General features: G+C 72.4%; 25 protein-coding genes and 3 riboswitches. Of the genes, 7 read left to right on the top strand and 18 right to left on the bottom strand.

Features of this window, described 5'->3' with window-relative positions; all coding sequences use genetic code 11:
• Positions 1-34 precede the first annotated feature (34 nt).
• Genes menC through ACFXMF_RS26285 form a run of 4 tightly spaced genes read right to left on the bottom strand, consistent with a single transcriptional unit; the run spans position 35 to position 4,132 of the window.
• Entirely contained in the window at positions 35-1,135 is a 1,101-nt protein-coding gene (menC, locus tag ACFXMF_RS26270; RefSeq protein ID WP_360317180.1) for an o-succinylbenzoate synthase, read from the bottom strand.
• Between the two features lie 35 nt (positions 1,136-1,170).
• The gene (locus ACFXMF_RS26275) at positions 1,171-1,956 is read right to left on the bottom strand and encodes a GNAT family N-acetyltransferase (RefSeq protein ID WP_360317178.1); all 786 of its coding nucleotides are present in this window, start codon (positions 1,954-1,956) and stop codon (positions 1,171-1,173) included.
• Positions 1,953-3,098, bottom strand: coding sequence for a M20 family metallopeptidase (locus ACFXMF_RS26280; RefSeq protein ID WP_380017917.1), 1,146 nt, complete (start codon positions 3,096-3,098; stop codon positions 1,953-1,955). The genes ACFXMF_RS26275 and ACFXMF_RS26280 overlap by 4 nt, the downstream gene beginning before the upstream one ends.
• The gene (locus ACFXMF_RS26285) at positions 3,095-4,132 is read right to left on the bottom strand and encodes a membrane dipeptidase (protein ID WP_360317174.1); all 1,038 of its coding nucleotides are present in this window, start codon (positions 4,130-4,132) and stop codon (positions 3,095-3,097) included. Before ACFXMF_RS26285 ends, ACFXMF_RS26280 begins: the two co-directional genes overlap by 4 nt.
• A gap of 395 nt (positions 4,133-4,527) precedes the next feature.
• Here ACFXMF_RS26285 and ACFXMF_RS26290 point away from each other — a divergent pair, with 395 nt between their 5' ends.
• On the top strand, positions 4,528-5,706 hold the full coding sequence (locus ACFXMF_RS26290; protein WP_360317172.1) for an acyl-CoA dehydrogenase family protein: 1,179 nt from the start codon (positions 4,528-4,530) through the stop codon (positions 5,704-5,706).
• Here ACFXMF_RS26290 and ACFXMF_RS26295 read toward each other — a convergent pair.
• Genes ACFXMF_RS26295 through ACFXMF_RS26315 form a run of 5 tightly spaced genes read right to left on the bottom strand, consistent with a single transcriptional unit; the run spans position 5,703 to position 12,058 of the window.
• On the bottom strand, positions 5,703-6,623 hold the full coding sequence (locus ACFXMF_RS26295) for an ECF transporter S component (protein WP_379991259.1): 921 nt from the start codon (positions 6,621-6,623) through the stop codon (positions 5,703-5,705). The two genes, ACFXMF_RS26290 and ACFXMF_RS26295, sit on opposite strands and share 4 nt — an antisense overlap.
• Positions 6,620-8,311, bottom strand: a complete 1,692-nt coding sequence (locus tag ACFXMF_RS26300; RefSeq protein ID WP_379991261.1) for an ATP-binding cassette domain-containing protein — start codon at positions 8,309-8,311, stop codon at positions 6,620-6,622. Before ACFXMF_RS26300 ends, ACFXMF_RS26295 begins: the two co-directional genes overlap by 4 nt.
• Complete coding sequence (locus ACFXMF_RS26305) at positions 8,308-9,567, bottom strand: CbiQ family ECF transporter T component (protein WP_379991262.1); 1,260 nt, start codon at positions 9,565-9,567, stop codon at positions 8,308-8,310. The genes ACFXMF_RS26300 and ACFXMF_RS26305 overlap by 4 nt, the downstream gene beginning before the upstream one ends.
• A complete protein-coding gene (locus ACFXMF_RS26310) occupies positions 9,564-10,574 on the bottom strand; it encodes a hypothetical protein (RefSeq protein ID WP_379991263.1) in 1,011 nt (336 codons plus the stop codon). The genes ACFXMF_RS26305 and ACFXMF_RS26310 overlap by 4 nt, the downstream gene beginning before the upstream one ends.
• Positions 10,571-12,058: a prenyltransferase/squalene oxidase repeat-containing protein gene (locus ACFXMF_RS26315; protein ID WP_379991264.1), complete on the bottom strand. Its 1,488-nt coding sequence runs from the start codon at positions 12,056-12,058 to the stop codon at positions 10,571-10,573. Before ACFXMF_RS26315 ends, ACFXMF_RS26310 begins: the two co-directional genes overlap by 4 nt.
• A gap of 121 nt (positions 12,059-12,179) precedes the next feature.
• A riboswitch (cobalamin riboswitch) is annotated at positions 12,180-12,254 on the bottom strand.
• A 112-nt stretch (positions 12,255-12,366) separates the two neighbouring features.
• Here ACFXMF_RS26315 and ACFXMF_RS26320 point away from each other — a divergent pair.
• A complete protein-coding gene (locus tag ACFXMF_RS26320; protein ID WP_379991265.1) occupies positions 12,367-12,714 on the top strand; it encodes a hypothetical protein in 348 nt (115 codons plus the stop codon).
• Positions 12,697-12,770: riboswitch (cobalamin riboswitch) on the top strand. It overlaps the preceding gene by 18 nt.
• Positions 12,771-12,923: 153 nt before the next feature.
• Positions 12,924-14,018, top strand: a complete 1,095-nt coding sequence (locus tag ACFXMF_RS26325) for a peptidase (RefSeq protein ID WP_360317160.1) — start codon at positions 12,924-12,926, stop codon at positions 14,016-14,018.
• Between the two features lie 101 nt (positions 14,019-14,119).
• On the opposite strand, the gene ACFXMF_RS26330 is transcribed toward ACFXMF_RS26325, so the two are convergent.
• Positions 14,120-14,650, bottom strand: a complete 531-nt coding sequence (locus tag ACFXMF_RS26330) for a flagellar hook-length control protein FliK (RefSeq protein ID WP_379991266.1) — start codon at positions 14,648-14,650, stop codon at positions 14,120-14,122.
• A gap of 147 nt (positions 14,651-14,797) precedes the next feature.
• Positions 14,798-14,872: riboswitch (cobalamin riboswitch) on the bottom strand.
• A gap of 367 nt (positions 14,873-15,239) precedes the next feature.
• Between ACFXMF_RS26330 and ACFXMF_RS26335 the strand changes: the two genes are divergently transcribed.
• Both ACFXMF_RS26335 and ACFXMF_RS26340 read left to right on the top strand, forming a co-directional pair.
• Positions 15,240-17,216: a LodA/GoxA family CTQ-dependent oxidase gene (locus ACFXMF_RS26335; RefSeq protein WP_379991267.1), complete on the top strand. Its 1,977-nt coding sequence runs from the start codon at positions 15,240-15,242 to the stop codon at positions 17,214-17,216.
• 100 nt (positions 17,217-17,316) lie between these two features.
• On the top strand, positions 17,317-18,507 hold the full coding sequence (locus ACFXMF_RS26340) for an FAD-dependent monooxygenase (RefSeq protein ID WP_380020806.1): 1,191 nt from the start codon (positions 17,317-17,319) through the stop codon (positions 18,505-18,507).
• A 59-nt stretch (positions 18,508-18,566) separates the two neighbouring features.
• On the opposite strand, the gene ACFXMF_RS26345 is transcribed toward ACFXMF_RS26340, so the two are convergent.
• The 5 genes from ACFXMF_RS26345 to ACFXMF_RS26365 are packed head-to-tail and all read right to left on the bottom strand — an operon-like array spanning position 18,567 to position 34,246.
• Positions 18,567-18,758, bottom strand: a complete 192-nt coding sequence (locus tag ACFXMF_RS26345; RefSeq protein WP_360317153.1) for an MbtH family protein — start codon at positions 18,756-18,758, stop codon at positions 18,567-18,569.
• Positions 18,755-24,388: an amino acid adenylation domain-containing protein gene (locus ACFXMF_RS26350; protein WP_379988953.1), complete on the bottom strand. Its 5,634-nt coding sequence runs from the start codon at positions 24,386-24,388 to the stop codon at positions 18,755-18,757. Before ACFXMF_RS26350 ends, ACFXMF_RS26345 begins: the two co-directional genes overlap by 4 nt.
• Positions 24,385-27,759, bottom strand: coding sequence for an amino acid adenylation domain-containing protein (locus tag ACFXMF_RS26355; protein WP_379988952.1), 3,375 nt, complete (start codon positions 27,757-27,759; stop codon positions 24,385-24,387). Before ACFXMF_RS26355 ends, ACFXMF_RS26350 begins: the two co-directional genes overlap by 4 nt.
• Positions 27,756-30,959, bottom strand: a complete 3,204-nt coding sequence (locus tag ACFXMF_RS26360; protein WP_379988951.1) for an amino acid adenylation domain-containing protein — start codon at positions 30,957-30,959, stop codon at positions 27,756-27,758. The genes ACFXMF_RS26355 and ACFXMF_RS26360 overlap by 4 nt, the downstream gene beginning before the upstream one ends.
• A gap of 2 nt (positions 30,960-30,961) precedes the next feature.
• Entirely contained in the window at positions 30,962-34,246 is a 3,285-nt protein-coding gene (locus ACFXMF_RS26365; protein ID WP_379988950.1) for an AMP-binding protein, read from the bottom strand.
• Positions 34,247-34,789: 543 nt separating this feature from the next.
• On the opposite strand from ACFXMF_RS26365, the gene ACFXMF_RS26370 reads away from it, so the two are divergent.
• Positions 34,790-34,993 carry a DUF6229 family protein gene (locus ACFXMF_RS26370; RefSeq protein WP_360317143.1) on the top strand — a complete coding sequence of 68 codons (204 nt, stop codon included), beginning with the start codon at positions 34,790-34,792 and terminating at the stop codon, positions 34,991-34,993.
• A gap of 90 nt (positions 34,994-35,083) precedes the next feature.
• On the top strand, positions 35,084-37,984 hold the full coding sequence (locus ACFXMF_RS26375) for a type 2 lanthipeptide synthetase LanM family protein (RefSeq protein WP_379988949.1): 2,901 nt from the start codon (positions 35,084-35,086) through the stop codon (positions 37,982-37,984).
• 134 nt (positions 37,985-38,118) lie between these two features.
• On the opposite strand, the gene ACFXMF_RS26380 is transcribed toward ACFXMF_RS26375, so the two are convergent.
• The 3 genes from ACFXMF_RS26380 to ACFXMF_RS26390 form a co-directional block, all read right to left on the bottom strand.
• Positions 38,119-40,023: an ABC transporter ATP-binding protein gene (locus ACFXMF_RS26380; RefSeq protein ID WP_379988948.1), complete on the bottom strand. Its 1,905-nt coding sequence runs from the start codon at positions 40,021-40,023 to the stop codon at positions 38,119-38,121.
• 105 nt (positions 40,024-40,128) lie between these two features.
• Complete coding sequence (locus ACFXMF_RS26385) at positions 40,129-43,116, bottom strand: AAA family ATPase (RefSeq protein ID WP_379988947.1); 2,988 nt, start codon at positions 43,114-43,116, stop codon at positions 40,129-40,131.
• Positions 43,117-43,227: 111 nt separating this feature from the next.
• Positions 43,228-43,682 (bottom strand): DUF5959 family protein (locus ACFXMF_RS26390; protein WP_380020808.1); only part of this gene is annotated, 455 nt, incomplete at its 5' end.

Below are 43,682 nucleotides of genomic sequence, written 5' to 3' on the forward strand. Positions count from 1 at the left end.
GTTCGGGAGCCGGCTGCGGATCGGGTCGGGCTGCTCAGAGCTTGATCCACTCGCTGGACGTGGTCACCGAGTCCAGGATGTCGACGATCGGGTCGATGCCCAGACCGGGACCGGTGGGCACGTCGAGGTGGCCGTCGGCGAGTTCGAACGGCGTGGTGATGTCGGTCGCGTAGTAGCGGCGCGACGCGGAGGTGTCGCCCGGCAGCACGAAGCCGGGCAGCGCGGCCAGGGCCACGTTGGCGGCCCGCCCCAGGCCGGTCTCCAACATGCCGCCGCACCATACCGGTACGCCGTGCGCCACGCACAGGTCGTGGATCGCCTTGGCCTCCAGGTAGCCGCCGACCCGCCCGGGCTTGATGTTGATGATCGACGCGGAGCCCAGGGTGATCGCCGCCGCGGCGTCCTCGACCGACTCGATCGACTCGTCCAGGCAGATCGGGGTCCGCATCTGCTTGGCCAACTGGGCGTGCTGGACCAGGTCGTCGTCGGCCAGCGGCTGCTCGATCAGCAGCAGGTCGAACGCGTCCAGCTTGGCGAGCTGGCGCGCGTCGGCCAGCGTGTACGCGGCATTCGCGTCCACCTGCAAGAGCAGGTCGTCACCGAAGCGCTCGCGCACCGCGCGCACCGGCGCCACGTCCCAGTTCGGCTCGATCTTCAGCTTGATCCGCACATAGCCCTCGTCGACGAACTCTCCGACCAGGTCCAGCAGTTCAGGAATCGAGTCCATGATGCCCACGGACACCCCGCACGGCACGCGGTCTCGGGAGGCGCCCAGGAACGAGCCGAACGACTGCTCGGAGGTGCGCAGTTGCGCGTCCAGCACGCCCGTCTCCAGGGCCGCCTTGGCCATCTTGTGGCCCTTGAACGGCTTCAGTGCGCGCTTGACCGACAGCGCGTCCACCCGTTCGGGCAGTGCCGGGATCAGGAAGCGCTTGAGCACGTCGACCGCGCCGTCCACGTACTCCGAGTTGTACAGCGGGTCGGACATCGCGACGCACTCGCCCCAGCCCTCCGCCTCCGGCGTGACCACGCGCAGCAGCAGGATGTCGCGGGCGGTCTCGACGCCGAAGGAGGTGCGGAACGGCGCGCGCAACGGCATCGCGATCCGGCGCAGTTCGATACCGGTGATCTTCATGGTGGCTGAGCTCCTGTTCGAGGGTCGAGCGGGGATCACGCGGAGTCGGCGCGCGTGAGGATGTAGCGGGACTTGTCCTGGAAGCCGATCACCCGGGCACCGTCGGCGAGCAGTCCGCCGAACACCTCGCGCAGGGCGAGCCGCCACTCCTTGGCGGCCCCGGGGTCGGTGCGGCGCAGTGTCTCGATGTCCGGGGGCACCTCGACGAGCAGGTACTCGGCGTCGGTGCGGCCCAGCAGCGGCCGTTCGTCCCGGATGGCGAGCGCGGTCACCGCGTCCGCCGGCACCGCGACCGGGGTCGGCGTACCGTTCACCGCCGCGATCACCCGGGGAGCGGCCAGGTCCCAGACCACCATGGCGCGGTCGGTGTCGGTGCCGCCGTTGATCGCGTCGTCCACCGAGCCGTAGAAGTTGGGCAGGTAGCCGTCCGGGCGACCGCCCAGCTTGGTCACGTTGAAGTGGGCGTTGCGCCGGATCAGCGGATCGTAGGTCCAGGTGATCCGGGCCACGCCGCGCGCCAGTGCCCAGTTGCGCTGGTGCACCTTGAGCGCGAAGCCGGCCGCGTGACCGGCGCGGGCGCCGGTGATGTGCGAGTGCAACGTGCGGGCGGTGGGCGCGCCGAAGAACCCGACGGTGGCGCCGGTGATGCGCCCGTCCAGGTAGGCCCCGGCGACGTAGTTCCCGGCGTGCGACAGGGCGCGCATCTGTTCGACGGACATCGGCGCGTTGCCCGGTCCGGTTCCCCAGATCTCGCAGAACAGGCGGAACGCTTCCTCGATCTCGTCGAGTTCGTGCAACTCGCGAATAACCACGGCGCTCATCGCACGGCCTCGATCAGGCCGGCGAGCAGCAGCGTGCGCGGTGCCAACTCGGCCACGATCACGTGCTCGTGGTCGGCGTGCGCACCGCCGCCGACCGCGCCGAGCCCGTCCAGGGTCGGGCAGCCGATGCCGGCGGTGAAGTTGCCGTCGGAGGCGCCGCCGACCGCCGCGGCGCGCAGCGGCGGCAGGCCGCTGCCGCTCGCGACCCGATCGGCCAGGTCGAACAGCGCACTGGAGGAACTCTCCTCCAGCGGCGGGCGGTTGGCGCCGCCGAGCACCTCGATCCGGGCGCCGGGCACGGTCGCGGTCAGGCCGCGGATCAACTCGTCCACCCGCTCCTGGGCCTTGATCGTGGGCACCCGTACGTCCACGGTCACCTGGGCCCGATCGGGGACGGTGTTGGTCACCGCGCCGGCCGCGACCACGGTGGGGGTCACGGTGGTCCGCCAACCGTCCGAGCCGCCCTCGTCCACCAGGTCCGGCAGGGCGTCGAGCGCGAGCACCAGGTGGGCGGCCTCGATCGCCGCGTTCACGCCCTTCTCCGGCTCCAGGCCCGCGTGTGCGGCCTTGCCGTGCACGATCAGCTCGTACATCGAGCCGCCCTTGCGCCCGGTCTTGAGCGCCCCGCCGTCGGCGGACGCCTCCAGCACGAAGGTCGCCACACAACCGCGCGCGGAGTCCTCGATCAGGGCGCGCGAGGTGGTCGAGCCGACCTCCTCGTCGCCGGTGATCAGCACCGAGATTCCCTCCAGCGACCGCAACGAGGCGAGCGCGTGGAACATCTGGACCAGGCCGGCCTTCATGTCGAAGACCCCCGGGCCACGAGCGATCCCGTCCAGCACCGACCACGGGTGGGTGGCCAACGAGCCCATCGGCCACACCGTGTCGTGGTGCCCGACCAGCAGGACGCGCGGGGTGCCGAACGTCCACTGGAGGTGGGTCACTCCGTCCAACACGATCCGGCGCGGTTGCACGCCGAGATGGCGCGCACCCTGGGCCGCGACCACCTCCGCGCTGCGCGCGACCGCGGCCAGATCGGCGGAGAACGACTCGCATAGCACCAGCTCGGCCAGGTCGGCCAGCATCGCGTCGGTGTCGAACGGGATCGCACCCGCGGCCGAACCGACCGTCGTGCCGGTCATCGGGCCAGGCCCAACTCTGCGCGGAACAACCTCTGTACATTGCCGCCGAGGATCGCCATGATCTCCTTCTCACCCAGTCCGCGCCGCACCAGTACCTCGGTGAGCGCGGGCAGTTCGGCCGGGCCGTTCAACCCGGGCAGTTCGGCGGCGATGTCCACGCCGGTGTAGTCGGCGCCCTCGCAGCACGGCGGAGTGATGTCCGCGAGCACTTCGCGCAGGAAGTCGGGGCCGATCCCGACGTGTTCGACGCCCACCAGGGAGATGATGTGTTCGATGTGGTCGACGAGCCCGTCGATGGTCTGCTTCGACCGGTCGGCGGACAGGAAGTCGGGCACGAAGTTGACGCACACGACGCCGCCCGTCGCGGCCACGCCCCGGATCTGCTCGTCGGTCAGGTTGCGGTGGTGATCGCACAGCGCCCGCGCGCCGGAGTGGGTGGCGATCAGCGGGCGGGTGGCCTGCTCCAGCACGTGCGCCACACCGACCGCCCCCAGGTGGGAGATGTCGAACACGATGCCGAGTCGTTCCATCTCGCGCAGCGCCTCGACGCCGGCGTGGGTGAGCCGGCTGCCGGTGGCGTCCTCGCCGCTGCCGTCGCCCAGTGCGGACCGACCCCAGTGCGCGATCGAGGCGACCCGTACGCCCAGTCGGTACAGCGTGCGGAACAGCTCCAGGTCGGCGTCCACCCCGGGCGCGCTCTCCAACGCGAGCACCAGCGCGATCAGGCCCTCGGCCAGCGCCGCGTCGATGTCCGCGCCGGTCAGGCACAGCCGGACCGCGTCCGGGTTGCCCTCGGCGATCGCGTGCGCACACTCCACCATGCGCAGCGTGCGGCGCAGCGCGCCCTCCGGGCGGAACTGGTCGTCCACGAATACCGGCAGCACCTGGATGTCCACCCCGCCCTCACGCAACTGGGGCAACCACTGCTCTCGGAAGAAACTCGCCCACCTTCCCGGTGGTCGTTCCACCACTGCCATCAGGAGATCGTTGTGCGTGTCCGCCACGACGGCACGGGTGTGCAGCTCGGCGCTCATATCGCGTCCTTCCGGTTGGTGTGTGAGCGACGCTAGGCCGCGCCACGCACCGGGTTCTTCGTCCGAATGACCAATGCTGTCGACACTTTCCGTCAGCGGGCACCAAAGCCACGACCGGCCCGCGGAACTTCCGGATCGACCGCCCACCACCGGATCCCTTCCCGACCGACATGTGGGTGAGGCCATAGGTGGCCCGCGACGAAGAACGCGGCTCGGCTTTGTCGCGCCGGACGATCCCGGACCCCCGGCCGGGCACCTACCGTGCGCAGGTGTCCTGGTATCCCCCGGCCTCGGTCCGGCGGGTCCGCGCCGCCGATTCGGGAGCCGTCCCCGGCCGCGGCACCAGGTGTCCCGGGCCTCCTTCCCGGCCCGCCCGTCCACCCCAGGGATGCCTCGTGCCCGTCGATCGTCTGCTCCCCACCGACGAAGCCCACGACCTGATCGCCCGGACCCGGGCCTTCGCGGACCGGGAACTCGCGTCCCGGGTCACCGGGTGCGAGGCCGACGCGAGTTATCCCACCGGCCTGTTCGCCGCGCTGGGCCGGGCCGGCCTGTCCGGCCTGCCCTACCCGGTGCCATACGGGGGCGGCGGCCGGCCGTACGAGGTCTACCTCCAGGTGCTGGAGGAACTCGCGGCGTACTGGGTGGCGGTGGCCGGCGCCGTGGACGTGCACACGCTGGCCTGCCTGCCGACCGCCGTGCACGGCACCCACGCGCAGCGCGAACAGTGGCTGCCCGGCATGCTCGACGGCGCGTTGACCGGTGGCGGCAGCCGGTCCGAGCCGCAGGTCGGCGCCGACCCCTCGGCGGTCACCTGCCGAGCCGAGCGCACCCGGGGCGGGCATCTGCTCCAGGGCACCCAGTTCGCCGTCGCGCACGGCGGGCGGGCGCACTTCCACACGGTGTTCGCCCGCACCGGCCCGGCCCGGCCGGACGTGTCCTGCTTCCTGGCTCCAGGCGCCGACGAGTACCTCTACTTCGGTGCGCCCGAGGAGACGACCGCGCTGCGTGCCATCCCGACCACCACCGCGTATTGGGACGGGGTGTACCTGGAGCCGGAGCGGCTGATCGGGGCGCCGGGTCGGGGGCTGCGGATCGCCTTCGACCTGCTGGACGCGGGTCGGTTGGGCGGCGCGGCGTGCGCGACCGGGCTGGCCCAGGCCGCGCTGGACGTCGCGGGCGCGTTCGTGACCCGCGTCGATCGGCATCTGCTGGTCGAGCCGGCGGGGGCGGTGGACTCCGCCCGGGCGATCTACCTGGACGCGGCTCGGCGCCGCGACGCGGGCATCTCGTACACGCGGCAGGCGTCGGTGGCCGAGCCGGCCGCGGTGGAGGCGGCGGTCAAGGCGACCGCGGCGGCGGTGCGGATCCTGGGGGCGGTGGCCGACACGGACGAGTTCCCGGTGCGGCGGTATGCCCGCGAGGCGGCGGCGTTGCGGCTGCGGATCGCGCCGGCGGCAGGCGGGGCGGGGGCGGGTGGCGGCGACGCCGGTGGGGGCGGGCGGGCGGCGGCGGGCGTTGCGCCGGGTGGGCCTTCCTCGACTCTGGCTGCGGTGGGCCCTTCGGTGGGCTAGGACTGCTTCGGCTGTGGCTGCGGCGGGTCGTCGGGGGCTGCGGGCCTCGCGGAATCGGCGGCCGTTGCGGGTTCGAAGGTGATCGGGGCCTCGAAGGCGGCCTTGCGGGCGGCTCGGCGCAGAGCGGCCAGGACTGCCGGGCCCACCAGCACGATCGCGACGCAGTTGGTGATCGCGCGTCCGGTGTCCCAGCCGAAGGTGGAGGTGAGCACGGTGAAGACGAAGAACCGGTGCAGGTTGTCCAGGACGGCGTCACCGGGGACGAACGCCGGACCGACCATGCCCGGCGCGTCGGCCAGGAACGGCCAGAACCACATGTTGAGCAGGAAGCCGAACGCGTAGGCGGAGAAGACGCCGTAGCCGGCCAGCATGACGATCTCGGCACGGCCGCGCACCCGCTGGGGCAACAGGCCCGCGCCCAGTCCCACCCAGGCCGAGGCGAGCATCTGGAACGGCAACCACGGCCCGACCCCGGCGGTCAACAGGGCCGAGGCGAACAGGGACGTACAGCCGAGCACGAAGCCGAAGCCGGGGCCGAACACCCGCCCGGCAAGCACGAGCATGAAGAACACCGTTTCGATCCCGGCCGTTCCGGCGCCCAGCGGACGCAACGCGGCGTTGATCGCGGACAACACGCCGAGCATCGCCAGCGCCTTGGAGTCGAGGCCGCCGCTGGTCAGTTCGGCCAGTACCACCGCGACCACGAACGGCAGGGTGACCGCGAAGATCAGCGGCGCGTCGCCGGAGTGCGCCGCGGATTCCGGCGCCGGTGAGGCGAACAGCGGCCACAGGAACATCGCCAGGCCGGCGATCGAGGCGATGGTGAGCACGAGCGCGGTGCGCGGGGTGATCCGGATCGCGCTGGTGCGCGCGGTGGGGGTCGCGGGCGGGGGCGGGGGCGGCGCCGGGGGGCTCATCGGGTCGGCTCCTGGTCGCGGGCGGGGTTCGAGGCGGGGGTGAGGTCCGGGTCCGGTGCCGGGTCGGGGCGCGAGGCCGATTCGGGGCGCAGAGCCGTCGCCACGTCGGTGACGGTCAGCCACGGCAGCGGGGCCAGGATCTTGGCCACCTGCGGTGCGAACGCCGGGGAGGACACCACCACGTCCGGTGTCGGGCCGTCGGCCACGAGGTCGCCGTCGGCCAGCACCACGACCCGATCGGCCACCTGCGCGACGAACTCGACATCGTGCGTGGCCAGGACCACCGTGCCGCCCGCGTCCGCGAGTTCGCGCACCACCCGGACGAACCGTCGCTTGGCGTGGTAGTCGAGACCCCGGGTGGGCTCGTCCAGCAGCACCACCCGTGGTGCGGCGACGAGTTGGATCGCCAGCACCAGCGCGAGCCGCTGTCCCTCGGAGACGTCGCGCGGGTGCAGTGCGCCGTCGACGCCGGGCGCGATCCGGTCCAGGAGGGCGCGGCACGAGCCGGGCGCGACCGCGGACTCCCGGTCCGCCTGGGCACATTCCGCGTCGACCGTCTCCAGGTAGAGCAGATCGCCGGAGCTTTGCGGAACCAGGCCGACCAGACCTCGGGCACGATGCGGCGCGGCCTTGCCCGGATCCTCGCCGGCCACGTCCACGGTGCCGCCCTGGCGCGGCCCGGAGCCCTGGAGTGCCCACAGCAGCGAGGACTTGCCGGATCCGTTGCGGCCCATCAGCGCGGTGACCCGACCTGGGAACAGGTCGAGATCCAGGCCGCGTACCGCGATCACGTCGCCGTAGCGGACGATGATCCGCCGCGCGCTCAGCAACGGCTCGGCCGACCCGGCGCCGGCCGGTGCCGCGGGCGGCATACGGTCGGCCAGCCGCGCCCGCAGCGGCGGGGCCTGCCGGCGGGCGTCGCGGACCGAGAGCGGCAGCGGCGACCAGCCCGCGAGTCGGCCGAGTTCGACGACCGGCGGGGCGATGTCGCACGTGGCCAGGATCTCGGCGGGTGGGCCGGAGCGGACGGTACGGTCGCCGGGCAGGTGCACCAGGCGGTCGGCGTACTGCACCACCCGCTCCATCCGGTGTTCGGCGACGATCGCGGTGATTCCCAGATCGTGCACGAGCCGGGTGATCGCGGCCAACACGTCCTCGGCGGCCGTCGGGTCGAGTGCGGAGGTGGGTTCGTCGAGTACCAGGACGCGGGGGTGCGCGGTCAGCACCGAACCGATCGCGACCCGTTGTTGCTGGCCGCCGGAAAGGGTGCGCAAGGGTCGGTGCCGCAGTTCGGCGATTCCGAGCAGATCGAGCGTCTCCTCCACGCGTTTGCGCATTACCGCCGACGGGATCGCCAACTGCTCCATCCCGTAGGCAAGTTCTTCCTCCACCGTGTCGGTGACGAAACCCGCGAGCGGGTCCTGGCCGACCACGCCGACCAGGTGCGCGAACTCGCGCGGCGGTTGCGTGCGGGTGTCCACGCCGCCCACGAGCACGCGCCCGCGCAAAGTGCCGCCGGTGAAGTGCGGGACCAGGCCGTTGATCGCGCCGAGCAGGGTCGACTTGCCCGCCCCGGTGCGCCCGACGACCAGACACAACTCGCCCTCGGGAATCTCGAGTTCGACATTGCACAGGGCCGGCGCGGGCGCGTCGGCATAGCTGATGGTGACGTCGTGGAACCGGATCACCGGACGGAGTTCTCCTTGCCGGCGGGGCCGGTTGGGGTCGGGTCGGCCGGCGCGCCGAGCCGGGCGGGTGGTCCCGGCGCGGGTGCGGGTGCGAGTGCCGGTACAGGTACGTTCGTGCCGAAGCGGGGCGTCTCGCTCGGCGGCGGCGGGGCCAGCCACGCGGGCAACACCGCGACGACCAGCGCGAGCGCCGGGAGCGGGGCCAACTCCGGCCAGGCCAACGGGCTCAGCGACGGGTAGAGGTTGCCCGCGTCGATCCGGCCGGTCAGGTGCACCAGCGCGCCGGCGCCGATCCCGCAGCCGGCCACGATGAACTCGGCGGGCCGCCAACGGTCCGGCAGGTAGACGCTGCGGTCGATGCGCCGGCCGGTGAGCACGAAGCCGATGCCCGCGATCACGACGCCGCCGGGCAACATCGTCGCGCCGAGCCGGCGCGGGGCACCACCGTCGAGCAGCGCGTACACCCCGACACACACGCCGATCAGGCCCACCAGCGTCAGCACACCGGTGAGCAGCCGGATCGTCCGGGGCAGATGCCGGTTGCGGCCGTAACCGCGCGAGTCCATCGCGGCGGCCAGCGCGAGCGAACGATCCAGCGCGTCCTGGAGCACCGGGATGGCGATCGAGCGCAACGCCCGCATGCCACGCTGGGCGCCACCCCGCAGCCGGCGGGCCCGACGCACCCGCTGCACGCTCTCCACCAACTGCGGGGCCACCGACAGCGCGACCACCACGGCCGCGCCCACCTCGTACAGCGCCGCCGGCACCGCCTTGAGCATGCGCTTGGGGCTCGCGAGCGCGTTGGCCGCGCCCAGGCAGACGATCATGGTGGCCAGGCGCAGCCCGTCGTAGCACCCGCCGAGCACGTGCTCCAGGACCACCGGGCCGAACAGGTGGATGCCCGCCGCCCAGGCGGGCAGCGGGAGTTCGGGCAGGTCGAGGAGCACGTGGCCGCTCGCCGCACCGACACCGAACAGGATCCGGAACAACACCCGCATGACGATCACGAACAGGCCCAGGAAGAGGTACATCCGGAACGCGAGGGCCCACGGGGCATCACCTCGCCGGTTGGCGACCACGTATCCGGCGACGGCCAGGATCAGTGCGAGCAGCAGCGGGTTGGTGGTGCGACTGGCCGCCGTGGCCAGGCCGAGCGCCCAGATCCACCACGCGCCGGGATGCACGGTGCGGGGCAGTCGGCCGGCGGCAAGGCGCGCGGCCACGCTCGCCCGGGCCGAACCCGCGGCCCCGGTCAACGTGTTCCGCTCGCCGCGCGTCGCCGTCGGACGATGGTGAAGGCGGCACCCGCGCACAGCACGGCGAGCAGGCCGATGCCGACCAGGGTGGTGATCGGGATGCCGTGCTCGTCGGTCCGGGCCGATTCCTCGCCGCCGGTCCAGGTGGCGCCGGCCGGCGTGGTGCCGGAGGGCCGGGCGGCGGCGGGTGCGCCGGACCCGGGTTCGGTGCCGGCCGGCGACGGGTCCAGGACCGGTGGGGCGGCGGGTGGCGGTTCGGTCTCCATCGGGTCGCCCGCGACCCCCGGGCCCGGGGCGAGCGGGTCGACGGGTGCGGTGCCGGGGGTGCTGTCGGTGCCGCCGACGGGTGGCGGGTCGCCGGCCGGATCGGGGCCGGGTTGTTCCGGCTTGGGCTGCTCGGGCTTGGGCTGTTCGGGCTTGGGCTGTTCGGGCCGAGGGCGCTCCGGCTCGGGCACGTTCGGGGTCGGCTCGGGCGTGGGGCGGGCCGGGGCCGGCCGGGGTGGCGGATTCGTGGTCTCGGTCTTGTTCTTGGCGAAGGACCAGCCCTCGAAACTGCCGATCGGGGGCTTGCGGTTCAGCACACCCCATTGGCTGTACGTCCACGAACCGCCGTTGGGGGCATGCCAGTACGACCAGTAGGCGGAGGCGGGCGGGGTGTCGATGCACGGCTCGGAGTCGGCGCCCGGCTTGCCTTCGACCCGGCAGACGAACGCCTCACCCCAGCGGGCGACCCCGGTGATCCGGATGCCGGCGTTCTTCAACGCGGCCAGCCCGGTGGCCTGTTCCCCCGGTGCGCAGCGCACGATGGTGGTGCCGCCCAGTTCGTGGAAGTCGACGATCACGGTCACGCCGTTGCGGTCGGGGCAGAATCCGGGCGTGCCCCTGCCGGGATCGATCGCGTGTGCGGCCGCTGCGGAGACGGTGAGTTGCGCGGTCGCGGGCAGCGACAGGAGCGTCATCGCCGCGGCCAGGCGGCCGATCCGGGCACGATGTGCGGTGATCCTCATGTGTGCTCCCCGTTCCGGCGGCGGGCGCCCGCGCGTACCGCGATGCCGGTACCGACCAGGCCGACCGCGAGCAGGATCGCACCGCCGATCCGTGCGCCGGTTCGGGCCAACCGGTCGCCGCCAAAGGCGGATCCGGACCCGGTACCGGTGTTCCCGCCGGACACCGAAGCGGGCGGCGTGGCGGTGGTGGTCGCCGAGGCGCTCGTGGTGCGACCGGCCGAGGTGGTGGGGCTCGGCGAGTTCGTCGCCGAACGGGTCGCGGAGGAGGTGGCGGAGGCGCCGGCCGACGCGGTGTGCGTGGTGGTCGCGGAGGTCGTCGCGGTGGCGGTGCTCGACGTGCCGGTCGTACCGGTGGGCCGGGGCGGAGCCTTGCCCAGGTCGCCGAGCGGGACGTCGGCGAGCGCCAGCAGCGCCTGCGGTGTGGCCCGGCGCCACTGGTCGCGCTGGAACTCCGGGATGCCGTCCGCGCGGGCCGAGGCGAGGGATTCCGCGTTGTACGCGATCGAGCCGATTTCCTTGTCGGCGGCGCCCGCGTTGTCCTTGGTGATCTGGTGCCCCAGCACCCACGCGGCGGCCCGGTCCGACTCGACCGCGTAGCCGGCCGCGTGCAGGGCCTGGCCGGCCAGGCCGGTGCTGTTGCTGTTCGAGGCCGCGGTCGGACCCGAACCGCCGAACGAACCATCCTCGCGTTGCCTGGACTTGAGCCAATCCGCACCCTTGCGGGCCGCACTCGCGGCGCCGACCGAGTGGCTCTCCGCCGCCGCCGACAACAGCGCCTGGACCGCCATGCCGGTCGAGTCCGGGTCCAGCACGGTGGTCGGAGTGTCCTGGCAGGTCGCGCCGGTGCTACCCAACCGGCCCGGATAGAGCCGGAATCCCCCGCTCGGGCATTGTTGTGCGATCAGGAAGTCCACCGCGCTCTGCGGCACCCCGCCACTGCGGGCCAGACCCAGCACGGCCAGCGACTGGCCGAACGTGTTGCCGGAGTCGGGGCTGCCGGTGAGCTTGTCCCGGATCCGGCCCGCGTCCTCGCCCGCGTCGGCCCCGGCGATCAGGTCGAGCGTCTCGTCACGCATGTCGAGGCCGCCGAACCTGGTCGGATCGCGGTCCGCGACCACCGCGGCGAACAACACCTTCGCGGTCGCGCCGGCGATCCGCGAACCGGGCAGGCCCCACTCCTCGGCGCTGTTGTACCTGCGCACGTTCGCGGCCACCGCGTCGGCCGCGGCGCCGAGCGCGGTCGGTTCCGAACGGGTGGCGGCCAGCGCCATCATCGTGTCGATGGTCAGGCCCCAGTCGGAGCCGGCGAAGCCGGGTATGCCGCCGGCGACCAGTTCCCCGGCCTGCCACTTCGCCGCCGCGGCGGCGGCCTCGGCATGCGGGTTGGCGACGTCGGCCGAGGCCGACAGGACGGGGGCGACGGCAACGAGCACTGCGCCGCAGACCGCGACGGCGCAGGCGGGTGCAACGGTGAACCGGAACATCAGGGATCCTTCCGGGACTTCACGCGTCCCGGCATCCGACCGACATGGGTGCGCCGGCGGTGGAATCCGGGCTTCAGCGTGCAGTCCACGACCGCTGGAGCCTTCAAAACGTACGAACCCAGGCATTCCGACTCGTGGTGACCTGTCGGTCACCACCCACGGTTGCGGGACAGCGCCGGATTTCGACCGGCTTCCCCTGGGCTTCGAACTATGCAGTTGAGAAACACCGACGACATGCGCCGGCGTGCGGAGCGTACGAGACACACCACCTCACGGACAACCGTTCGCGTCCGCCCGACGCCGTGCCGTTGGTCACCACCGACGGCTTCGGCCGCGATCCGGCGGCCGTTTCCGGCTACTGCGCCCGGCCGTTGCCGATGGCTGCGCCCGGCCGTTGCCGGTGGGTGCGCTCGGCCGATGCCGGTCGTCGCGCCGCGTTCGGCATGGCGAGCGCGTTGCCCGTCGAGATGGGAATCGTCGAAGCCCTTGGCCGGAAAGCGAGTTACCGCCCGCGGCGAACTTTCCGTAGAGTGCGCAGCGTCTCGTCCGAGGACCCTCGGCGCGACGGTGCCGTGCGCTCCCGGGCACCGTCGTGGCCGACCGGTCCGGGCGCGGCGACCCGTGTCATCTTCGGCCGCAGGGAAAGTCCGGTGTGATTCCGGCGCTGACCCGCAGCGGTGGTCCGTCCGCGTGACGGCGAGCCCGAATGCCTGGGGCCGGAGCGTTCCATCTCCATTCCCTGTCGTGGTCTACGGGGCGGAGCCCTCGCGCCGCCGGGCCGAGACCGTCCCGCCTTCGGGCCCGCGGTCGAACGCGTGGCGGCTTCGCCGGGCATGCCGCGTCGCAGGCCCGGAAAGGCTTCACCATGACGCTCACCCGCCCCGGCCGGAGGATCTCCGCCCTCTTCGGCGGTCTGCTCCTCGCCGCCGCGACCGCCGTCGTACCCGCGACCGCGGGCGCCGCCCCCACGCCGGCCGACCGGTCGGCAACCGCTTCGCTCCCGGCCGGCAATCGCACTCAGGCCGCAGCCGGCTGGCTGGCCCGGCAACTCGTGGACGGCGAGCGCTTCGAGGCCACCTTCGACGGGGTGACCTACCCCGACCAGGGTCTGACCATCGACGCGGTGCTGGCGTTCGCCGCCGCCGGGGTGGCCGAGCAGAACGGTGCCAAGGCCACCGCGTGGCTGGCCCGTCCGGAGATCCTGTCCGGCTACATCGGTGACGGCACCACCAACGCCTACGCCGGCGCCACCGCCAAGGTGCTGCTCGCGGCCGAAGTGCGCGGGACGAACCCTGGCAACTTCGGCGGCGTGGACCTGCCGACCCGGCTGCGCGCGCTGCAACAACCCTCGGGCCGGTTCACCGACACCTCGCCGTGGGGCGACTACAGCAACGCTTTCAGCCAGTCGCTCGCTCTGCTCGCCCTGGACCGCACACCCGCCGGCGCACCGACCGCGGCGGTCGACTTCCTGGCCGGCGCGCACTGCGCCGACGGCGGTTTCCCGCTGAACTTCGGCCTCGCGACGTGCACGGCCGACGCCGACTCGACCGCGATGAGCGTGCAGGCGCTGGCCGCCACGGGCCGCCACCAGGAGGCCGCCGCCGGACTGAACTGGCTGGTCGCGCACCAGCTTTCCGACGGCGGCTTCGGCACGCCGGGCGCTGTCACGTCCAACGCCAACAGCACCGGCCTGGCCGGGCAGGCGCTGCTCTCCTCGTGGCGGGTGCTGCCGGGACTGACCGCGCGGCAGTTCCTCGGCGGACGTCAGGTGGGTTGCTCGGGCCCGCCCGCCACGCGAGGCGCGATCGCGTACGACGCGACCGGGTTCGACCCGGCCACCGCCACCCGGGCCACCGCCCAGGCGGTATTGGGCCTGGCCGGCACCGGCTTCGCCGACCTGACCGCCGCCGGGGCCCGGCCGGACGCGCCGGCCCTGCACTGCCCGTCGTCCGCGTCCTGACCAGGATTCGCAACACCCGCGTCGCCGCTCGCCGATCCGGGCGGGCGACGACACGGGGCCCGGGGCACCGAGTGCCCCGGGTGGGCCGGAGTTCGATCGACCTACCGCGAAGGGGCCACGCGCGGCGGCGGGTTGGTCGACGCGGTCCGGTCCTTGGCGAAGGACCAACCCTCGAAGCTGCCCGGCGGGGGCTTGCGGTTGGACGCACCCCACGAGCTGTACGTCCAGGTGCCGTTGTTCGGCGCGTGCCAGTAGGACCAATAGGCGTTGGCAGGCGGCGTGTTCAGGCAGGGTTCGGTGGCCGGGCCGGGCTCGTTCTCGATCCGACAGATGAACGCCTCGCCCCAGCGGGCGGTACCGGCTGTCTCGAATCCGGCGTTCTTGAGCGCCGCCAGTCCGGTGGCCTGGTCACCCGGCGCGCAACGCACGATCGTGGCACCGCCGAGTTCCTGGAAGTCGACGATCACGGTCACGCCGTCGTTGCTCGGGCAGACCCCGGCGCTGCCCTTGGTGGTGTCCACGGCGTACGCGCTCGGCGCCGCCGCGGTGACCTGCGCGGTGGCGGGCAGCACCAACAGGGCCAATGCGCCGACCAGTCGGCCGATACGCCCCTTGTTCCGGAAAAGCTTCACGGACGGATTCCCTTCGTGCGGTGGACGCGGGCGCGGACGGCGGGAACGACGAGTCCCGGCATCCGGCCGAAGGCAGGCATCGGCCGCGGAATCCGGGCTTCAGCGTGCAGTCCACGACACCTGGAGCCTTCGAGATCGAGCAACCCAGGCATTCCGACTCGTGGCGACCTGTCGATCACCACCCACGGTTGCGGGACAGCGCCGGATTTCGACCGGCTTCCCCTGGGCTTCGAACATGCAGTTGTGGCACGTCGATCCGTACGGATCGCGGTGCGCCGACGAACCCGTCGGCGTCCGGAGCGTATGAGAGAGCGCACCCTGCGGACAACCGTCGACCCACGGTCCCCACCGTGCCGTTCGTCACCCGGACGGCGGATCCGAGGTCGGCGGCACAGAGCCGATCGGGCGCACCGGGCCGGCCGGGGTCCGCCGGAACGTGTCACCCGACTGGGTCTTGCGTTCGGCGATCGTGGTTGGACAGCGTGGAGTTGCGCGCGTACCCGGCGTGTGATCGCACGTCGGAACCAGCACACCCCGGATGGGCCCCTGGGGCCCGGCGGTGTGGGCGGACGAGAGCAACGGGAGTGCTGTGAGCGATCGGGACGGCAACAGGCGAACGGACGACCGCATCGTCCGAGTACGCATCCATCCGGCCATCGGCATTGCGCGCGTGGGCAACAGCACGCGCCCGGACGGCTGGTACTACGGACCCGAAACCCCCGACCCGGAGCCCACCCCACCGGGCTTCACCAAGGACGCGGACGGCGCGATCAAGCGCCAGGCGGCCCGATTCCGGCTGTACGGCCACGCCGCCGACGGGCACGTGGTGCGCGAGGTGACGGTCGCCGACCCGGGCACCCGGATCACCTGGGGCGTACACGTGGCCAATCGCAAGGCCGCGTGGTACCAGTTCCAGCTCCCGCTGGACATCCCGGACTCGCGGGACCCGGCGGCCAGGCCGTCCGCGCGGCGCAATCCGAGCGTCACCGATCGCCGGTCGCTGGTGATCGATCCCGGCCGCAAGACGCTGAACGCCACGCCCGGTGGGCGGGTGCCGTTCACCGGCGGCCGTTTCCTGGGTCGGGTCGACGTCCCGCTGGGCGAGATGCGCACGGACGAGCACGGCCGACTGGTGGTGCTCGGCGGGCTCGGCGCCGCCGGCTCGCCCGATCACACGCCGCCGGCTTCGGTAACGAACAACGACGGTTGGTACGACGACATTTCCGACGGGCCGGTGACCGCGTCGGTCACCATCGACGGCGTCTCGGTGCCGGTGGATCCGGCCTGGGTGGTGGTCGCGCCACCCAACTTCGCGCCGGACCTGCGCACCGTACGCACCCTCTACGACCTGCTCTTCGACGTGTTCGTCGGCACCGGCCAACTGCCGTTCCCGGCCCGGGTCTCGTTCGGCGAGCACATCGAACCGATCCTGCGCCGGTTCTGCGAACTCCAGTGGGTCAACGCCGGGTTCGCGGCCAAATTCGGCTGGGCCGGTCCGGAGTACTTCCTCGCCCCCGAGGCGCTGCGCCGGTTGTCCAGTCCGGCGATCGAGCATCGCGAGGTGCGCCGGCAGGTGTACACCGCGCTGCGCGACTACAACCGCGACGACAAGTCGCCGATGCCGTGGCCCTGGCTCTACGGCGACGGCATGGCCAGTGTGCCTCGGACGGTGCGCCAGTACATGACACTGTCGCCGACCCAGGACCGGCTGCTGCTGGCCTGGTCACAGGGGAACTTCGACGCGTCGCCGTTCGCCGGCTACCCGCACCGCGTGGAGGACGCGCCGCCGGCCGCGCAGCCGGGGCTGCTGGATCGGGCCGCGTTGGACTTCTGCGTCGCGGACGCGTTCCATCCCGGGATCGAGGTGACCTGGCCGATCCGGCACGCGACGATGTTCGCCGAGCCGTTCCGGATCAGGGCGCGGCCCGAGGGCGATCCCGATCCGGACTACGGCAACACGCTCACCCCGGACAAGGCGCTGGCCCCCGACGGCCCGCTGTACGCGCAGGGACCGGGTGACCTCAGTCGATGGATGGCGGTGCCCTGGCAGACCGACACGGCGGGCTGCCGCGCGGGCTACGAGTCGCAGGCCGGACTCGGGCCGCGTTACGACCCGTACGTACCGACGTTCTGGCCCGCACGGGTGCCCAACCACGTGCTCAAACAAAGCGACTACGAGAAGGTCAACCGGCCGGACAGTGGCGGTTCGAGCGATCGCGAGGCCGCGTTCACGCACCGCGCGGTGTGGTTGCGCGGACTGACCGGGACCACGCCCGAGGCGCAGCGCCGACAGATGATCGACGGCTGGTACAAGCTCGGCATCGTCGAAGTGCGGCCCTACACGGTCGGCGACGGCCGCTTCCCGGCCCGCATGCAGGTCGAGTCGCCGCCGCAACCGCCGTTCGACCAGGCCCGGGACGCCAACAACCTGGTGAACGTGCACGTCCCGGAACAGGCCCCCGACGAGCCGGTGATCCGCGATGTCGCCGACGCCACGGGGCAACACGCGGCGGACGTCACGGTGGGCTACGTCGACAACATCGATCCCTACCTGGATTCGCAGTGACGGGAGCCGCATCCGCGTGGCGGCACGGACCTGCCCGCGAACGGCGTGGCGGTGGAGGTGCCGTGCGGGTGAGCGGCGTCGGCTCGTGCGGACTTCGCCCGTGACCGGGGTCGGGGCGCCGCCGGCCCGACGGCGGTACGACGTCGTGGTCGCCGGTGGCGGGCCGGCCGGCGCCGCGGCCGCGATCACGCTGGCACGTGCGGGTCGTTCGGTGCTGCTCGCCGACGCGGGTGGCGGGCCGCCCGCGATCGGCGAGGCGCTGCCGGGGGCGGCCCGGGTGCTGTTGGCCGACCTGGGGGTCGGCGAGCACGTACCCGGGGCGGGCCATCTGCCCTGCTACGCCACGCTGTCCGTGTGGGGGTCGCCGCAGCCGGTCACGGTCTCCGCGATCGACGACCCGAACGGGCCCGGCCGGCACCTGGATCGCCCGCTGTTCGACCGCCGCCTGCGCGACGGCGCCCGGGCGGCCGGTGCCGAGGTGGCCGAGCGCACCCCGGTCGGCGCGCCGACGCGCCGGCCGGACGGCACCTGGTCGGTGCCGCTGGGCCGGCCCGACCGGCGCGAAGTGGTGTGCTGCGACTGGGTCGTCGACGCGACCGGGCGCCGAGCGGCGGTCGCGACCGGAAGCGGCGGCGCCCGCCGGCACACCCACGACGCCCTGGTCGCGCTGCACCTGACCCTGGTCGATCCCACCGCGTGCGACACCGACGCGAGCACGGTGGTCGAATCCGGGCCGGACGGCTGGTGGTACACCGCGCTGGTGCCCGGCAATCGGCGCCTGGTGGCCTACTTCACCGACGCCGATCTGCCCACCGCGCGAGCGGGTGACTCGGCCGGCTTCCGGGCCCGCCTCGCCGAAACGACCGAGATCGGCCGACGACTGGCCGGGTGGCCCCTGCCGTCGCCCGTACTCCCGCGCCGGGCCCCCGCACACGGCGCCCACCTGGACCGGGTCTGCGGCCCGGGCTGGATCGCCGCGGGCGATGCCGCAACCGCCTTCGACCCGGTGTCCGCCCAGGGCATCCTCACGGCCCTGTACACCGGCCTCACCGCCGGCCAAACCGTCGACGCACATCTCGCAGGCCACCGGGACGCGCCCGACACCTACCAAGCCCGCCTCGCCGACCTACGCCACGCCTACCACCGCAACCACCACCACGCCTACACAGCCGAACAACGCTGGCCCCACACCCCCTTCTGGCACCGCCGCCACCACCCCACGCCCCCACACGACGCCGACTGCTGCTCGCGCCGAACCGACACCGACGCGCGTGCGGACCGGGTGCGGTGACGCCGCCGCCGGCGAGCCCCGGGTGGGCTCGCCGGCGGGGTGGTCGGTGGTCGGTGGGGCTATCGGATGCTGCGGGGGCGCATGTCGGTCCAGACCCGGTCGATGTGGGCGAGGCAGTCCGGGCGGGTGCCGGTGAAGCCTTCCGCGCGCCAGCCGGCCGGGAGATCCCGGTCGGTGGCCCAGACCGAGTACTGCTCCTCGTCGTTGATCACCACGCGGCAGTCGCGTTCGGTTTCGTCGTTGCCGGTCATACCTTCTCCAGTTCGGGTTCGGGCGACTTCCGGACGGGCGGCGGCGATGCGTCCGCCCGCTTCTTGCGGCGTTCCTCGATGCCGATCAGGTCGTCCGGCATCGCGTCCGGGACCTCGTCGTCGAATCCGGCGATCACCCGGTGCCGGAAGGAGGCGAGCGCGAGCAGGATCATCGCGGACGCGCACACCAGGTACAGGAACCCGGTGCCGCGCCCCTCGCCGACCCCGATCACCCGGCCGACGCTGGACGCCAGCGCGCCGCCCGGGGTAAACAGCGGTTCGAGCAGGTGCACCGCGAGCGGCGCGATCACCCCGAAGCCCAGCGGGAGCGTGGACCACGCCACCATCGTGTTCAGCGCGATCACCCGGCCGTGGAACCGCTGGGGCACCTTGACCTGGATGATCGTCGCGTAGATGCCGTTGAGCAGGGACAGTCCGAAGAACACCCCGAAGAAGCCGATGCCGACCAGCACCGGCGAGGGCCGCAGACCGGCGACGAAGGCGAAGACCGCGATCAGCACGGTGGCCAGCAGGATGCCGTGCATCCGGCGATGCCGCGGACCTCCCCACACCCCCATCGCCAGGCCGCCGAGCAGCGCGCCGGCGCCCGCCGCGACGCCGACCGCGCCCGCGGTGTGCACCGATCCGAAGGACAACACCAGCGGGGTCATCAGCACCAACATCGGTGCCAGGAACACGTTGAGCAGCGCGAAGTAGAGCAACATCGTGCGGAATCCGGGATGCCCCATGGAGTAGCGCACCCCGTTGGCGATCTCCTTGACCATGCTCTCGCGCCGGGTCTGCGCCATCGTGTCGGGGAACGGCACGAAGGCGACCACCGTCACCGCGATCACGAACGTGGTGATGTCGATCACCAGGATGCCGCCGAGTCCGATGCTCGCCAACAGCGCGACCGCGATCAACGGCACCACCAACTGGGCCAGCCCGGTGCTCATTTGCACGATGCCGTTGGCATGGCCCAGATAGCGCTTGGGTACCAGTTGCGGCACCGCGGAGGTGTAGGCCAGGCGTTGGAAGGTGGCGGTCACCGACAACACCACCAGGAGTCCGTACACCGCCCCCACGCCCAAATGGCCGCCCCACAACAGCAGCGCCATCGTCACCTGCACCGCGCCCGCCGCGCAGTCCGCGGCCAGCATCACCGACCGGCGACTGTTGCGGTCCACCACCGCCCCCGCCAACGGCGCCACCAGGATGCCGGGCACCAGCGCCAGCACCGAGAACAGCGCGAATTGGGTGAGCGAATCGGTGCGCAGATAGATCCAGATGGGGATGGCGAACTCGGTCAGCGCCGACCCGGTGATCGAGGCGAGCTGCCCCAGGGCCACCGCCATGAACCGGCCCATGCTCGGCCGCACGGCCGGGGTGGGCGTCGACCGGACGGCGGCGGGTGCGGCTTCATCCTCGGAATCGGCGTCGGTGCCGCCCGATACGCCCTGCAACCACCATCCCGCGTCCGCACCGCGCGCCGCCCGGGTCAGCGGCTCGGTCCGGTCCCGGGCCACGGCCTCGTGCGTCGCGGTGACGATCTCGGCCAACTCGTCCGCCCGGTAGCGCAGGAAGTAGTGGCCCGCCTCGTCGATCACCACCAGCGCCGTGGCGTCGGCCATGAAGTGCCACTCCCGGAAGCGCTCCTGGTAGAACTCCGTGCTGGGGTCGCGCTCGCCGATCACCGAGATCACCGGTGCGGCCAACGGCCGCATGCCCTCGGCCATCCGCCGGGTGAAGTACTCCTCCGAAGTCCGGCCGTCCTTGCGCATGTTGCGGATGATGAAGGTGACCTGCTCCTCGTCCAGGTCGCCGAGGTCCGCGCCCATCGAGGTCAGCCAGTTCAGGTGCACCCGGTCCCCGCGCAGCCGTTCGAGTCCGGAGAAGCGCGACAGCGCGCCGAGCAGACCGCCCTCGGGTCGGGCGAACGGGAAGATCGCGCCCAGGTACACCGCCTCCAGCCGGCGCCCCGACTCCTCCAACAGATGGGCGATCTGCGCGGTCAGCGCACTGCCCACCCCGCAGTGCCCGTAGAGCGCCAACGGTCCCTCGACCCGGGCCAGGATCTCGTCCACACACTCCCGGGCGACCTCCTCGATCGGCCTGGGCGCCTCGGGCATGGACAGGTCGTGGCCCGGAATGGCCACCGAGTACAACGAGTGCCCGGCGGGCAGCGCATCGGCCAGCGGCTGGTACACCACCGCGCTGCCGCCGCCGTACGGCACACACACCAACGAGAGCACCCGCTGCGCGACAGGCACCGGCCGAGTCAACTCGTGCAACAGCGAACGGGGTTCATCCGTGCCGACCGGACGGTCGATCAAGGCGGCGAGTTCGCGCACGGTCCGGTGTTTGAACAACTCCAACAGGCTCACCTGTCGACTCCCGGGCGGCAACACCTTGCGCAGCCGGGCCAACACCTGCATCGCGAGCAGCGAATGCCCGCCCAGTTCGAAGAAGTCGTCGGTGACTCCGACCGCGGCCAGATCGAGCACCGACGTCCAGATCCCGACCAGCGCCTCCTCGGTCGCACCGACCGGCGCCACCCGCTCGCCGCCGTCCGCCCCGCTGCCGGCCCCGGCGTCGGGCTCCGGCAGCAGCGCACGGTCAACCTTGCCGTGCGCCTTCAGCGGCAGTCGGTCGAGCCAGACGAACCTGGACGGCACCATGTACTCGGGCAATCGAACCAGCAGTTCCCGGCGCAGCTCGGCACCGGCCGGCGGCTCGCCCGGGTGGTCCTCGGCCGGCACCAGATAGGCGATCAGCCGTTGCGATCCGGCCGGTCCCCGCGCGTCCACCACGGCCTGGCCGACCGCCGCCTGCGCGCGCAACGCCTCTTCGATCTCGGCCGGTTCGACCCGATAGCCGCGAATCTTGACCTGCTGGTCGCTGCGACCGAGGAACTCCACGTCACCGTCGGGCAGGTAACGACCCAGATCGCCGGTGCGGTACAGCCGGGCGCCCGGCGGCCCGAACGGGTCGGGCACGAACCGGTCGGCGGTCGCGCCTGGTTGCCCCAGATAGCCGCGGGCCAGCCGCTCGCCCCCGATGTGGATCTCCCCGGTGACTCCGATCGGTACCGGTTCCAGGTGCGCGTCCAGCAGGTAGATCCGTGCGTTCGGCAACGGTCGGCCGATCGGCGTCACCGTCGAGATCGGCACCTCCTGCGGGCGGACCCGGTAGGTGGTCACCCCCACCGTGGTCTCGGTCGGCCCGTAGTGGTTGACCACCGCGCAGGTGCCGAGCGCGGCCAGATCCCGCGTCCACTCCCACGACGAGCCCTCGCCGCCGAGGATCAACATGCGCCGGGGCAACAGGCGTTCGGCGCCGACCTCGGCCGCCAGTCCGGCCAGGTGGGAGGGCGTCATCTTCAGGTAGTCCACCGGATGCCGACCCAGGTGGTCGGCGAACTCCGCACCGGAGAGCCGCTTGGGGATCAGGTGCAGTTCGCCGCCGGTGGTCCAGGCCAGGTACAGCGCGGTGATCGCGAAGTCGAAGGACAACGACTGGGCCAGCCCGTAGACCGATCCGGGGACGATCTCGAACCGCTCGCGTACGCCGTCGAGATAGGCAAGTGCCTCGCGGTGCTGCACCGCGACGCCCTTGGGACGCCCCGTGGAGCCGGACGTGTAGATCACGTAGGCCAGGTTCCCCGGGCCGGCCGGGGCCCCCGACTCCGCCCGCTCCGAATCCGCCCGCTCCGAATCCGGATCCCGGGCGTCGATCGCCGCCTGTTCGCGATCGAGCAGAATCACCGTGCCGGCGTGACCCGCCGTGCGCTCGCGCAGCGCGCTGTCCGTCACCAGGACCCGCACACCCGCATCGGAGAGCATGAACGCCAGCCGCTCGACCGGCTGTTCCGGATCCAGTGGGAGATACGCCCCGCCCGCCTTGAGCACGGCCAGCACCGCCACCGCGAGGTCGAGCGACTGTTCCAGGCACAGCGCGACCGGTGTCTCCGGGCCGACCCCGCACCCGCGCAGGTAGCGGGCGAGCCGAGCGGCGCGCGCGTCGAGTTCGCCGTAGTCGAGCGTCTGCCCCTCGTGTGTCACCGCCGGGGCGCGCGGATCCAGGGCCACCCGGGCCTCGATCGCGGCGGCCAGCGTGGGGTGTTCGGGCAGTGGCCGGGCGGTGTCGTTCCAGCCGGTGACGAGTTGGGCCCGCTCCTGCGCGCCGAGCAGGTCGATCCGGGACAGCGGGGTATGCGGGTCGGCGGTCACCACCCGCAGCAGGGTGGCCAGATGCCCGGCGAGCCGAGCCACCGTGCTCGCGTCGAACAGGTCGGTGTTGTAGGTGAGCAGGCACTGCATCCCGGTGTCGGTCTCGAACACGAACAGGCTCAGGTCGAACCGGGTCACCCGGGAGTCGCCGGTGAACCAGTCGTGGTCGAGCCCGACGAAACCGCGCTCGCCGCGCCCGTAGTTCTGCAGCGCGAAGGTGACCTGGAACAGGGGTGTACGGCTGACGTCGCGGGTCACGTTCTGGTCCCGGACCACCTGGTCGAACGGCAGATCCTGGTGTGCGTAGGCGTCCAGGCTGCTTTCCCGGACCCGACCGAGGAGTTCGGCGAAGGTGGGGTCCCCGGCCAGCGGCGCCCGCATGGCCAGCATGTTGACGAACATGCCGATCATCGGTTCCAGGTCCGGATGCGGACGTCCGGCGATCGGCGAACCGATCGCGAAATCGTGCTGACCGCCGTGCCGGGACAACACCGCCTGCCAGGCCGCGAGCAGCGTCATGTACGACGTGGCGCGGTGCGCGCGGCCCAACTCCACGACGGCTGCCGCCAACTCGGCGTCCAGCTTGAAGCCGTGCGCGTCGCCGACGAAGGTCTGTTGGGCCGGTCGGGGCCGGTCGGTGGGCAGCGCGAGCGTACCCAGCCCGGCCAGTCGCTCGCGCCAGTAGCGGGCGGCCCGCTCACCTTCGGGACCGGTCAGGCGCTGCTGCTGCCAGGCCGCGTAGTCTCCGTATTGCACCGCCGGTTCGGCCACAGGCGATTCCAGGCCGGCCGTGAACGCGCCGTAGTCGGCCACCAGTTCGTTGACGAGCAGATGTACCGACCAGCCGTCGCCGATCAGGTGGTGCAGGACCACCAGCAGTACGGTGTCCTCCCGGTCCAACCGCACCAGCGCGGCCCGCACCAGCGGTGGCACCTCCAGGTGGAACGGGCGGGCAGACTCCGCACCCACCAGCGCCGCCGCCCAGCGCTCCCGGGCCTCGGCGTCCAGGTCGGCGTCGGGCGTGTGCCGGGTCACGGTGAGCGGCATCGGCGGATGCACGGTGGCCACCGGTCGACCGTCCGCGCTGGTGCCGAAGGTGGTGCGCAGGCTGTCGTGCCGGGTCAACAGCGCCTGTAGCGCCCGTTCCAGGGCGTCCTCGTCGAGCCGCCCGCGCAGTCGCAGTGCGAGCGGAATGGTGTACGCGGCCGTTCCCGGGGTCAGGTTCTCCATGAACCACAGCGGGATCTGCGCGAAGGACAAAGGGACTTCGGCTCCCTCCGGCAGTCGCGGGATCGATGGGGGCGCGGCCGTCGCGGATCTGCGCAGCCGCTGTTCGAGCAGGGCCCGTTTGGCGGCGGAGAGTCCGCCGGGACGGGTCGGTGGCGCCGGGGTGAGCGTCATCGTGGATCTCCTGTCTCGGCCTGGTCCAGCACCAGTCGTTCGGCGTCCGCCTCGGAGAGCGTGTCGAGTTCGGCGAGCAGCAGTTCCTCGACCGACGCGGCCAGGCCGGCCACGGTGGGATCGGCGAACAGGGCGCGGATCGGCACGGTCAGTTCGATCGCCGCGCCGAGTCGGGCCACCGCCCGGGTGGCCAGCAGCGAGTGGCCGCCGAGGGCGAAGAAGTCGTCCAGCGCGCCGACCCGTTCCAAACCGAGCACATCGGCGAAGGTCTCCGCGACCAGTTCCTCGGCGCTGCCGCGCGGCGCCACGAACGAGGTCGCCGGGGTGCTGCGTTGTTCCGGTGCGGGCAGCGCGGCCCGGTCGAGCTTGCCGTTGGTGGTCAGCGGCAGGCGCTCCAGCAACACATACGCGGCCGGCACCAGGTACGCGGGCAGCGTCCGGGCCAAGGCGGCACGCACCGCCGGCGGGTCCGGCGGGTCGACCGCCTCGGCGCCGGGCACCAGATAGGCGACCAGTCGTCGATCGCCGCGCTCGCCCCGCACCAGCACGGCCGCCTGGGCGATATCCGGTTGTGCGACCAACGCCGCCTCGATCTCCCCGAGTTCGATCCGGTAGCCGCGCAGCTTGACCTGCTGGTCGGTGCGACCGAGGAACTCCAACTGCCCGTCCGGGCGTTGCCGAGCGCGGTCGCCGGTGCGATAGAGCCGGGCGCCGGGTGCGCCATACGGGTCGGGCACGAACTGCAGTCCGGTCGCACCCGGGCGGCCCAGATAGCCCCGGGCCGGTCCGATGCCTCCGATGCACAACTCCCCCGGCACACCCGGCGGCACGGGTTCGAGATGCCGATCCAGCACGTGCACGCGGGTGCCGGCCAGCGCCCGCCCGATCGGCGGTCGGGCGCCGTCCCACGGTTGGGCGCGCGGGCCGGCCAGGGTGGCCGACGTGACGATCACCGCGGTCTCGGTGGGCCCGTACGTGTTGACCAGGTCGACCCGGTCGCCGAACGTCTCGCGCCAGCGCCGCGTCGAGGCGGCGTCGGCCTGATCGCCGCCGATGATCAGCAGCCGCAGCGCCTTCGGCCACGGCAGACCCGGGGTCTGGGCGACCAACTCGTGCCAGTAGGAGGTGGGCAGATCGAGCACGGTCAGGGTGCGACCGGCGTCGGTGCCGAAGAAGTCGGGCAACAGCCCGTCCGCGGGTGCGAGCACCAGCGTCGCCCCGCCCAGCAGCGTCGGATAGACCTCCTCGACGTGGGTGTCGAAGCCGAACGAGGCGAACTGCAGGACCCGGTCGGTGGGGCCGCTGCGGTAGCGCTCGCGCATCCAGGCCACCCGGGCGGCGAGTGCCCCACGGGTGATCAGCGTGCCCTTGGGGCGGCCGGTGGAGCCGGAGGTGTAGACGAGGTAGGCGAGATGCTCGGGCCCGGCGATCGGGGCGAGCGGCTGGTCCCGCGCTTCGTCGCCGTCGCCTTCTCCTTGGAGGCCGGCGGCCCGGTCCCCGTTCTCGTCCCGCACCCCGGGCCCTTCCCCGGGCCCGTTCTCGGACCCGTCCAACAGCAGGACCGGCGGCGCGCCTTCGGCGAAACGGCTCGCGAACTGCGCTCGGCACAGGACACGTTCGGCCCCGCTGTCGGTCAGCATGTAGGCGATGCGCTCGGCCGGCAGCGCGGGATCCAGCGCGAGGTAGGCGCCGCCCGCCTTGAGCACGGCGAGCAGCGCGACGATCGTCTCGATCGAGCGTTCGGCGCACACCGCGATCACCGAGTCCGGGCCGGCGCCGCCGCGCCGCAGTTCGCGGGCCAACCGGTTCGCCCGGGCGTCCAGGTCGGCGTAGCCGATGCGGGTGTCGCCGCACTCGACGGCATCGGCCTGCGGTGTACGCAACGCCTGCACCTCGAAGGCCAGGATCGCGTCCGGGCAGTCGCCCGCGTCCGGGCCGGCTGCGGCCGCCGTGACCCGGGCCCGCTCGGCCGGCGGCAGCAGCGGCAACCGGGACAGCGGCGTATCCGGGTCCGCCACCGCGCCCCGAAGCAACGTCTCGAAGCAGCGCGCGAGGCGGGCGACGGTCTCGGGGACGAAGCGCTCCGTGTCGTAGACGAACTCGACGACCAGTTCGTCGCTTTCCGGCCACACCTCCAACGTCAGGTCGTACTTGGCCTGGCGGAAGCCGGACTCGAAGACCTCCGCGCTCGCCTCGCCGAGCCGCAATTCGGGGCCCGCGGGCGGGCGCAGGATCAACATGGTCTGGAACACCGGCGGGCTGTCCGGATCACGGTCCACGTCCAGGGCGCCGAGCAGTCGTTCGAACGGCACGTCCTGGTGCTCGAACGCCTGGAGTGCCACCGTCCGGGTGCGGGCCAGGAAGTCCCGGAACGAGGGGTCCCCGGCGGTGCTCCCACGCAGCACCAGCGTGTTGAGGAAGTAGCCGACGAGAGGTTCGTACTCCTCCTCGTCCCGACCCGCCAACGGCGAGCCCACGCACACGTCCTCCTGGTCGCAGTAGCGCGCGAGCAGGGTCTGGTAGGCGGCCAGGAGGAACATGTACAGGGTGACCCGCTCGCGCCGGGCGAGTTGCTCGATGCCCGCGCGCAGCTCGGCGGGCAGGTGGTGGGTGACCGTGCCGCCGCGCCCGGGGTGACCGCCGCCCACGCGGGCCCGGTCGGCGGGCAGGTCCAGGGTCGGCGCGCCCGCGAGTTGTCGGGTCCAGTAGGTCAGCCGTTCGTCGAAGCCGGGCGAGTCGACGAGTTCGCGTTGACGCCGCACGTAGTCGGTGTAGCTCAGCGGCAGCGGTTCCAGCGGCGAGGGCAGACCGGCCGCGAACGCCGAGTACACGGCCACCAGCTCGGTGTCCAGAACGTTCATCGACCAGCCGTCGGCGATGATGTGGTGCAACACCAGGCACAACACGTGATCGTGCCCGTCCTCGTCCAGGCGCAGCAGGCTCGCCCGCAGCAGTGGGCCCCGGGACACGTCGAAGGATCGGTTGGTGCGTTCGGAGACCAGTTCGCGGGCGTGCCGCTCCCGCTCGGCGGGCGGGCCGTCGACGATCACCCGCTCCAGGGCGAAGTCGTGCCACGTGCCGATGAGTTGTACCGGCACGCCGTCCTCGTCGGGGAAGCAGGCACGCAGGCTGTCGTGTCGCGCGACCAGTGCGGCCAGCGCGCGTTCCAACGCGTCGGCGTCCAGCGGGCCGCGCAGGCGATGAATCTGGAACATGTTGAAGGCGGCGTCGCCGGGGTTGAGCCGGTCCAGCAGCCACAGTCGTTCCTGGCCCGCCGACAGAGGTGTCCGGGTGGACTGTTCGGGCCGGTTCGCGAGCTGCTCCGCCGGTTGTTCCCGGTGCGGGTCGAGGCTTCGGAATGGGGTACTCATGGCCGCCGTTCGCTTTGCATCGCGCTGACCGCGCTGGTGAGTCCGGTGATGGTCGGGGATTCGAAGAAGACGTGCAGCGGTACGTCCACGCCCAGGCGCTTGCGAATCCGCGCGCCGATCCGGGTGACGGTGAGCGAGTGACCGCCCAGGTCGAACAGGTCCTCGTCGGGGCGGATGTCGTCCAGGCCGAGCACCTCGCGCCAGATGGCGGTGATCTCGGCGGCCGGGCCGGGGTCGCCGAGCGGCTCGGCCGCCGGGTCTCGATCCGGGTCCGATTCCGAATCCTGGTCCGCCGCCCGCACGCGAGGTGGTGCGGGCAGCGCGGCCCGGTCCAGCTTGCCGTTCGGCGTGAGCGGCAGGCGTTCCAGGGCAACGAACGCGCTCGGGACCAGCGCCCGGGGCAGCGTCGCGGCCAGGTGCACCCGCAGTTCGGCCAGACTGGGGACGGCGCCCGGGCGCGGCACCAGGTAGGCCACCAGGCGCGCGCCGTCGGCCCCGTCCTGCCGGGCCAGCACGGTCGCCGTCGCGACATCCGGGTGGACGAGCAACGCGGCCTCGATCTCGCCGAGTTCGATCCGGTGGCCGAGGATCTTCACCTGGTGGTCGACTCGCCCCAGGAACTCGATCCGGCCGTCCGCGCGGTAGCGGGCCCGGTCGCCGGTGCGATACATCCGGGCTCCGGGCGGTCCGAACGGGTCCGGTCCGAACCGGTCGGCGGTGACGCCGGGCAGGTGCCGGTAGCCCCGGGCCAGACCGCTGCCGCCGATGTACAGGTCGCCCTCGACCCCGATCGGGACCGGGGCGACTGCGGCGTCCAGGATGTACATCCGGGTGTTGGCGATCGGGCGGCCGATGCTCACCTCGTCGTCGTCCGGGCCGATTTCCGCCGTACTGGACCACACCGTGGTCTCGGTCGGTCCGTAGGCGTTCACCAACCGTCGTACCTGCGCCCGCAGTTCTCGGGCCAGGGGGAGCGGGAGCGCCTCGCCGCCGGTGACCGCGACCACGGCCGGCTCCGCGAAGCCCGCGTCCAGCAACATCCGCCACCCGGAGGGGGTGGCCTGCACGTACGAGACGTGTTCGTCCCGGATCAGCCGGAGCAGCGCCCGCCCGTCGCGTACGTCGCCGTCCCGGGCGAGCACCAGCAGGCCACCGGTGATCAGCGGCACGTACAGTTCCACGGCGGAGATGTCGAACGAGGCCGAGGTCAGGCCGAGCCACACCGCGTCCTGATCGCTGTGCAGCGTGTCCCGCATCGAGGCGAGCAGGTTGCTCAGCGCGCCGTGCTCGATCTCCACACCCTTGGGCCGGCCGGTGGAGCCGGAGGTGGCCAGCACGTAGGCGAGGTCGCCGGGCGCGGGCGCCGGCCACGACCGGGGTGCGCCGGCGATCGCGGTGCCGACTTCGCTCGCCTCGCCGACCTCGCCGACCTCGCCGATCCCGTCGATCAGCAGCGCGCCGTCCGCGTGTTCGGGGAATCGTCCGAGCAGGTCGTGCTCGGTCAGCAGCACGGTCGCGGCACAGTCCGCCAGCACCGACGCCAGCCGCGCCGAAGGGTACTCCGGGTCCAGCGGCAGGTATCCGGCGCCGGCCCGCAGCACACCCAACAGGGCCGTGGGCAGTGCCGCGGTGCGCCGCACGCAGACCGCCACCAAGTCGCCCGCGCCGATGCCGGCGGTGCGCAGCCGCTCGGCGACCGCCTCCACGGCCGCGTCCAGTCGGGCATAGGTCAGTCGTTCCGCACCGCAGTGCACCGCCGGTGCGTGCGGCGTGCGGGCGACCTGCGCGGCGAACAGTTCCGGCAGGGTCGCGGGATCGCCCGCCCGAGCGGTGTCGTTCCAGTCGACCAGAATCGCGGCCCGCTCCCGGTCGGTCAGCACCGGGAGGCGCGACAGCGCGGTGTCCGGGGCCGCGACGATCGCGCGCAGCAGGGTGGCATAGTGCCCGACGATCTCCTCGACCGCTCCCCGGTCGAGGGCGTCGGTGGCGAAGTGCAACTGCATGGCCAACCGGTCGGGGTCGTCCAGGCATTGCAGGTGCACATCGCCACGCACCGCGTGGTTGAACAGGGTCCAGTCGATCGACCCGGGCACCCCCGCGAAGTCGGGTACCTCGGTGCGTCGGCGATAGCTCATCGACACCGGTGCCAGCGCCGAGCGTGGGGTGAGACCGGCCACCGCCCGACCCAGCGGTACGTCCCGCACCAGGTACAACTCGCGCAGGTCGGCACGCAGCGCCCGGCCGAAGTCAGCGAACGACAGATCCGGCGACGGCGAGCTGTGTACCGGGAGTTCGTTGACGTACGGGCCGATCCGGTCGCGGCTGTGCGGGGTTCGGGTGCCCAACCCGATGGCCACCGTGGGGCGTTCGTTGCCGTAGCGCCACAGCAGCACGTGCAGGGCGCCCAGCAGCAGCGCGAACGAGCTGATGCCCAGCAGTTCGGCGGTGCCCGCCAGGTCGCGCCGCAAGGCGTCGTCCACGGGTATCGGCACCGACTCGCCGGGACCACCGTCGGTGCCGGGGCGGCGTCGACCGGGCAGCAGCACCGGTGGCGGGTCCTGGGCCTCGGCGGCGAAGCGTTCCTTGGCGAGGGTGACCCGGTGGGCGAACTCCGCCGCCTCGCGGGCGCTGCGCTCGGCGTCGGCGCTCGGCTCGTGTTCCACCGGATCCGGCTTGGTTCCGCCGCCGAAGGCGGTGTAGAGCGTGGCCAGTTCGCGGACCAGGATGTCCTTGGAGCCGCCATCGAAGGCCAGATGGTGGACGACGATCAGCAACACCCGGTGACCGGGGCCCGCATCGAGCAGCGTGAAGCGCGCGAGTGGGCCGGTGACCTGGTCGAACGGGCGCAGGGTCTCGTGTCGGATCGCCTCGGCGACGGCGTCCGTACGCCGATCGTTTGCGGGCGCCGCGAGGGGCAGGATCACGAGTCGGGGGATGAATTCGGCGGGAACCGACCACAGTTCGCCGTCGACTTCGCGCAGCACGCTGCCCAGGATCGGATGGCGGGCGACGAGCGCGTCGCAGGCGTCGGCCAGGGCCGCCCGATCGAGGTCGCCGGTGAATCGGATGGCGAGCGGCATGTGGTGGGCGGTGCCGGTGTGGCCGGCGAGTTCGGTGAACCGGATCCCGTGCTGCGCCGGGGTCACCGGGGCGCGGTGGAGGGTTTCCGGCGGCAGGGGTACCGGCTGGGACTTGCGCATCGTCAGCCCTTCTCGGTGATGATCGGTGGGTGCACAAGCGCGTCGGTGTCCCCGAACACCGGCGCTTGGGGCTGGTCGAGCGCGAGCGCCCAGGCGTCGACGAAGGCCCGAGCCAGGCCCTCGACGACGGACGGCGCGAAGGCGCGTTCGTTGTACAGCAGCCAGCCGGCGATGGTGCCGTCCGGTTGTTCGGTGAGGGCCAGTTCCGGCACGCCGAGATCGGGAAGACCGCCGGGAGTGGGCCACTCGGCGTCCAACTCTCTGGGCAGTTCGAAGGGTTCGGAGAGCAGTCCGAGGAAGTGCGCCCGGTTGGACCAGCTCTCGTAGCGAATCCAGGCCGTGTCCGGAAAGCGCGGGTAGAACTCGGCGAACGGGTAGGACTGGTGCTCGTTTGCGGCCAGTGCGGCGCTGCGGACGCGGGCCAGCAGTTCGCCGAAGGAGGGGTCGCCGTGCAGGTCGATCCGGATCAGCAGGGATTGCACCAGGCAGCCGATCAGGTTCTCGCTGCCCGGTCGCGAGCGACCCGGCACCGGTGACATCACCACGATGTCGCGAGTGCCGGCGGTCCGGGCCAGCACGCTCGTCCAGCACGCCGTGGCCAGCATGAACGGGGTCGCGCCCTGCTCACGCGCGCTCGTGCGCAGCCGGGCGACCAGGTCCGCGTCCAGGGTGAACCGGACCGAGGCGCTGTGCAGTCGGTCGGTGACCTCCCGGCCGGGGAAGGGGTCGATCGCGGCCGGTGCACCGGCCAGGGACGCCTCCCAGAAGGGGCGGGTGCGCGGCCACTGGGCGCGCGCCCAACCCAGGTGTTCCGAGCAGGTCGGGCTGGGCACCGGCAGCGGGCTCGGCCGACCGGTGCGAAACGCCGAGTAGGTCATCGCGAGTTCGCGCAGCAGCACCCCCATCGACCAACCGTCGAACACCATGTGGTGCACGGCGAGGATCAAGACGTGTTCCTCGACGTCGAGTTCGATCAGCAACGCGCGCACGAGCGGTCCCCGGGACAGGTCCCAGCCCGGTTCCCGTTCGCCGCGGGCGTGTTCGTGGGCGAACCGCTCGCGCTCGGCCGGGGTGTCGCCCAGGGCCCGGACCCGCCGCACCTCGGGCGGCAGTTCGGGTCGTACCACCGCCTCCGGGACCCCGTCGACATAGCGGAACACGGTGCGCAGCGCCTCGTGTCGCCGAACGACGTCTTCCAGGGCGGCGGTCAGGGTATCCGGGTCGAAGACGTCGGTGATCCGGATCCCCACGCTCACCGGGCCGACGTCGCGAGGTTCCTCGGTGGCGTGCATCCAGACGAAGAAGTTCTCCTGCTGTGAACTGAGCGGCATCGGCGCGAGTTCGGTCGAGGTCGCTGGATCGTCGGCGCGGGCGGGTACGGGTTCGGCGCGCGCGGTGTCGATCCAGGCTGCCTGGTCGGCCAGTTCGGGTCGGTCGAAGGCGAGCGAGGAGGGCACCTCCAGGGCGAACAGGCGTGCCGCGGCGGCGGCGAGCCGGGTGGCCTTGAACGAGTCCCCGCCCAGGGCGAAGAAGTTGTCGTCGGGACCCGCGCCGCAGCAGCCGAGCACCTCGTCCCACAGGCCGCTCACCGCCACCTCGGTCGCGGTGCCGGGCGCGCGTTCGGACGGGGTGTCGCCCGCGGTCAACCGGGCGCGCAACTGTTGCTTGACCACCTTGCCCGCCGGGTTTCTGGGCAGCGAGTCCATCCGCAGGAGTCGGGTCGGGATCTCGGGTCGGGCCAGCCGTTCGCCCAGGAACACCCGCAGGTCCTCGGCCGACACCTCGGCCCGCAGCACCAGGGCGGCGGCGACCATGGTGCCCATCACCGGGTGCGGCACGCCGAACACGGACGCGTCGGCGACGGCGGGGTGTTCGTGGAGCGCGGCCTCCACCGCGAGGGTGGACACGCGCATCGCGCCGGACTTGATCAGGTCGCTTTCCCGGTCGATCAGGTACAGGTAGCCGTCGGCGTCCAGGCGGCCGATGTCACCCATCCGTACCCAGCCGTCGGTGAACACCTCGGTGTCGGCCCGGGGGTCGCGGTAGTAGGTGCGCGACGTGGTGGGCGAGCGCAGCCAGATCTCGCCGGCCTCGCCGGTGGGTACGGGTTCGCCGTCCGCACCGACGATGCGCAGATCGTCCCGGCCGGTGCCGCGGCCCACCGAGGTGGGGCGGTCCGGGTCGAAGACCATGGTGGTCTGCGCGGGCGCCGCCTCGGTGGAGGTGTAGGAGTTGACGATGGTGGCGTCCGGGAACGCCTCGGTCAGCGCGAGTGCGGTGGTCGGTGGCAGCGCGGCGGCGGTCGAGCCGAACAGTTGTACCGTGCTCACGTCGTGCCGGGTCCAGGCCCGGGAGTTCACCAACTCGGTGGCCATCGCCGGGACCGTGAACACGGTGCCGACCCGGTAGGCGGCGATCAGCGCGCAGAACTCCTCGGCGTCGAACGCCGGTGCGCACAGGGCGGTCGGCTCGGCGGTCAGCGCGTTGAGCAACATCGTCTGGCCCGCGTTGGTGCCGATCGGGAAGGCGTGCAGGAAGTGCCGCGAGTGGGCCAACTGTCGTCGTCTGGGCGCGGGTTCGAAGCCGTGGGTGAGATTGGCGTGAGTGGCGGCGACGCCTTTGGGCGTGCCGGTGGTGCCGGAGGTGTACAGGATCTGGGCGAGGTCGTCGGGGCGCGGGGCGGGCAGGTCGGGCAGGTGCCGGCTCGGGCCCCGGTGCTGCTCGGGTCGTTCCCGCTCGGGTCGGCGCGGATCGCGTCGGTGTGCGTCCGGTCCGTGCGCATCGGGTCGGCGCGGATCGGGCGCACGGCCCTCGGCTCGGTCCGCGGCGGCTTCGAGCTCGGCCGCGGGCAAACTCCACGCGTCGGTCGGCGCCGGCCGGATTTCGGCGCCGTGCAGGACGCCGGTGGCGGCGCAGTGGGTGAGCATCGTGTGCAGGGCGGCGGGCGGCAGTTGCGCCGGGAGCGGCACCGCGACCGCGCCGGCTCGGTGCACCGCGCAGTAGGCGACGGCGTAGTCCGCCCATTCGCGACCGCCGAAGAGCAGCCCGATGCGGTCGCCATCGCGCACTCCGCGTACGCGCAACTCCCGTGCCAGGGAGGAGGATCGACGGTCCCAGGCGGCGAAGGTAAGCCGGTTCTCGGGTATTTCCGGCGTCGCCGGTGCTCCCGATGTTCCAGTGGTTCCCGGTGCTGCCGGGATCAGGAAGGCGACCCGTTCGGGGTCGACGAGCGCGCGGGCCGCCAACAGGCCCGGCACGGTCAACCCCGGCGCGGTCGCCCTCGTCACGGAGCGCGCCGGGTCGGCTAATCTCCGGTGGGTCTCGGCGGGGGTCACCTCGTGGTCCCCGTCGGGGTGACGGGATGCGGGCATGGGTGAGTTCTGGCTCGGCGCATGGATGTATCTCCGGGGTAGGAGTGCAACGTGCGGAAACGCCATGGGCAACGTCGGCCCACGCTGGGCAGCGCAAATGCCGTACGGGAACCGCCGAATCGGCCATGGAGCGATGACCGTCGGCGACAAGTCCAAGACTGTCAATGGACTAGACCAATGACAAGAGCCGGGCGGAATCCCGGTGCCGATCCGGGCGAGAAATCGCCCGCGCGACCACCTCGAAGGCCCATTCCCCCGCACCGGTTGGTCGGACGGCGACGGACGAACCGTTCGATTTCCGCGCCGGGAAGGCGAAAATCACCGGGCCGAAACAGGGCCTGTCGCCGCCGGGATTCCGGCGCTACCGTGAGCCTGCCGCACTTCCCTAACCCAGGGTCGATGGCTGGTGAACCCGACGTACCCGCCGGGAACATCGGACATCGGCGGAAAGGTATCGTCATGCGCACCGCATCGATTGCCGCTCGGAACACCGTCGTCAACGCCTGGCGCTCCGGCGCCGATTCGGCCGACGGCCTGGAGAACCCCGCCGGTTCGCTCTACATCGGCGGATCCGCGACCGAACAGGGCCTCACCGAGATCGACGTCGCCGCCATCAGCTGCGGCACCGCGTGCTCCTGGTCGCGCACTCGCGCCTGTTGTTGATCCGTACCTCAACCGACCCGCCGTCGGAAGCCGTCGCACCCGAACCGGCTTCGGACGGCGGGTCCGTCGTCGATGGGTGGCGATCCGCGCATGGCAATCCCGGTCCGGCCCCGCCCGGTGGTGACGTACGACGACGCGGGCGAATTCGACGCCGCGTTGCGGCCCTTGACCGAGCCCGCCCTGGAGCGCTTCCGACGCCGCCTGCGCGCGATCCCGGATCCCCTGTCGACGGCCGAGCGGGAGATCCTGCACCGAGCCGCCCACCGCTCCCTGTTGAGCGCGGTCCGCCCCAAGGCCAACCGCCTGCTCCTGCTCGAACTGCACGCCGCACGGATGTCCGGCCGGCTCACCCGGGCCACCAGTGAGCAGCGCTGGGACGAATTCCTCGAACTCGCCGCCGAGCCCGGCTTCTGGAGTGAACTCGACGCGGACTACCCGGCATTCGCGCCCCGTCTGGACCGGGTGATCCGCAATCGGTGCGCCGCGCTGCTCGCCCTGGCCCGCCGGTTGGCCGCCAACCGTGCCCGCCTGGCCGACCTGCTCGGCACCCCGCCCGGCGAACTGGTGGAGATCGGCCTGGACGCGGGCGACTCGCATCGCGGCGGCCGCACCGTCGCCCTGCTGCGCTTCGAGTCGGGCCGCGCGGTGTACAAGCCCCGCCCGCTGGCCGTGGACACCGCGCTCGCCGCGACCCTGGACGCGCTCCTGGCCGGCACCCCGCACGCGGACCGGATCAGGGTTCCGCGGGTGTTGCTCGGCGACGACTACGGCTGGGCCGAGCACGTCGAACACCGGCACTGCGTCGACGCACGCGAACAGGCCCGCTTCTACCAGGGCCTGGGCGAGTGGATGTGCGTGATGCAACTGCTGGGCGCCACCGACCTGCACTCGGACAACGTGATCGCCCGGGGCCCGGTCCCGTGGGTGGTGGACTGCGAGACGTTGTTCAGCCCCGAGCCGCACGTGGGCGCGAGCGGACTCGGCGACGCCTTCGACACCGCCGCGGCCTCGGTCCGCCGGACCGTGCTGCGCACCGGGCTGTTGCCCATGCGGTTGGCCCAACTCGTGCTCCAGGGCGTGGACATGTCCGCCGTGGGCGCGCTGCCCGAGCAACAACCGCGCATTCCGGTACCGGTGATCGCCGGCGCCGGCACCGACCTGGCCCGCCTGGCGATGGAGCCCGCCGAGGTGGCCGGTTCGGCCAACCTGCCCGCACCCGACGCCGATCCGATGGCCCATCAGGACGACATCGTGCGCGGCTATCGCGACCTGCGCGGCCGGCTCGACGGGCTGGACCGGGCCGGCCGACTGCGCCCGATCCTGGACGCCTTCGTCGGCTGCGACCTGCGGGTGGTGTTGCGTCCCACCCAGGTCTACGTCGAGATCGCCCGGATGTTGTGGCACCCGGCGTCACTGCACGACGAACCGGCGGCCGTCGGACGTGCCCGGGACGTGCTGACCCGACAGGCGAAGGCCCTGCACGGCGCGCCGTCCACGCCCGGGGTGGTCGGCGCCGAGGTCGCCGATCTGCTCGACGGCGACATCCCGTTCTTCGGTGTGCGCCCCGAGGACGGCCGGATGGACGGGCCGCGCGGCACCACGTGGGGGGATCCGGTGCACTTGATCGACGCGAGCGTCGAGCGCTGGCGGGCGGGCGACCCGGAGTTCGAGGAGGTGATGATCCGCTCGTCGCTGCTGGGCGTGTATCGGGACCGCAGTGCGATGCCCGAGGCCGATCGACGCCGGGACCTGCCGGTACGGACCGAGCGACTGGACGAACGCCGCCGTGACCTGACCGCCCGCACCGCCCGGGACCTGTGCGCGCGGGCCGTGCTGGGCAAGGACGGCACGGCCACCTGGGTGGGCCCGGTGTACACCGAAGGCGGGTTCAGCGTCCGGCCGTTCGCCGCCGACCTCTACGGCGGGCAGGCCGGCGTCGCACTGGCGCTGGACGCCTGTCTGGCCCAGTCGCGCATCGGTCGGGTGCCGATGGTGCCCGAGTTGGAGGCCGTCGCCGACGGCGCGATCCGGGCGCTCGCGGCGATGGAGGACGCGGTACCGATCACCCGGGTCGGCGCGTTCGACGGAATCGGTGCGGCGGTGCGCACGTGGTTGACGCTGGGCGCGACCTCCGGCCGGCAGGCGTACCTGGATCGGGCCGTCCGGCACGCGGAGCGCGCGTCGGAGTTGCTGGCCCGGGACACGATCCTCGATGTCGCGGGCGGCGCCGCCGGGTTGGTGGTCCCGCTGTTGGCACTGGCCGAGCGCACCGGCGACCAACGTTGGCGCCGCGTCGCGGAATCCGCCGGCCGGGTCCTGATCGAGCACGCGGTCGTCGAGGACACCGGGCACGGACGGGTCGCCCGTTGGCCGACCGCACTCTTCCCACAGGGCATCGGCGGCTTCGCGCACGGCGCGGCGGGCTTCGGCTGGGCACTGACCCGCCTGGGTCTGGCCACCGGCGACCCCGAACCGCTCGAACTCGCCGACCTGGCCACCGCGTTCCAGGAGAGCCTCTACCGCCCGGAGGCCGCCGCCTGGCTCGACGCCCGAGAGCCGGACCAAGTCCTGTACCTGGACTCCTGGTGCCACGGCAGCACCGGCATCGGCCTGGCCGCCTGGGACCTCCACGTCCGCACCGGCTCCCCCACCCACCTGGACCGCGCCCTCCGCGCCGCCGCCGCCACCTGGCGCACCGGCTTCGGCTGGGACTACACCCTGTGCCACGGCGACCTCGGCTCCTGGGAACTCCTCGACACCGTCCTCACCGGCGCCCCCACCCACGTCCGAGCCCACCTCCCCCAACCCCCCACCCGCTCCCACCTGACCGCCCTCCTCCTCACCTCCCTCGAAACCCACGGCCCCCTGACCACCCCCACCCCCACCACCGGCCTCCTCCCCGGCACAGCCGGCACCCTCCACCAACTCCTCCGCCTGAACCAGCCCCAAACCCACCGAATCCCGTCCCTACTGCTCCTCGACGAGCTGTAGAAGGACACCCGCTCAGCCCGGCCGGCGCTTGAGACCAAGTAGCCTCGCCGGCGCTTGAGGCCAAACCAGCCTCGCCGGCGCATGAGGCGAACCAGCCCCGCCGGCGCATGAGGCCAACCGAGCCGATCCCGAGGTCAACCCCCCTCGCCCAGGGGACCATAGGCCGCCGCCTGCAACCGATACAGCTCCGCGTAGTCCCCCCCGGACCGCATCAACTCCTCGTGCGACCCCTGCTGCACCACCTCCCCACCCCGCAACACCACGATCCGATCGCACTCCCGCACCGAAGCCAGCCGATGACTGATCAACACCACCGTCCGCCCCGCCGCCAGCCGCCGAATGTTCGCGAACACCGCATGCTCCGCCCGCGCGTCCAACGCCGCCGTCGGCTCGTCCGCGATCAGCAACCGCGCGTCGCGATAGAACCCACGCGCGATCCCGATCCGCTGCCACTGGCCACCCGACAGATCCACCCCGGCCCGAAACTTCTTCGACAACAACGTGTCGTACCCGTGCGGCAGCCGCGAGATCAGCCCATCCGCCCCCGCATCACACGCCGCCCGCAACATCGCCGCCCCATCCGGATCGACCCGATCCGCCCGCCCCAGCACGATGTTGCCGCGCGCCGTCACCGGCCAGCGCGTCGGCTGCTGCATCACCAGCGCCACCTGCTCGCGAATCCCGACCGGATCGACCTCGGCCAGATCGACGTCGTCCCAGTGCACCGTGCCCTTGTCCGGGTGGTACAGCGCCGCCAACAGCAGCGCCAGCGTGGTCTTTCCCGACCCGTTCTCGCCGACCAGCGCCACCGTCTCCCCCTGACGGATCACCAGATCCACCCCGCGCAGCGCCGACTCCGCACTGCCGGGGTAGCCGAAGTACACGTCCCGCAACCGGATCTCGGCGAAGCCGACCGGCCCCGCCCGGGTCGCCGACGGCCGCGCACGCGCACTCGCCTCGTCCAGGAACGCGTGATAGTCGGTGATGTACAGGGACTTCTCGTAGAGCCGGTCGACGGCCACCATCAACGTGGCCAACGACCCGCTCGCGGTCCGCACCGCCAACACCGCCGTACCCGCCACCGCGAGCGGCACGATCTCCGCCCGCACCAACAGCCCGAGCGCAACGTAGGTGGCTCCCAACGCCAGGCCGGACAAGGTTCGGCCGATCACCCCCACCCGCACCTGCGCATAGCCGACCCGGACCTCGGCCCGCTCCACCGAACCGGCCAACCGCCGGAATTCGGCGAGCAACGGCCGCTCCGCGGTACAGGCGCGCACTTCCGCCGCCGCCTCCCGGGCGCTGAGCAGATCGGCGAACAGCCACAACCGCCGATACAGCGTCATGCGCTGCACCATGCCCTCGAAACCGATCCGTGCCGAACGCAGCGCCGCCCATCCCTGCGGTGCGATCGACAGGGCCAGCAGCGGCAGCAGTACCGGATGCAGCCCGGTCACCACGCCGACCCCGACCAGCAGGCCGACCAGCGCCCCGAGCAGCTCCACCGCGTGTCCCAGGGCCAGTTGCGCGTGGTCGATGCCACGATCCCGGGCCCGCGCCAGCGCGTCGTGCCAGTCGGCGTCGTCGAACGCACCCAGGTCCGCGCCGACCGCCGCGGCGTGCAGCCGGTTCTCGGCCACCCGGCGGATTCCCGGCGACAGACGGGCCTGGGTCGCCGCCACCACCGTCTCCAACCCCGCCCGCAAAGCGGTGGCCAGCACCACCGCGACTACCGCGGGCAGCGCCGCACCGACCCGATCCGGCGCCGGCCCCGAGGCGAACAGCGCCCCCAACGCCCGCGCGGTGGCCAACAACGCGAGCGCGGTGGCCACCCCCGCGGCCGACTGCGCGAGCACCAGCAGCCAGGTCGCCCGCCGACTCGCCGCCCGGGACAACCGCCACACCTGGGCCAGCGCGACCGGCAGCCGAGTGAGCATCCGTCCCAGGCCCGCGTTCGCCGCGTCCCCGTCGAACGGCGTGTCGTACCCCTGCCCCAGCTCGTCGAACTCGCCCATCCCCGCAGGCACTTGCCCGGTCATCCGCGCACCCCTCCCGGCCGACAAGTACAAGTACGGTATGCCCGGGCCGGGTACCCGCTACGGATGCCGACGCGCCGCAAGCCGGAAGGGGGATCGAAGACACGCCTAGTCGGGGATCAACCCGCTGCGTCGTGCCAGCGCCACCGCCTCGGTGCGGCGGGCCGCGCCCACCTTGGCCATGATGTTGGAGACATGCACACTCGCGGTCTTGGCGCTGATGAACAGTTCCTCGCCGATCTGCCGGTTGGTCCGCCCCTTGGCGAGCAGTTCCAGCACCTCGCGTTCGCGCGCGGTCAACACCGTCTCCCCGGTCGATGCCGCATCGGAACCGCCCAGCCGGGCCCGCCGGACCGTCGCGTCCACCGCGTCCCGCAGCGGCACCGCGCCCAGCCGCTCCGCCGTCTCCCGCACTCGGCGCGCGTGGTCGGCCGCCTCGTCCCGGCGGCCCGCCGCCACCAGGGCCTGGGCCAGCCGCAGTTCACTGCGTGCCGCCTCGAAGACATTGCCGTAGTCGTACGCCCGGACCGTCTGCTCCCACAACGAGACGTCCGAATCGCCGGACACCCGCGACCATTCGGCCTCGGCCCGCAACAGCCAGGCCCTGCCCTCCGATCCGCTGCGCGGAAAGCGGCGACCGGGCCAACTCGCCGAGACACGGGCCAGTTCGATGAACTCCCGTGCCGCGGCCAGCTCCTGTTCGGCCCCCTCGGTATCGCCCGCCGCCCGTAGTTCGATCAGCGTGTCGCCGATCGCGGACAGCGCCAGCGCGGACAGCCGAATGCCCACGTCCGGGTACGGATTGCGCTCCTCGGACAGTTCGGCCAGCACCGCGCGCGCCCGGTCGGCCGTCGCCCGGGAGTCACCGCGCCAGGCGGCCTCGTCGGTCAGCACCAGACCGCCCACGAGCGTGCCCATCCAGTTGAACGGCCGTGCCTCGAACACCGCCCGCGCCTGCTCCACGACACCGGGCTCGCCGCGCCCCAGCGGCACATACAGCGCCGCCGCCGCGACGTGCCCGTACGCCGACGACGGCACGGACGAGGGCACCGCCGCCAGGGCGTCGTCCCAGCGGCCCAGCGTGTACAGGAGTTGGGCGCGCAGGTAGCGCATGTCGAGCGGATACGGCGACGAGGACCTGGTGGTACGACGGGCCAGTTCCAGACCGTCGTCCAACCAGCCCAGACTCTCCTGGAGCAGGCCGGCCTCGAAGGAGCCCATGGCCAGGTTGAACAATGCCCGCAGCTCGATCGCCGTATTGCCCGAGCGGCGAGCCAACTCCCGGGCCTGGACCAGCCGTTCGCGCCCCTCGAAGGACTGCCGACTGGCCCACTCCAGGCCGGTCAGCGAGATGATCGCGTCGGCGAGGGCGTCGTCGGTACCCAGCTCCTCGGCGACCGCCAGCACCTGGCGTCCGACCCGCAGGGCGGTGTCGTCGTCCTTGGAGAAGTACGCGGCCTGCACAAACGTGGCCGCCGCCCACAACCAGGTGCGCGTCGGCGGCTCGGCCGGGATCATCGCGAGTGCCTGGCGGCTGTACTCGAACGCGGCCTGAAGATCGTCCACGCTCATCAGACTGGAGGCGAGCGTGTAGCGCACGGTCACCGCCAGGTCGATGTCCGCGTGCGCACCGAGCCGGTCCAGGGCGGTACGCGCCAGCGCGACGGCGCGGTGCGCCTCTCCGGCCCGGACCGCGGCCGCGGACGCCCGCAACATCAGCGAGACGTCGTCGGTCCCGGTCGACTCCCGTGCGTTCGGCACCGCGTCCCATACCTCCAGGACCGCCTCCAGCCAGCGCAGTTCCTCGGCGGGCGCGCCCACGCTCGCGGCGTGATCGGCCGCCTCCAGGGACGCGGTGAGCGCCCCGGGCAGGTCGTGACTCGCCCGGTGGTGGAGGGCACGCTCGGCGGAACTGCCCGCCCGCCGCCCCGCGTCGTCGAGCAGCCGCGCGAACACCGCGTGGATCCGCACCCGTTCGCCCGGCAGCAGGTCCGCATATGCCGCCTCGCGGATCAGCGCGTGCCGGAACGCGTAGGCGTCCCCCTCGGCGGCCACCAACAGGTGCCGTCCGACCGCTTCGCGCAGCGCGGTGTCCAATTCGTCGTCGGGCAGGTCGACGGCATCCCGCAGCAGCCCGTGTTCGACCCGGCGACCGGCCACGGCGGCGGTCCGGATCACCCGCTGGGCCGTGCCCGACATCTGCTCGATCCGGGTGAGCAGCACCTCGGCCAGACCGCTGGGCACGCCGCCGTCGGTGGCATCGGTGGCCGCGCGCAACTCCTGCGCGTAGAACGCGTTGCCCTCGGCCCGCTCGACGATGGCCCGCACGGTGGCCTCGGGCAGCGGAGCGGCGGTCAGGCCGCGCACCAGGCTGGCGACGTCCTCGTCGGCCATCGGCCGCAGATCCAACCGCCCGACGGAGGGCAGCCGTACCAACTCGGCCAGCAGCGGGCGCAGCGGATGCCGTCGATGCAGGTCGTCGGAGCGGTAGGAGACGAGCACGGTGAGCCGCTGGTACGCGGTACCTCCCGGACGTTGTGGCAACAACCGACTGAGCAGGAAGCGCACCAGGTCGCGAGTCGACTGGTCGGCCCAGTGCAGGTCCTCGACCACGAGCAGCACCGGAGCCCGCTCGGCCAGGTCGCCGAGCAGCGCCGCGACATCCTCCAACAACCGCAACCGCACCCCGGCGTCGGGCAACGCACCCGCGTACTCCGCCGCACCCCCGCCGGCCCGCAACAACCGCTCGACGGCGGGATGCGCGGCCAACACCTCGCCGTACCGCGCATCGGCGTCCAGCCCGCGCAGCACCTCGACGAACGGCAGATAGGGCAGCCCGACGTCCCCCAGGTCCACACAATGCCCGGTCAACACGGTCATCCCGGCCCCGGCCGCCCGGGCAGTCGCCTCCGCGAGCAACCGCGTCTTCCCCACCCCCGCGTCCCCCGCGAGCAACACCGCGCACGGATCCCCGGCCCGCCCCCGCGCCAACGCCTCATCGAGCCGAGCGACCTCCTCGCCCCGCCCCACCAGCGCCACATCCCAGCCCACGTCGGTCACCGCGCAATCCTCACACGCGCCCCCGACACAGGACATCCGGATTCGACCACCCCTTCCCCCGCAAACCACCCGAACCGCGCCCATTGCCGCAGTATCCGGATGTCCCGGCGTGGTCATCCGCCCGGCACGGAACCCCGTGGACGCCCCCTACTCCGAGCCACCCGCGCCGCCCGTGAACCTGCGAAGCCGCTCCCGCTGCTCCTCGACCCACCCCTCCGGCAGGTGAACCGGCAGCGTCACGGTGACCAGCGAGGCCGAGTCGTCCCCGACGCCGATGTCCTGCCCCTCGGCTTCGGGCACAAAGCGAATGCCGATCGACGGCCCCCGATCCAGGTCCATCCAGACGACGTCCCGCCCCGCCGCGAGCTCGTCGAGCGCGTGCCCCCAACTCTCCAGCTTCGAAGGTGACAGATAGAGCCACAGCCGCCCCGTCACGAACGAACTCTCCACCAGAATCTCGGCATCGAAGCACCCGGGCTCCCGGACCAGGGGATTCAGCACCCGGACCCGAACACTGTTCAGTCGATCCGTAAGGCGGATGAGCTCGAACGGAAAGGAATCCATCGATCCTCCTCTGCCGCCGCACGTCGGCTCTGCCACAT

The sequence above is a fragment of the Embleya sp. NPDC059213 genome, assembly GCF_042754445.1.
GTDB lineage: Bacteria > Actinomycetota > Actinomycetes > Streptomycetales > Streptomycetaceae > Embleya.

Coding starts and splice junctions, on each gene's coding strand:
- menC (WP_360317180.1), bottom strand. CDS start 1,135: ATGAAGATCACCGGTATCGAACTGCGCCGGATCGCGATGCCGTTGCGC.
- ACFXMF_RS26275 (WP_360317178.1), bottom strand. CDS start 1,956: ATGAGCGCCGTGGTTATTCGCGAGTTGCACGAACTCGACGAGATCGAG.
- ACFXMF_RS26280 (WP_380017917.1), bottom strand. CDS start 3,098: ATGACCGGCACGACGGTCGGTTCGGCCGCGGGTGCGATCCCGTTCGAC.
- ACFXMF_RS26285 (WP_360317174.1), bottom strand. CDS start 4,132: ATGAGCGCCGAGCTGCACACCCGTGCCGTCGTGGCGGACACGCACAAC.
- ACFXMF_RS26295 (WP_379991259.1), bottom strand. CDS start 6,623: ATGAGCCCCCCGGCGCCGCCCCCGCCCCCGCCCGCGACCCCCACCGCG.
- ACFXMF_RS26310 (WP_379991263.1), bottom strand. CDS start 10,574: ATGAGGATCACCGCACATCGTGCCCGGATCGGCCGCCTGGCCGCGGCG.
- ACFXMF_RS26315 (WP_379991264.1), bottom strand. CDS start 12,058: ATGTTCCGGTTCACCGTTGCACCCGCCTGCGCCGTCGCGGTCTGCGGC.
- ACFXMF_RS26325 (WP_360317160.1), top strand. CDS start 12,924: ATGACGCTCACCCGCCCCGGCCGGAGGATCTCCGCCCTCTTCGGCGGT.
- ACFXMF_RS26345 (WP_360317153.1), bottom strand. CDS start 18,758: ATGACCGGCAACGACGAAACCGAACGCGACTGCCGCGTGGTGATCAAC.
- ACFXMF_RS26350 (WP_379988953.1), bottom strand. CDS start 24,388: ATGACGCTCACCCCGGCGCCACCGACCCGTCCCGGCGGACTCTCCGCC.
- ACFXMF_RS26355 (WP_379988952.1), bottom strand. CDS start 27,759: ATGAGTACCCCATTCCGAAGCCTCGACCCGCACCGGGAACAACCGGCG.
- ACFXMF_RS26360 (WP_379988951.1), bottom strand. CDS start 30,959: ATGCGCAAGTCCCAGCCGGTACCCCTGCCGCCGGAAACCCTCCACCGC.
- ACFXMF_RS26370 (WP_360317143.1), top strand. CDS start 34,790: ATGCGCACCGCATCGATTGCCGCTCGGAACACCGTCGTCAACGCCTGG.
- ACFXMF_RS26375 (WP_379988949.1), top strand. CDS start 35,084: ATGGCAATCCCGGTCCGGCCCCGCCCGGTGGTGACGTACGACGACGCG.
- ACFXMF_RS26380 (WP_379988948.1), bottom strand. CDS start 40,023: ATGACCGGGCAAGTGCCTGCGGGGATGGGCGAGTTCGACGAGCTGGGG.
- ACFXMF_RS26385 (WP_379988947.1), bottom strand. CDS start 43,116: ATGTCCTGTGTCGGGGGCGCGTGTGAGGATTGCGCGGTGACCGACGTG.